General features: G+C 67.3%; 47 protein-coding genes and 3 tRNA genes (1 of these 50 running past the window's edge). 10 read left to right on the forward strand and 40 right to left on the reverse strand.

Annotation, left to right across the window (positions count from 1 at the left end; all coding sequences use genetic code 11):
* The 4 genes from EII34_RS11870 to EII34_RS11885 form a co-directional block, all read right to left on the reverse strand.
* On the reverse strand, positions 1–5865 hold a 5865-nt coding region (locus tag EII34_RS11870), incomplete at its 3' end, for an SdrD B-like domain-containing protein (protein ID WP_221620289.1).
* A 286-nt stretch (positions 5866–6151) separates the two neighbouring features.
* Positions 6152–6227: transfer RNA gene (locus EII34_RS11875), tRNA-Asn, on the reverse strand.
* 60 nt (positions 6228–6287) lie between these two features.
* The gene (locus tag EII34_RS11880; RefSeq protein ID WP_124845385.1) at positions 6288–7013 is read right to left on the reverse strand and encodes a histidine phosphatase family protein; all 726 of its coding nucleotides are present in this window, start codon (positions 7011–7013) and stop codon (positions 6288–6290) included.
* A 23-nt stretch (positions 7014–7036) separates the two neighbouring features.
* Complete coding sequence (locus tag EII34_RS11885; protein WP_124845386.1) at positions 7037–7528, reverse strand: hypothetical protein; 492 nt, start codon at positions 7526–7528, stop codon at positions 7037–7039.
* Positions 7529–7652: 124 nt separating this feature from the next.
* On the opposite strand from EII34_RS11885, the gene EII34_RS11890 reads away from it, so the two are divergent.
* The gene (locus tag EII34_RS11890; protein ID WP_185711321.1) at positions 7653–8381 is read left to right on the forward strand and encodes a sigma factor; all 729 of its coding nucleotides are present in this window, start codon (positions 7653–7655) and stop codon (positions 8379–8381) included.
* Here EII34_RS11890 and dnaG read toward each other — a convergent pair whose 3' ends face one another.
* The 7 genes from dnaG to EII34_RS11925 form a co-directional block, all read right to left on the reverse strand.
* Complete coding sequence (dnaG, locus tag EII34_RS11895; RefSeq protein WP_124845388.1) at positions 8382–10214, reverse strand: DNA primase; 1833 nt, start codon at positions 10212–10214, stop codon at positions 8382–8384.
* 45 nt (positions 10215–10259) lie between these two features.
* Complete coding sequence (locus tag EII34_RS11900; RefSeq protein ID WP_185711322.1) at positions 10260–10883, reverse strand: Imm5 family immunity protein; 624 nt, start codon at positions 10881–10883, stop codon at positions 10260–10262.
* Positions 10884–10899: 16 nt separating this feature from the next.
* Positions 10900–11505, reverse strand: coding sequence for a response regulator transcription factor (locus EII34_RS11905; RefSeq protein WP_124845390.1), 606 nt, complete (start codon positions 11503–11505; stop codon positions 10900–10902).
* Positions 11499–12569, reverse strand: a complete 1071-nt coding sequence (locus EII34_RS11910) for a sensor histidine kinase (protein WP_124845391.1) — start codon at positions 12567–12569, stop codon at positions 11499–11501. Before EII34_RS11910 ends, EII34_RS11905 begins: the two co-directional genes overlap by 7 nt.
* A 7-nt stretch (positions 12570–12576) precedes the next feature.
* Positions 12577–13338 (reverse strand): ABC transporter permease, encoded by a 762-nt coding sequence (locus EII34_RS11915; protein WP_124845392.1) that lies wholly within the window; start codon positions 13336–13338, stop codon positions 12577–12579.
* Entirely contained in the window at positions 13335–14240 is a 906-nt protein-coding gene (locus EII34_RS11920) for an ABC transporter ATP-binding protein (protein WP_260425142.1), read from the reverse strand. Before EII34_RS11920 ends, EII34_RS11915 begins: the two co-directional genes overlap by 4 nt.
* A gap of 68 nt (positions 14241–14308) precedes the next feature.
* Positions 14309–15415, reverse strand: coding sequence for an HD domain-containing protein (locus EII34_RS11925; protein WP_124845393.1), 1107 nt, complete (start codon positions 15413–15415; stop codon positions 14309–14311).
* A gap of 126 nt (positions 15416–15541) precedes the next feature.
* Between EII34_RS11925 and EII34_RS11930 the strand changes: the two genes are divergently transcribed.
* Positions 15542–16864 carry an MFS transporter gene (locus EII34_RS11930; RefSeq protein ID WP_124845394.1) on the forward strand — a complete coding sequence of 441 codons (1323 nt, stop codon included), beginning with the start codon at positions 15542–15544 and terminating at the stop codon, positions 16862–16864.
* On the opposite strand, the gene EII34_RS11935 is transcribed toward EII34_RS11930, so the two are convergent.
* Together EII34_RS11935 and dusB are read right to left on the reverse strand one after the other, a co-directional pair.
* A complete protein-coding gene (locus EII34_RS11935) occupies positions 16849–18135 on the reverse strand; it encodes a citrate synthase (protein WP_124845395.1) in 1287 nt (428 codons plus the stop codon). The two genes, EII34_RS11930 and EII34_RS11935, sit on opposite strands and share 16 nt — an antisense overlap.
* Before the next feature lie 93 nt (positions 18136–18228).
* On the reverse strand, positions 18229–19371 hold the full coding sequence (dusB, locus tag EII34_RS11940; protein ID WP_124845396.1) for a tRNA dihydrouridine synthase DusB: 1143 nt from the start codon (positions 19369–19371) through the stop codon (positions 18229–18231).
* A 52-nt stretch (positions 19372–19423) separates the two neighbouring features.
* Between dusB and EII34_RS11945 the strand changes: the two genes are divergently transcribed.
* Positions 19424–21466: a M3 family metallopeptidase gene (locus EII34_RS11945; RefSeq protein ID WP_221620290.1), complete on the forward strand. Its 2043-nt coding sequence runs from the start codon at positions 19424–19426 to the stop codon at positions 21464–21466.
* On the opposite strand, the gene EII34_RS11950 is transcribed toward EII34_RS11945, so the two are convergent.
* The 4 genes from EII34_RS11950 to EII34_RS11965 form a co-directional block, all read right to left on the reverse strand.
* Entirely contained in the window at positions 21461–22804 is a 1344-nt protein-coding gene (locus tag EII34_RS11950; protein ID WP_124845398.1) for an ABC transporter substrate-binding protein, read from the reverse strand. The genes EII34_RS11945 and EII34_RS11950 overlap by 6 nt on opposite strands.
* Positions 22805–22812: 8 nt before the next feature.
* A complete protein-coding gene (locus EII34_RS11955; RefSeq protein WP_260425143.1) occupies positions 22813–23754 on the reverse strand; it encodes a carbohydrate ABC transporter permease in 942 nt (313 codons plus the stop codon).
* A 10-nt stretch (positions 23755–23764) separates the two neighbouring features.
* Positions 23765–24601: a carbohydrate ABC transporter permease gene (locus EII34_RS11960; RefSeq protein ID WP_260425144.1), complete on the reverse strand. Its 837-nt coding sequence runs from the start codon at positions 24599–24601 to the stop codon at positions 23765–23767.
* A 178-nt stretch (positions 24602–24779) separates the two neighbouring features.
* A complete protein-coding gene (locus tag EII34_RS11965) occupies positions 24780–26924 on the reverse strand; it encodes an alpha-galactosidase (protein ID WP_124845400.1) in 2145 nt (714 codons plus the stop codon).
* A 214-nt stretch (positions 26925–27138) separates the two neighbouring features.
* Between EII34_RS11965 and EII34_RS11970 the strand changes: the two genes are divergently transcribed.
* On the forward strand, positions 27139–27978 hold the full coding sequence (locus EII34_RS11970; protein WP_124845401.1) for a M23 family metallopeptidase: 840 nt from the start codon (positions 27139–27141) through the stop codon (positions 27976–27978).
* A 355-nt stretch (positions 27979–28333) separates the two neighbouring features.
* On the forward strand, positions 28334–28768 hold the full coding sequence (locus tag EII34_RS11975; RefSeq protein WP_124845402.1) for a bleomycin resistance protein: 435 nt from the start codon (positions 28334–28336) through the stop codon (positions 28766–28768).
* An 18-nt stretch (positions 28769–28786) separates the two neighbouring features.
* Here EII34_RS11975 and EII34_RS11980 read toward each other — a convergent pair whose 3' ends face one another.
* Genes EII34_RS11980 through miaA form a run of 4 tightly spaced genes read right to left on the reverse strand, consistent with a single transcriptional unit; the run spans position 28787 to position 33997 of the window.
* A complete protein-coding gene (locus EII34_RS11980) occupies positions 28787–30787 on the reverse strand; it encodes an ATP-dependent DNA helicase (protein ID WP_395858091.1) in 2001 nt (666 codons plus the stop codon).
* Positions 30780–32198, reverse strand: a complete 1419-nt coding sequence (gene hflX, locus EII34_RS11985) for a GTPase HflX (RefSeq protein ID WP_124845403.1) — start codon at positions 32196–32198, stop codon at positions 30780–30782. Before hflX ends, EII34_RS11980 begins: the two co-directional genes overlap by 8 nt.
* Before the next feature lie 49 nt (positions 32199–32247).
* Complete coding sequence (gene dapF, locus EII34_RS11990; protein WP_185711327.1) at positions 32248–33057, reverse strand: diaminopimelate epimerase; 810 nt, start codon at positions 33055–33057, stop codon at positions 32248–32250.
* A gap of 22 nt (positions 33058–33079) precedes the next feature.
* Positions 33080–33997, reverse strand: a complete 918-nt coding sequence (miaA, locus tag EII34_RS11995) for a tRNA (adenosine(37)-N6)-dimethylallyltransferase MiaA (protein ID WP_124845405.1) — start codon at positions 33995–33997, stop codon at positions 33080–33082.
* 102 nt (positions 33998–34099) lie between these two features.
* Between miaA and EII34_RS12000 the strand changes: the two genes are divergently transcribed.
* Positions 34100–34294 carry an antitoxin gene (locus EII34_RS12000; protein ID WP_124845406.1) on the forward strand — a complete coding sequence of 65 codons (195 nt, stop codon included), beginning with the start codon at positions 34100–34102 and terminating at the stop codon, positions 34292–34294.
* A 52-nt stretch (positions 34295–34346) separates the two neighbouring features.
* Here EII34_RS12000 and miaB read toward each other — a convergent pair whose 3' ends face one another.
* Positions 34347–35813 (reverse strand): tRNA (N6-isopentenyl adenosine(37)-C2)-methylthiotransferase MiaB, encoded by a 1467-nt coding sequence (gene miaB / locus EII34_RS12005; protein WP_124845407.1) that lies wholly within the window; start codon positions 35811–35813, stop codon positions 34347–34349.
* A gap of 63 nt (positions 35814–35876) precedes the next feature.
* On the opposite strand from miaB, the gene EII34_RS12010 reads away from it, so the two are divergent.
* Positions 35877–36788: an aldose epimerase family protein gene (locus EII34_RS12010; RefSeq protein WP_185711323.1), complete on the forward strand. Its 912-nt coding sequence runs from the start codon at positions 35877–35879 to the stop codon at positions 36786–36788.
* Here EII34_RS12010 and rny read toward each other — a convergent pair.
* The 4 genes from rny to EII34_RS12030 all read right to left on the reverse strand — a co-directional run bounded on the left by rny (position 36745) and on the right by EII34_RS12030 (position 40425).
* Positions 36745–38352 carry a ribonuclease Y gene (gene rny, locus EII34_RS12015; RefSeq protein WP_221620291.1) on the reverse strand — a complete coding sequence of 536 codons (1608 nt, stop codon included), beginning with the start codon at positions 38350–38352 and terminating at the stop codon, positions 36745–36747. The two genes, EII34_RS12010 and rny, sit on opposite strands and share 44 nt — an antisense overlap.
* Before the next feature lie 164 nt (positions 38353–38516).
* On the reverse strand, positions 38517–39008 hold the full coding sequence (locus tag EII34_RS12020) for a regulatory protein RecX (protein ID WP_124845410.1): 492 nt from the start codon (positions 39006–39008) through the stop codon (positions 38517–38519).
* Positions 38998–40050 (reverse strand): recombinase RecA, encoded by a 1053-nt coding sequence (gene recA, locus EII34_RS12025; protein WP_124845411.1) that lies wholly within the window; start codon positions 40048–40050, stop codon positions 38998–39000. The genes EII34_RS12020 and recA overlap by 11 nt, the downstream gene beginning before the upstream one ends.
* 180 nt (positions 40051–40230) lie before the next feature.
* Complete coding sequence (locus tag EII34_RS12030) at positions 40231–40425, reverse strand: DUF3046 domain-containing protein (protein ID WP_124845412.1); 195 nt, start codon at positions 40423–40425, stop codon at positions 40231–40233.
* A gap of 186 nt (positions 40426–40611) precedes the next feature.
* Between EII34_RS12030 and EII34_RS12035 the strand changes: the two genes are divergently transcribed.
* Entirely contained in the window at positions 40612–41388 is a 777-nt protein-coding gene (locus EII34_RS12035) for a DeoR/GlpR family DNA-binding transcription regulator (protein ID WP_124845462.1), read from the forward strand.
* 14 nt (positions 41389–41402) lie between these two features.
* Here EII34_RS12035 and pgsA read toward each other — a convergent pair whose 3' ends face one another.
* The 8 genes from pgsA to leuC are packed head-to-tail and all read right to left on the reverse strand — an operon-like array spanning position 41403 to position 50825.
* Positions 41403–41999, reverse strand: coding sequence for a CDP-diacylglycerol--glycerol-3-phosphate 3-phosphatidyltransferase (gene pgsA, locus EII34_RS12040; RefSeq protein ID WP_124845413.1), 597 nt, complete (start codon positions 41997–41999; stop codon positions 41403–41405).
* Complete coding sequence (gene rimO / locus EII34_RS12045; protein ID WP_185711328.1) at positions 41996–43405, reverse strand: 30S ribosomal protein S12 methylthiotransferase RimO; 1410 nt, start codon at positions 43403–43405, stop codon at positions 41996–41998. The genes pgsA and rimO overlap by 4 nt, the downstream gene beginning before the upstream one ends.
* Positions 43406–43424: 19 nt before the next feature.
* Positions 43425–45857 (reverse strand): FtsK/SpoIIIE family DNA translocase, encoded by a 2433-nt coding sequence (locus EII34_RS12050; protein ID WP_185711324.1) that lies wholly within the window; start codon positions 45855–45857, stop codon positions 43425–43427.
* 59 nt (positions 45858–45916) lie between these two features.
* Positions 45917–46840, reverse strand: coding sequence for a thiamine-phosphate kinase (locus tag EII34_RS12055; RefSeq protein WP_124845415.1), 924 nt, complete (start codon positions 46838–46840; stop codon positions 45917–45919).
* Positions 46840–47952 (reverse strand): D-alanine--D-alanine ligase family protein, encoded by a 1113-nt coding sequence (locus EII34_RS12060; protein ID WP_124845416.1) that lies wholly within the window; start codon positions 47950–47952, stop codon positions 46840–46842. Before EII34_RS12060 ends, EII34_RS12055 begins: the two co-directional genes overlap by 1 nt.
* Before the next feature lie 28 nt (positions 47953–47980).
* On the reverse strand, positions 47981–48760 hold the full coding sequence (locus EII34_RS12065; protein WP_260425145.1) for a lysophospholipid acyltransferase family protein: 780 nt from the start codon (positions 48758–48760) through the stop codon (positions 47981–47983).
* Between the two features lie 49 nt (positions 48761–48809).
* The gene (leuD, locus tag EII34_RS12070) at positions 48810–49415 is read right to left on the reverse strand and encodes a 3-isopropylmalate dehydratase small subunit (protein ID WP_124845417.1); all 606 of its coding nucleotides are present in this window, start codon (positions 49413–49415) and stop codon (positions 48810–48812) included.
* Between the two features lie 3 nt (positions 49416–49418).
* Positions 49419–50825: a 3-isopropylmalate dehydratase large subunit gene (gene leuC, locus EII34_RS12075; RefSeq protein WP_124845418.1), complete on the reverse strand. Its 1407-nt coding sequence runs from the start codon at positions 50823–50825 to the stop codon at positions 49419–49421.
* Positions 50826–50921: 96 nt separating this feature from the next.
* Here leuC and EII34_RS12080 point away from each other — a divergent pair, with 96 nt between their 5' ends.
* Positions 50922–51644, forward strand: a complete 723-nt coding sequence (locus EII34_RS12080; RefSeq protein WP_124845419.1) for an IclR family transcriptional regulator — start codon at positions 50922–50924, stop codon at positions 51642–51644.
* A 50-nt stretch (positions 51645–51694) separates the two neighbouring features.
* Here the strand turns inward: EII34_RS12080 and EII34_RS12085 are convergent.
* The 5 genes from EII34_RS12085 to EII34_RS12105 form a co-directional block, all read right to left on the reverse strand.
* A tRNA-Glu gene (locus EII34_RS12085) sits at positions 51695–51770 on the reverse strand.
* A gap of 36 nt (positions 51771–51806) precedes the next feature.
* Positions 51807–51878: transfer RNA gene (locus EII34_RS12090), tRNA-Gln, on the reverse strand.
* 107 nt (positions 51879–51985) lie between these two features.
* Positions 51986–52930 carry an asparaginase gene (locus EII34_RS12095; RefSeq protein WP_124845420.1) on the reverse strand — a complete coding sequence of 315 codons (945 nt, stop codon included), beginning with the start codon at positions 52928–52930 and terminating at the stop codon, positions 51986–51988.
* Between the two features lie 386 nt (positions 52931–53316).
* Entirely contained in the window at positions 53317–54207 is an 891-nt protein-coding gene (locus EII34_RS12100) for a CPBP family intramembrane glutamic endopeptidase (protein ID WP_124845421.1), read from the reverse strand.
* Positions 54204–55001, reverse strand: coding sequence for a fumarylacetoacetate hydrolase family protein (locus tag EII34_RS12105; protein ID WP_124845422.1), 798 nt, complete (start codon positions 54999–55001; stop codon positions 54204–54206). The genes EII34_RS12100 and EII34_RS12105 overlap by 4 nt, the downstream gene beginning before the upstream one ends.
* An 82-nt stretch (positions 55002–55083) precedes the next feature.
* On the opposite strand from EII34_RS12105, the gene EII34_RS12110 reads away from it, so the two are divergent.
* The gene (locus tag EII34_RS12110) at positions 55084–56136 is read left to right on the forward strand and encodes a 3-isopropylmalate dehydrogenase (RefSeq protein WP_124845423.1); all 1053 of its coding nucleotides are present in this window, start codon (positions 55084–55086) and stop codon (positions 56134–56136) included.
* 65 nt (positions 56137–56201) lie between these two features.
* On the opposite strand, the gene EII34_RS12115 is transcribed toward EII34_RS12110, so the two are convergent.
* A protein-coding gene (locus EII34_RS12115; protein WP_124845424.1) for a flotillin family protein crosses the window boundary here: on the reverse strand, positions 56202–57671 show its 3' portion. Its footprint extends 57 nt past the window's final position; the window shows 1470 of its 1527 coding nt (coding positions 58–1527); its start codon lies off the right edge, out of view; it ends in the stop codon at positions 56202–56204.

The raw sequence follows: 57671 nt of genomic DNA on the forward strand, positions 1-57671 counted from the left end.
ATCGGCCTTCGGGGTGACCGCCGCCGGATCAACCGACACCGCCACCGAACCCGGCACCACGCTCACGCCCTCACCGAACCTCAGCTCGTCGGCCAAGGTGTAGGTCGCATCGAACTCGCTCGGGTTGGTCACCGTCACCTCATAGGCGATCGAGGCGTCCTGCCCCTGCTGCTCGAACTCCTTGACGACCTTGGCCACCTGTGGTTCACCCGGCACCTTGACCGGTTCACAGGCCGTGACCCGGGTGGCCTCACCACCAGTGGTCATGATCGCCTGGTTGAGCAGACCCGTCCCGGTCTCGGCATCCTGCAGCTCACAGTTCTTCGCCTCGGCCGTGACGGTCGTGGCCACACTCGCCCGAGCCCTCACCGTGAACACGTGACGGGCACCGGCCGGGATCACCTGGTCGGTCACCAGGTTCGTCCTGTCCTGACCGTTGAAGTCGGCCGCCGGCACGATCGAATCGGGTGTGGCGGTCACCGCTTCGACCTCGGTGATGGTCACTCCCTCGCCGAACCTCAGCTCGTCGGCCAAGGTGTAGGTCGCATCGATCTCGCTCGGGTTGGTCACCGTCACCTCATAGGCGATGGTGGCCTCAGCCCCTTGCTGGTCGAACTCCTTGACCTCCTTCGCGACCTTCGGCCTGCCGGGTACCTTGACCTGCTCACAGGCGTTGTCGCTGAGTTCCCCACCGGGCCAGGTGACATCGGCCACGTTCAGCAGTCCGGTGCCGTTCTCGGCACCCTGGACCTCGCAGTCCTTCGCCTCGGCCGAGATGGTCTCGGCGACGGTGCCCGTCACCTTGACGGTGAAGGTGTGGCTGGTCCCCGCGGCGATCCCCTGGTTCTCGGTGATCCTGAGCGAGGCGTTGCCTGCGAAGTCCGTGGCCAGCGGCACGACCTGGACCGGCTTGACGGCCTCGACCCGGGCGGTGTCCACCGTGACGCCCTCACCGAACTTCAGGGTGTCGGTCAGGGAGTAGGTGGTGTCCACCGCGCTCGGGTTGGTCACGACCACGTCATAGGTGATCTCCACCTTGTCGCCGTCCTGCACGAAGTCCCGATGCTCCTTGGTCATCTCCACCCTCGGCAGGGCAACCTCCTTGCACGCCGTCGCGGTCTGTCCCTGCCCCGTCTGGGCCGGGGTCACGGCGTCCAGCGCGACTGGCATGGGTCGTTGGGGATACGGGCCCACGTAGGCGAGCGTTGCGGCGTTCCGGAGACCGGTGCCCTGTTCCCCCTCATCCAGGGTGCAGTCGGCCGCGTTCGTGGTCATCGTGACGGGCACGGTGGTCTCGACGGTGACGGAGAAGGTGTGCCGCTCGCCCGCCTCGATCGGCTCGTCGAAGGCCAGGAACGTATTGTTCACACCGTCGAAGTTGGGGTTGACCACGACCGTGTCCGGGACCGCGGTGACGGGCTCCACCCGATCGATGGTGATGCCCTCACCGAAGGCGAAGGTATCCTCCAGGGCGTAGTAGGCAGGTACCTCACCGTCGTTGGTCACGACCACGTCGTAGGTGATCACGGCCTTGTCCGGGGTCCGCTGCACCTGGCCCCTGACGTTCTTGGTGATCGACAACCGCGGGTCCTTGAAGGTGTTGGTGACCGTGATCCCGATCTCCACGAGGGCATCCGGCCCCCCACCTTCGACCTTGACCGCCGAGTCGAAGTCCTTGTGGTCGATCACGGTTGACACGGCACCACCGTCGGCGGTCTCGGTGGCGTAGCAACGAGCCCCGAGCGGCAGCTTCACCGGCTGCCCCTGCTCGTCCTTCAACACCTCCGTGGCGGCACCGACCACGACGACGTCGCCCTCTGCCACGACGGCAGCGCTGGCCGCGTCATCACCCTTGACACAGGTGACGTGCATCCTGAAGTACTTGTGCTCGGCATCAGCCCTCGCGGCGTCATCACCTTCCAGCACCTTCGTGACGCTCACCTGGCCAGCCGAGTAGTAGTTGGTCAGATCCGCGATGGCCGATGCCTTCCTGGTGTCCTTGTTCCACGCGATGGTGACGGTCTTCGTCGGCGCGGCCTGGGTCGGATCGGCGTCGCCGGTCGCGGTCTCGGTGACCACGCACTCGGCACCGACCGGGATGCCGGTGAGTTCCTCGCTGGTGAACTCGGTCCGCCCCGCCTCGTAGGCCAGGGTGACCTCCTGGTTGAGGACCTGGGCACCGTTCAGCGTGCAGACCGCGGTGAAGCGGTACTCGTCCTGCGGAGCGAAGGTCTCGACCCCGACACCGGAGACGATCTTCCTCACCTGCAGGGCACCGGTGAGGACGTACCCGGCGTCCACGGTCGGATCGTCACTGTCGTGACCGAGCTGGACCGCTTCCGCGACCCCCTCGGCGTCGACGTTCGAGTCGGTCGCCCGGTCATCACCCTGACCCTTCGTGGTGAAGGTGGCACCGGGGATCTTCTCGAAGGTCACCACGTAGCCGCCTGCCCCTGCGGCACGCAGGTTGGCGAACTGGTAGTGGCCCTCGTCATCGGTGGTGGTGGTCAGTGACACGGCGTTGCCGAGGTCATCGGTTCCCGTGAGCTTCACCGTGATGCCGCTGGCCGGGGGCTCTCCCTGGTCCTGGATGCCGTCGTTGTCGAGATCGAACCAGGCATGGTCACCGATGGTCCCTGCGACGACGCGTTCATTGCGCTTGATGGGGCCGACCGGCAGTGCCAATCCGGTGGCACGTCCGAAGGTGACGTTGGAGTACACGTCGCCCTCGGCGTTGTCGACGCCCTTCATGGTCAGTTCCACCTCGATGACATGACCGGAGGTGAAGGCACCGGGCTTGGTGATGCGCAGGCCGGTCACCTCGGAGGCGTCGGCCGGGCAGGCCCCCGTCCCACTGACGACCTGCCCACCGGCAGGGGCGTCACACCAGGTGGTGCTCCCCGCCGCGCCGTTGGAAGGATCGTTCGGGTCCATGGCGACATCCGCGGCGGAGGTGTACTGGATCTTCACCTGGGCCGGGTCGCCGTTGCCCTGTGCACCCATCGTGTACTTCGTGACCTCGGCCTCGACGAAGGAGAAGGTACCGTTGAAGTTGCTCTCCCCGAGCCCTTGCCTGGGCAGCACGTCGATGAAGACCGGATCGGAGATGGCCTGGTCATCCGGGTTGGGCAGCGTGTTGGTCATGCGCATCCGCCACCGGTTGACCTCATCGGTGGCCTGACCACCACGATTGGCCTGCACCACAGGAGTCAGCGCCAGCTTCTCCAACTTGACACCGGCGATGTTGGTGACCTTCGCCTCAGCGGCGTCCTGTCGCAGTGCGACCAAGGAGTGATCGCCGTCGGCCCACACCTGGACGGTGTTCTGGTAGACACCATCGCTGGCCGTGGGGGAAACCTCCGAGGTCACGATGATCTCGGGGATGTCGGCGTTGACCACCTGGTCGGGCAGCACCCACCGCAGGTAGGTGGAACCCGGACCGCACTGCTTGCCACCGGAGAGCTTGGAGTCGCCAGGGGTCGAACCTTCCACCACCAGCGTCGGAGGACGGGTCGCCTCAACGAAGTGGAATCCGGCGGGCAGGCAGTCCTCCACCCAGACCTCCTGGGTGAGGCCGGGGGCAGCCGCGGGTGAGGTGAGCGACGGCTTCAGGCGCCACTGCACGATGTTGGCCTCGTTCTCGGTGCTGCTGCCGGTCACCTGGGGCGGGGTCTTGCCGAAGTCACCGGAGGTGCCACGACGGACCTGCTTGTTGATGCGCACCTGGGACAACGCCTTGATGACGCGGTCACCGTACTGTCCTCGGTGGGTGTTCTTGTCGTAGTAGCTGCGTCCCCACGGGGTGGCGTGGTTCAGCACCTGCTCCATGGTCAGTTCCTCCAGGTTGACGCGTTTGACCGAGGCGTAGTTCGGCAGGATGTCACCGTCTGGAAGATCGTTGACGGCCACACGAAGGCTTGTGGCGACCACCATCCGGATCCCCGACCCGAGAAGCGCGTCGTTGTTCACCGGTTCGGGGATGACCACGTGGACACGGACCCGGCCGACACCGGTGTAGATGCCCTGGGCCAGCTTCTCCTGGTCGTTGCCGGGCACTTCCTCCGGGGTGTCGTACCACGGCCCAGCTGCATCACCGCACTCGGAGGCCCCACTCGGACCTCCCGGGGTGGCGGAGTACTGCACCTTGTGGGTCGGCACCTCGGAGATGTTCTGGGCATAGGACGCGGCAGTGCCGCGGAGCACGTTGTTGTATCCACTGATCCACACGGGAGCACCGTTGGAGGGCACCTGCTGCAGACCCGCACCCGGATCAGTCGACCTCGGCACGTCCCGGGCCTCCAGGTGGAGCCTGGTGTTGTCCCAGGAGTCACAGACCACGGCACTCACCTTGCCGGGAAGCCCCGGATTGGTGCCGACGATGAGCATCTGGGACTGGACCTTCTGATCCGGTGCCACCGTCGTGCCACCTGAGACATAGGTGCTGTTGCCGGGCAGACCGGAGCCAAGGGCGGAATCACCTCGCGAGAACTCACTGGCCGGGGTGTTCATCGGCTCACCCGGAACACCCGCGAAGTACTTCGAGAAGCCGTTTCCGATGGAGATGTTCGGCGTGGTGGAGCGGTAGTCGTTGAAGGTGGGCTGGTCCGCCAGGGTCTCGACATCGGACCCCGGGTCAAAACCCTTGATGTCCAGCTCGGTGTAGGCATTCTTCGTGGCCAGCGTCCAGGTGTTGCCAGTGTTGGCACCGAACTCCCTGATGGTCTCGATCGGTGTGTAGACCTGGAACGACGCAGCCACGGCATAGGCGCTGTTGCCCGGGATGGCCTGCTTGGCCGGGATCAGCACCTCGGAGGGGTAGGTGATGAGCGAGGTGTCGGCGTTCTTCACAACGAACTTCGCGGGTTTGCCCGGCCCCTCCTGGGTGATCTGCACCTGGCCGGAGTCACGCACGGCATTGGCCGCCGTGGAACCACGGAAACCGATCCTCGGGGCCGGTGCGGAGTAGAAGTAGTCGTAGGGGTAGATCCGGGAGCCGTACTTCTCCAGATCCGCCTCCATCCGCTGGTACTGGTCCTCCTCCAGTCCCGGGTACATTGCACGAGGTGAGAGGTCATCGGTGAAGGCGATGTCCCCGATGGCGGGCATGGCGCCCTTTCCTCCGGCCGGGGCTGACAACAGCGCGGTGTAGGCCGTCAATTTGCAGACCTTCGCCGGGTTCCACGGACAGCCGGCGTTGGTGGGACCGTAGATGTAACCCAGGTTCTCCTTCAACGCGACGCTGTTCTTGGAGATGTCCCACTTCAGCCGGGAGGAGGTCGTCACCCTCGGCAGGTTGGGGGCCGGGGCCGGGGTGGCGCCATCCGCGGTGATCTCAGCGGAGATCGGTGTGAGCTGCTGGCCATTGCCGACCAGGTTGCTCACCTTGGCACTGATTGCGAAGAAGTCCGAGGCATTCGTCTTGGTCCCGAGGTTGCAGATGAGTTCCTGCTCCGGAAGTTCATTGATGGAGTTGGCGGTCAACGGCACCGTCGGGTTCGGCAGGGTGGACGGGTTCAACGCAGAGCCCGGTCCCGAACAGACGGCGGGCAGCGCATCGATGTGGAGACCACGCGGCAGCTTCAGCTTCACCGTGACGTTGTCAACAGGCACCCCACCCCCTGCCGAGTCATTGGCGTTGTACTGAGCCCGATAGGTGATCGTGTCGTTGACCCGGACGATCCCGTTGGTCGGCCCGGAGTCGTTGCCGGCGTTGTCATCGGCGTCCCAGTCCGGGGTGCCGTCCTGGGAGACCGTCAGTGTCAGCCCCACCTGTGGCACGGCATGTGCCGTGACCGGGAACAGCGTCCCCAGCAAGGCCACGGCGGCACACACCGCCAACGCCTTGTGGCGCCCCCTCTTCTTCAACAAAGCCACAGTCCTTCTTCCCCTTTCACCCGTCAGCGTCACCACGACGCAGAAGGGCAGCTGTGGCAGGGCTGGGGCACCCGCTGGATCCCCCCGTCCCAGCCTGTCATCCAAAAATACAATTGACGAAAGTTAGATGACCTGTTCTTCCTAGTGAACCGCATGTTAGACATCAGGGTTTTCAAGGGCAAGTCATGGCTCACTGACAGTGACGAAGGTCCAGCTGAACTTGAAGGTGGCCCGGGCATGACAAGAGGCCGTCCTGCTGAGCAGGACGGCCTCCGTGTGGCTCCCCGGACTGGACTCGAACCAGTAACCCTTCGATTAACAGTCGAATGCTCTGCCAATTGAGCTACCAGGGATCGGTGACCTCATGGCCACGCGGAGACGAACTCTAGCAGTGCACCGAGACTCAGGGCAAATCAACTCGGCTGGGCCATGGTGGCGCTGGTGAGTCCCTTCTGGACGAGGTGGTCGACACGGTTGAAGGCACGCATCTCGGTGTCCCCGCCGAGGTGGGTGCGCAGCCAGGAGACCGATGTGTTGTCGAGGGCGAACCAGCTGGTGGTCTCGCCCTGGATCTGGGAGGAGTCCCGTCGCAGTTCTCCGGGACAGAACATCGCGGTGGCGAGCAGTGACCCGATGGCACCGTGGCTGACGAGCACCACGCAGTCATCAGGTCCGAAATCCGAACGGAGCCAGGCAGCCAGTCGACGGGCCCGCTCGATGGCGGCCTCCCTCATCTCGAAGGGACCGGGCCACCATCCCTCCTCGGTGACGGAGTCAGGGAAGTGCAGCCGGGACGAGACCGCCGCCAACACCGAACGTGGGGACCCCGGATGGGCGACATGGTCCATGATCGGCCCGACGAAGGGGCCACTGCGCTCCATGAGTTCGGGCATCACGACGGCATCCTGCCCCAGGGCGTCCAGCAACGGCACCGCCGTCAGCAGCGTGCGCATGAAAGGCGAGACGAAGATGTGCGTCGGATCGGGTGCGAAACCGGGGAACCAGTCGGCCAGCGCCTGCGCCTGCGCCTCACCCAGCTCGGTCAGACCGGGGTCAGGGACCCGATCATCCTCGTTGTGCGAGATGGCCCAGGAGCGATTGTTCGTCGATTCGGCATGACGGATGAAGATGAGGTCCACACCCTGACGCTACCCCAGATGTGTCACAGCCCGTATTCCGTCCTCAGGCGATCGGTCTCCGTGACGACGAGAGCGGCGATGGAGGGATCCGTCAACTCGACCTCCCCTGAAGCGCTGGCCAGCCACTCCACCGGATCATCGGTTCCCGGGGCACGACGGGCGGTGAGCGTGACACTTCCCCCGGGCACGTCATGGCTGGCGCTCATCACCGTCGAGGCCTGGACCCGTTCACGGAAGACAGCAGGCAGTTCGCCCGGCCTCGTGATGGGGCACTCCCACTGCCCTTCCGCGGTGTACCAGTGCAGGACGCCCGGGTCCTTGCGCCACCCTCCACCGAGGATCTTCTCCCAGGGCCACACCTGCCACGCACCGTCCCTGAGATGGGCGAACTCCCGACGGCTCGCCGCCACCCATTGATCATGTTCTCCCCGGGCCCAGGCCAGCAGCCGTGGCTCCTCACCCAGCCGCGCGGCGAGGTCGTTCCGGAGATCCTGAGGCAGTGAGTGTTTCACCATGGGGACCATTGTGCCCCCCGAGTGTCTCCCGAAGCGGGGCAGGTGTTGTCAATGTCTCGGCAGGTGTTGTCGATGTGGCTGCGGGGTCTCCTCAGCAGTCGTTCCAACTGCGAATCTGGAGGACATGACCATCACGCACAGCCATTTCACAGCCCCGCTCATCACTCTCGAGGAAGAGGTCGATCTCTTCCGCTGCATCGAGGCGTCCACCTATGCGGCCCATCTGCTGGAGACCGGATGTGGCTCGTGGGACCCGGCCGATCTCAGGGCCATGGTCGAGGCCGGCTCCCGGGCCCGTCAACGGCTGTTCTCCGCCAACCTCCGGCTGGTGATGAAACTGGCCTCGGCCGCGGCCCGGCAGACCGGTGCGGAGCTCGACGAATTGTTCCAGGAGGGCTGTCTGGCGCTGGGGGAGGCGATCCCGCGGTTCGACCAACGTCGCGGCACCAGGTTCAGCACCCTGATCCACCGGTACGTCTCCCGCGCCGTACGGCATCGCGCCCTGCATGGATGCATCGCCATGGAATCGGTGCGCCACCACAGTGGTGCACGGGTGCAGATCCGCTGGACCTCGCTGGATCGGCTCCCGGAGGCGTACACCGCCGTCGATGGTGGGATGGAGCAGGTGGAGCAGCCCTCCTGGGACCTGTTGGACCTGTTGGGTCGGGCCGGGTGGGTGATCCGGAAACGCTACGGCATCGGCACCAGCCGCACGACACGTTCTGATCTGTCACGTGCGCTCGGTGTGTCCCCCTCGACCATCCGACGTCTCGAGGAGACCGGCCTCAAGGCCGCCCGGGACCTGCTCGAGGGTGAGCACTGCCGAATCCCGACACTGCCCCGCGTGGCCTGATCAGTCACGGCGGATGCGCTCCAACAGCTGTCTGCGTTGCATCTCCATGGCGGTCAGCTCTGCGAACATCGCCTTGTGGTCATCGCTGTCCTTGAAGGCATCGGTGCGCTGCAACCGTGACTTGAGGTCGTCGATCCGTCTCGCCAGGGCCACGATGTGGAGTCGGTCGGTGTGCTCCAGCACGTACTGCTCGTCTGGATCGTCACGCAGCAGGGGCTCGACGACGAGCATCCTCAGCAATCCCGCCATCTCCTGGTTGGGTGCGGAATCCACCAGGTCGGTGGTCCAGGTCTCAGTCGGCTCGACCGGCGCCAGGAGACGGAACAACGCCGCATAGGCAGGATGGGTGAACTCACCCTCGGTGAGGGAGTTCCAGGAGGTGTCGAACAGAAAGGGCCGTTGCAGGAGCAGCTTCATGGTGTCGCGTTCCAGTCTGAGCGCGGGGTCCCTCGGGTCCGGCCATCCAGCCGGTTGCCCTCCCGGGCGAACCCGCCCCCTGGTCTGCTCCGAGGCGCGACTGCGCGAACGGTTGACCTCGCGGCGCACCTGTTCCAGATCCATGCCGAGCATCGAGGCGAGTTCCCTCAGGTACTCCCCCACCATCGACTTGTCACGGATGGAGCCCAGAAGTTTCGCCGAGTCACGCAGCGCACCGACTCGCCCCTCCGCACGATCCAGGTCGTACCCCTTGAGGACGTTCGCCATCACGAACCGGTACAGCGGGACGCGACGGCTCACCAGTTCCCTGACCGCGGCCTCGCCGTCACGCAGCCACAGGTCGCAGGGATCGAGCCCTGAGGGCTCGACCGCCACATAGGTCTGGGAGATGAAGTTGTGATCCCCCTGGAACACCTTGAGGGCCGCCTTCTGTCCGGCTGCGTCACCGTCGAAGGTGAACACCACCTCACCGTGCAACCCGTCATGGGTGCCGAGCAGGCGTTGCAGACGACGGGCGTGGTCGTCACCGAAGGCGGTTCCACAGGAGGCCACGGCCGTGTCGACCCCGGAGATGTGGGCCGCCATGACATCGGTGTAGCCCTCGACGACCACGGCCTGGGCACGCTTGCCGATGGCCTGCCTCGCGAGGTCGAGCCCGTAGAGGACCTGGGACTTCTTGTAGACGGGGGACTCCGGGGTGTTGATGTACTTGGCAGGCAACCGGTCATCGTCGTGGATGCGTCTGGCACCGAACCCCAGCACCGCGCTGGCGGAGTCCCGGATGGGCCACAACAGGCGTCCGACGAAGAAGTCACGGCCACCGTCGCGGATCAGCCCGGCCGCTTTCAGCACCTCGTCGTCGAAACCTTCACGTCGAAGGTGCTGCCTCAGTGTGGCCCCGCCCCGGGGTGCGTAGCCGAGGGAGAAGTGCAGTGCATGGTCGCGGTTGAAACCCCGTTGGTCCAAGAACTGGCGGGCAGTGATGGCCTCAGGGGACCCGAGCTGGGAGACGAAGAAGGCGTTGGCCGCCTCGTTGGCCTCGAGCACCCGTTTGCGCAACCCCGCCGGTTGTCCCGGCCCCTGGCCGTCGTCGACGGTGCGCAGGGTCACCCCGAACCGGTCCGCGAGCACCTGCACGGCCTCCACGAAACCGAGGTTCTGCTGTCGCTGCAGGAAGGTGATGACATCCCCGCCCTCCCCGCAGCCGAAGCAGTGGAAGAAACCACGTGCGGGAGAGACGGTGAAGCTCGGGGTCTTCTCGTCGTGGAAGGGGCACAGTCCCTTGTACGAGCCACCCCCGGCAGGCCGCAGGGCGACGTGGTCACGCACCACGTCGTCGATCCTGGCCCGTTCCCGCACCAGGGCGATGTCCTCCTCATGGATCCTGCCCGCCATGCTGCGAAGTGTAGAGGGTCCGGCAACACCTCCGGTCTTCAGGACTCAGGGGTGGGCTGCTCGTGGAACCGCCACGTCCAACCACCAGGTCCAGAACCTGCGCCGGGCAGCCAGGTCGACGCGTGCAGGCTCCTCCCAGGGGGCACCCCCGACAGCACAGGCACAGGCATGATCGGCGGCGGTGCTCCAGGGATCGTCGTCGGCATCCAGGTACCCCTCAGGGCAGTCCAGGAAGCTTCTCGCACCGTGCCCACGGGCCGCCCAGCCGGCCGTGATCAGGGCACGTTGCGCGGCATCGAGCACGAACAGCGCAGGTGCCGTGGCGGAGTCGTACTCACCTCCGTGGTGGCTCGTGACCCACTCGATGAAGGCCTCGAGGTCGAGTCGTGGATCCTCCGCAGGGAGCACGACTCGACCCTCGAGCAGGTCCTCGGCCAGTTGGAGACGCTGCTCCACCGCGGGATCACCGGGATGCGCGGCATCCCAGATGGGTTGGACGTGACGCACGCATGCCCCCTCGAGCCGCGCGATACGACTGCGCGATGCAGGTGTCCCCGGGTCCTGGAGCAATGCCTGCCACACGAGACAGCGGATGTATCGGGGAATCGTGGCATCGGTGGCCTTCACCAGCTCGGATCGGGCAACGGCGATCGCCTCGGACAGGAGCATGACACCTCGCATGATCTCAGAGCCAACCACGTTCAGCGGCCAGACGTTCCGCCTCGACACGATTCGCAGCCCCTGTCTTCCCGATCGCACTGGAGAGATGGTTGCGCACGGTTCCCTGTGACAGGTGCAGGCGTGCTGCGAGCCTGGCGATGGGTTCTCCGGAACCGGCCAGCCGCAGCACCTCCTGCTCCCGCGGGGTCAGGGGGTTCCGACCGGAGAACAGCAGGTCACTGGCCAGGTTCGGGTCCACGGTGCGCAGTCCCTGGTGGGCACGGCGCACCGCCTCGGCCAGGGCACGTGCCGGGGTGGTCTTCACCACGAATCCGACGACCCCGGCATCGAGGGCCCGGCGGAGATAGCCGGGCCGGTCGAAGGTGGTGACGATGACCGTGCGGACCCCCGGTAGTTCGTCGTGCACCCGGGCTGCCACCTCGATCCCGTCCAGCCCCGGCATCTGGATGTCCAGCAGGCACACCTGCGCCCCCGAGGCACGTGCGGCAGGGACCACCTCGTCACCTCGGGTCACCTTCGCCACCACCTCGATGTCACGTTCCAGGCCGAGCAATGCGGCCAGCCCCTCCAGGACCAGCTCCTGGTCGTCGGCCAGCAGGACCCTCACCACGTCACCAGCACCTCACATCCACCATCCGGTGTGGAGTTCATCTGGAAGGACGCCCCCGCCGAGGCCGTGCGTTCCCTCATCCCGGTGATGCCACGACCCTCAGGAGCCCGGACCCCCTGCCCGTCGTCGACCACCCGGAATCGTGTCGGGTCGAACTCCACGACGACGCGTCGAGCCACTGCGTGACGCAACACATTGGTGCTGGCCTCCCGCAGCACCCATCCCAGCACCGGGGCGAGTGTGGCCGGGACCACTGCGGGATCGCCGATCACCGTCACCTCCAGCCCGGCCTCGGCCAGGCTCTGTCGCGCTGCTGCCACCTCGGCGGCGACGGGACGTTGCAGCACACCGTTGACGCTGGCCCGGAGTTCCTCCTGGGCCCGGCTGATGAACTGCTGTGTGGTGGCCAGCTCGGCCCTGGCCCGGTCCGGGTCGACCTCCAGCAGCCGCTCCGCCAGCTGTACCTTGAGACTGGCCACGGTCAGGGTGTGCCCCACCAGGTCGTGGACGTCACGGGCGAGGCGTTCCCGGTTCTCGGTCAGGGCCTGCTCCTCACGCCGTTGGGCATCCTCGATCTCCAACTCCGTGCCACCGACCCCGACTGCGCCGCTGATCCCGACGAGCAACGTCACCCCGAGCAGGATCAACAGGTTCAGCTTCCAGCCGTAGACCCCCCACACCACGACCCCTGCGGTGAGGACCCCCACCGAGGTCACCAACCGTAGCGGCGGCCAGAGACCCCACACGGTGTAGGCCATGACGAAGGGAAGCATGCCCAACGCCAGTCCGAGTCCACCACCCGCCCACTCGATCACTGCTGTCAACAGCAGCAACAACGCGCCACGCAGCAGCTGCATCACACGTGCCCGCCCCTCCAGCAGGATGCCGAGGGTGACGAAGGAGAGGACGTAGACCGGGACGAACAGGACGATGGTGGTGAAACCGACCCAGCGTCGCACCGGATCGGGCTGCATGCTCAAGGTGTGGATGGGAAAGACCAGGAAGACCAGCCAGACGGATGCCATGAGCATCCCCATCCAGCGCCCGAACAGCAACCTCTTCATCCCAGGGTCACAGCCTCGTGCGGGAACGTCGCTGACCGAGCAGGGCCAGGGAGGTGAAGACCACGCTCCAGGCCACCACGTTGGCGATCAGCACCCACACGGAATCAGTGATCGTCTCCCCCGTGGGTTGCAGCACCTTGCCCTCCAGCTGTGGCCATCTCATCAGCCCAACATAGCCGTACATCGGGGTGAAGCGGGCGATCTGGAGCATGATCCCTTCCAGGGGGATGAAGACATTGCCGAAGAAGGCCAGGAAGACGATCGCGCCCGATGCGATGCCGACGGCGTTCTCGGAGCGCATCAGCAGGGCGGTCCCCATGCCGTAGAGGGCGAACAGCACCGAACCGACCAGGCCGATCAGCCACGTCGAGACCCAGACCCACCAGGAGTCCGCCCTGGCGCTGGTGACGGCCCCGATGACGAACACCAGTCCGGAGGCGATTCCTCCCATCGTGACCCCGAGCATCACCTTCGTGGTGATGAAACCCGCGGGTCCGAGCCGGGTCAGTCCGAGTTGCCGCCCCCAACCGAGCGTCGCCTCGGTGGCGGCCAGCGCCGCGATGGCGGTGGCGGAGATCACGGCGGCATACCCTGCCATGGAGGCCATCACCTGGAAGGCGACATTGCCGTTGCCGAAGGGACGCGTCGCGTGCTCGGACGTCGCGCCGAACAACAGGTACATCAGCACCGGGAGGCAGAAGGTGAACAGGATGTTGCTCACATCCCGGAAGTTCCGGAGCAACTCGATGCGGAACCAGGTGGGATTCATCGGGTCTCTCCTTCGGCGGTCAGGGCCACGAAGGCCTCCTCCAGGCTCGGTGCGGTGACCTCCAGGTCACTGCACCCACGACGCAGCAGTTCCAGGGCGAGGGCATCGGACTCGGCGACGGTGGCGCTCAGTCGTCGTCCCTCCACGACATGGTTGCCCCCGAGCAGTTCGGCGAGTTCGACCACCAGGCAGCCCTCGTCCTCCTCGGGCAGCAGTGCGCTGACCCGACGACGATTCGTCATCGCCCGGATCTCGGCGACCCCACCGTCCGCGATCATCCTGCCCCGGTCGATCACCACGATCCGGTGGGCGAAGTTCTCCGCCTCTTCCATGAGATGGGTGGCGAACAGGATCGTTCGCCCTTCCCTGGCGTGGGAGTGCATCACCTCCCAGAAGTCGCGACGGGCGTTGACGTCGAGCCCCGCAGTCGGCTCGTCCAGGATCAGCAGTTCCGGGTCGGTGAGCAGTGCCAGGGCGAACTTGATCCGCTGTTGCTCCCCGCCGGAGCAGCGGGAGACACGTCGCCTCCGCAGCTCCACGAGCCCCGCCTCCTGCAGGACTGCGGGGACCCGTTCCAGGCTGCCCTGGATGGAGGCGATGATGCTGATGGTCTCCCCCACCGTGATGTCGCTGAGCAGGCCACCGGTCTGCAGCAGTGCCCCGACGGCTCCCCTCAGGATCGCTTGGCGTGGTGACGACTCGAACACCCTCACCTGGCCGGATGTCGGGTGGGTGAGCCCCAGGATCATGTCGATGGTGGTGGTCTTTCCCGCCCCGTTGCGGCCGAGGAAGGCCACCACCTCGCCCCGGTCCACCTCGAGGTCGATCCCGGCGACGGCCATCACCTCCCCACTCCGGGAGCGGAAGTGCTTGTGCACTCCTGTCAGTTCAATGGCTTTCACGACTCCATCGTGGAGCCGGAGGGCCGCCTGCACACAGGGGTTCAGTCACCACTTGGCCATGACATCCGTCACGCACCGCGTCCGATGCCGCGAGGCAGCAGTGCCGGGTCCCAGCCGAGCAGCCGCTCGGCGTGCTCGAAGGCGAAACGATCCGTCATGCCCCCGACGTAGGTGACCGCCCCCCTCGCCAGATCCTCCTGCCGGAACTCTGTGGGCAACGCATCGGGGTGCTCCAGGAACCAGTCCACCAGCCCCTGGAGGATCTTCACCACGGTCAGGGACTGGGCCACCGACTCGGGGCGGGTGTAGATCCGCTCGTAGTTGAACTTCCTGAGAGCCGCCAGCGCCGCCGCCGTCTCGGCGTCCATCCCGACCCGCCCCGTGGTCATCGTCGTGGTGATGACCGCCCTGAGGAAATGGGCCAGTTGTTCCCGACGCTGGATGCCGACGCGGTCCCGGACGATCTCCGGCAGGTCACCAGGGGTCACGATTCCCGCATCGATGGCGTCCTCCAGGTCGTGGGCGCAGTAGGCGATGCGATCCGCCCAGCTCACGAGTTCGCCCTCCAGGGTGGCGGGGGCCGGGCGCGACCAGGAGTGGTTGCGGATCCCGTCCAGGGTCTGGGACGTGAGGTTCAACCCCACGAGGGTCACGTCCGCGCCCCACGGGCCGTGGTCGTAGCCCTCCGGGATGTAGGCGTCGAAGGCGTCCTCGGAGGCGTGACCACCGGGTCCGTGCCCACAGTCATGTCCCAGGGCCATGGCATCGGTGAGCGCGACGTTGGCACCGATGCCCCGGGCCATCGCCACGGCGCACTGCGCGACCTCGATGGCGTGGGTGAGTCGGGTCCGTTGGTGATCCTTGGGGTAGACCACCACCTGGGTCTTGCCCGCCAGCCTGCGGAAGGATGCGGAGTGGACGATGCGGTCCCGGTCCCGCTCGAAGCAGGTGCGGAACTCGCACGGCTCCTCCGGTCTCGCCCGGTCCCCGGCACCGTCGGAGAAGGTCGCTGCCGGGTTGAGGGTGAGGCGTTCCAGCTCCTCGCGTTCCTGACGTCGTCTCGTCGCTGCGGGATCGACCCGTTGCCGGGAGTCCCGGTGAGCGGTCACGACGTCATCACCGTGACCGTGCATGGTCTTGGCCCATTCGCGGGCTCGGGGCAGTGGCTCATTCATGGCAGATCAAGAGTATGCTCATCCAGCGTCGACTACGGGACCCCGAGCACGGGTTGAGAACAGGCTGCGGCTGCCTGAAACCGTTCGAACCTGATCTGTGTGCAGCAGCGTAGGAAAGGAGACGGCATGGCTGTCACCACCGCCCCCACACGACTCCCCGCCGCCGGGCGAGCCGCCCTGAAGGGCGGGGTGTGGGGCAACTACGTGGATCAGCTCCACATCTTCCTGCCCGTCACGGCCCTGGCACCGGCCCTACCGATGCTGGCCGGTGAACAGGCCATCACCGCCACCGTCTCCTTCGTGGTGATGGCCACGTTGCTCGGGCGCCCGATCGGTGCCATGGTGTTCGGGCGGGTCTCGGACCGGCTGGGACGCACCGTCACCACGAAGATCGCCATCGCGGGAACCGCCGTCTGCACCCTGCTCATCGCAGCCGTGCCCACCCACCACCTGCTCGGGGCCTGGACCATGTGGCTGATCATCGTGCTGCGCTTCCTCGGCGGGGCCTTCCTCGCCGGGGAGTACACCTCCGCCATCCCGCTGGCGATGGAATGGTCGAGACCCCGCGGCCGCGGCCTGGTCTCGGGGCTCATCATGTCGATGTCACCGTGGGCGCAGGCCACGATCGCCTTCGTCACCCTGACCCAGCTGACCCTGTTCGGCCTCGCCCACTACGGCACGTGGGGTTGGCGGGTGTCCTTCGCGGCCGGGGGGATCGCCTCCCTGGTGATGCTGGGCTACTACTCGGCCCACGTCGCCGATGCCCCGGTGTACCGCAGACACGCCAGGAGCCCGGATGCCCCGGCAGGACTGGCCGAGATCCTCGTCGGCAGCTGGCGGCGGGCGTTCTGGCAGATGTTCGGTCTGATGACCGGCCTGTGGTTCATGACCAACGTGGTGGTCCTCCTCCTCGCCCGACGTCTCGTCAGCTCCCTCGCACTGACCTCCGACGCCGTCGCCATGGTGATGGGGTGGGCCGCCGTCGCCCAGGCGATCTTCATGGCGGTTGCCGGTCACCTGTCCTCCAGGACCGGACGACGGCGTTTCCTCGTGGCCTGGGGGCTCACCGCCGCCGTCATCGCACCGATGCTGTGGTGGGCGACGATGCACGTCCGGGAGCTGGTTTGGGTCGCGGTGTCGGCCGCCCTGCTGCAGGTGTTCACGGTCTGCGGTTATGGTCCGATCGGCGCATACCTCTGCGAACGGTTCCCGACGAGAGTGCGTGCCACCGGGTACGGCACGGCCTACTCCCTGTCCATCATCGTCCCGGCGCTGCACCCCTACTACCTCCCGGGACTGGAGAACCGACTCGGGCACGATGGGGCTCCCATGGCCCTGCTGGTGCTCGGCGGGGCGCTCGTGGCCCTGTGCGGCGCACTCGGACCACGTCTGTCCCCCGCCGAGCTGGATGCGGATGTGGAGACCGTCGCGGATCAGCGCTCCTCGTAGGGCAGCCACTGGGTGTGGTGGTTGCCGATGTAGAGCTGCCGCGGCCGATGGATCCGCCCGGTCGGATCATCGACGATCTCCTTCCAGTGCGCGATCCAGCCAGCCGTACGGCCGATCGCGAACAGCACGGTGAACATGTCCAGCGGGATCCCGATGGCTCGCAGGATGATGCCGGAGTAGAAGTCGACGTTGGGGTAGAGCCTGCGCTCGGTGAAGTAGGGGTCGGCCAGGGCCGCCTCCTCCAGCTCCCTGGCGATGTCCAGCAGCGGATCGTCGATGTGCATCGACTCCAGCAGCTCGTGGGCGGCCCTCTTCAGGATGCGCGCCCGGGGGTCGAAGTTGCGGTAGACCCGGTGCCCGAAGCCCATGAGTCGCTGACCGGTGCGTCGGTCCTTGATCTGGTCGAGGAATCGGACCACCGAGAGGTTCTCGTCACGGATGGTCTCCAGCATCTCGATCACGGCCATGTTCGCCCCACCGTGGGAGGGACCCCACAGGGCCGCCACTCCTGCCGAGACCGAGGTGAACAGGTTCGCCCCCGACGAGGCGACCATCCGGACGGTGGAGGTGGAGCAGTTCTGCTCATGGTCGGCGTGGAGGACGAAGAAGAGGTTGAGGGCGTTGGCCACCTCCGGGGTGGCCTCGTAGTCGCGGTAGGGCACGGAGAACATCATGTGGAGGAAGTTCTCCGCATACGGCAGGTCGTAGCGCGGGTAGGCCAGCGGCTGCCCGATGTGGCTCTTGTAGGAGGCCGCGGCGATGGTGCGGGTCTTCGCCAGCAGGAGGGCCGCGGCCCGACGGAAGTCGGACTCCTCGGTGATGTGGATACCGGGCAGGTCATAGGCCTGGATCGCGTTGATCATCGCCGAGAGGATCGCCATCGGGTGCGCATTGACGGGGAACCCGTCGAAGTGCTTGCGCATGTCGCGGTGCAGGGTCGAGTTCTCGATGAGCAGCTGCCGGAACTCCTCCCGTTCGTGCACATCCGGCAGCTCTCCGAAGATCAGCAGCTCAGCCGCCTCGATGAAGGAGGAACGACGTGCCAGGTCCTCGATGGGAACCCCACGGTAGCGAAGTATGCCCTTCTCGCCGTCGATGAAGGTGATGGCGGAGCGGCACGAGCCGGTGTTGCCGAAGCCACTGTCCAAGGTGATGAGTCCCGTCGTGGCGCGCAGGCTCGAGATGTCCACGGCCAGTTCCCCCTCGGTCCCCCGGACCAGGGGCAGGGCGTACTGGGTGCCGTCGAGGGTCAGGGTCACGGTCTCGGTCATGGGTCTCCTGTTCGTTGTCCCCCACGGTAACCACAGATACTACATTTCGTAGTGGCAGCCCGAGTGCTGGACCACGATCACACCAGGCCCAGGTCACCCCCCGCTGACGTCGTCCTCGGCCGCGCTGAGGTCCAACCCACAGCCACTGGTGTCGTCGTACCAGCCGTACGGCAGGATCACCCTGCCCCGAGGGCTGCCCTGCCTGCCACGGGGCGTGCCGAGTTCGGATGTGGGGAACGGCTGATCGGCATCCAGCTGCCCGACGAGTTCCCGAAGCTCCTCCAGTGAGGAGACCATCGCGAAACGACGACGCAGCTCGCCCACCGGATACCCCTTGAAGTACCAGGCCATGTGCTTGCGCAGATCGACGACCCCGCGCTCCCCCATCAGGTCGACCAGCAGCTCGGCGTGACGGATGAGCATCGCGCCCACCTCTCCGAGCGTGGGTCGGGCGCGATGTGGCTCACCGGCGAAGGCCGCGGCGAGATCCCCGAACAGCCATGGCCTCCCCAGACAACCCCGACCGATGACCACCCCGTCACATCCGGTCCGAGCCATCATGGCCAAGGCGTCCTCGGCCTCCCACAGGTCACCGTTGCCCAGCACCGGGATGGAGACCGTCTCCTTCAGCTCCGCGATGCGGGACCAGTCCGCCTGCCCGCCGTAGGCCTGCTGCACGGTACGGGCGTGGAGCGCGATGGCGGCCGCTCCCTCCTGCTCAGCGATGCGTCCGGCGTCGAGGAAGGTCTCGTGCTCGTCATCGATGCCGATCCTGGTCTTGACCGTCACCGGGACCCCGAACTCATCGGCCGCCTGGACCGCTGCCCGGACGATGGCCCGCAGCCGGTCACGCTTGTACGGCAACACCCCGCCGCCCCCCTTCCGGGTCACCTTCGGGACCGGGCACCCGAAGTTGAGGTCCACGTGGTGGACGCCGTGCTCGGTGACGAGTACCCGGGTGGCCTCGGCGACCACGTCCGGATCCACCCCGTAGAGCTGGACCGAGCGGATCGTCTCCGATGGATCGAAGGTGAGCATCGAGCGGGTCTTGTGATCACCCACGATGATGCCCCGGGAGGTCATCATCTCGCAGACGTAGAGTCCGGCCCCCTGCTCCAGGCACAGGGCCCGATATGCGGCATTGGTGATCCCTGCCATGGGTGCCAGCACCACGGGCAGTTCCACCACGACGGCATCCCTGCGGCTCGGTGCGTGCAGACGCAGTGGTGTGACCATCTTCCCTCCTCGATTCGGACCGGGAGATTCTACGCGTGGTTGGATGGGGGTCATGAATCCTCTTCTCTCCCCTTCCCCGCTGCCGTTCCAGCTTCCCGACTACGCCCGTCTCACCACCGATCACGTGCGCGAGGCGGCACTGGCAGCCATGGCGGAACAGCGTGAGGCGGTCGAGGCGCTGGTCACCGACCCGAGCCCCGCCACCGTGGAGAACGTGCTGGTCGCGCTGGAGCTGAGCGGCCGACCCCTCGCACGGGTGATCAACACCTACTGGGTGGTCGTGGCTGCCGATGGCACCGATGAGCGTCGCGCGGTGGAGGCGGAACTCGCCCCGCTGCTGGCCACCCACTCGGATGCCGTTCGCCTGGACCCCCGGCTCCACCGACGCCTGGTCGCGCTGCGGGATCGCGCCACTGCGGGTGAGGTCACCCTGGATGCCGAGGACGAGTTCCACCTCGGCGACCTCATCGACACCCTGGAGCGTTCCGGGGTCAACCTCGCCCCCAAGGCCCTGGCCCGCCTCAAGGAACTGAACACGGAGCTGGCCTCCCTGTCGGTGGAATTCGAGCGCAGGCTCCTCGATGAACGGGGCGCCAAGGCCGTGCTGGTCACCGAACGTGAGGAGCTCGACGGGCTCGACGAGGCGCAGCTCGAGACCGCGCACCGGGCCGCGCTCGACCGGGGACTGGAGGGTTGGCTCATCGAGTTGACCAACACCACGAGGCAGCCGATCCTGGCGGATCTCCGCAACCGTGACCTGAGGCGGCGGATCCTGCAGGCCTCCATGTCCCGGGGGTTGGAGGGCGACCACGACGTCCGTCGCATCGTCCTCGACATCGCACACCGCAGGGCCGAGCGGGCCCAGTTGCTGGGACATCCCCACCACGCCTCCTGGGTGGCTGCCGAGGGATGCGCCCGCACCACCCCAGCGGTGCTCGACCTGTTGCAGAAGGTGGCCCCCGGCGCGATGGCCCTGGCCCAGCAGGAGGCCTCAGAACTGCAGGACCTGCTGCAGCGGGATGTCCCCGGTGCCACCCTCGAGCCCTGGGACTGGGAGTTCTACGCCGCCGAGCAGGCTGCCGCGGGGGCCGTCGACCCGGCCCAGCTGAAGCCCTACCTGGAATTCGAGCGGGTCCTGCACCACGGGGTGTTCGCAGCGGCCACCGGACTGTACGGGATCACCTTCCACGAGCGCCCCGATCTGGTGGGTTTCACTCCCGAGGCCCGCGTCCACGAGGTGCGGGAGGCCGACGGCAGTCCGCTGGGCGCCTTCGTGATCGACCCGTTCACCCGCCCGACGAAACGGGGCGGGGCCTGGATGACCAGCATCGTCGATCAGGCAGGGCTGACCTCGGACCTGCCGGTGGTGACCAACACGTGCAACTACACGCCCCCGGCCGAGGGCGCTCCGGCCCTGTTGTCCTGGGACAACGTCATCACCTTGTTCCACGAGTTCGGCCATGCGCTGCACGGTCTGCTCTCCGACGTGAAGTACCCGTCACGGTCGGGGACCTCGGTGCCCCGGGACTTCGTCGAGTTCCCCTCCCAGGTCAACGAGATGTGGGCCTGGGACGAGAACCTGATCCGTTCCTTCGCCCGCCATCACGTCACCGATGAGCCCCTGCCGGAGGAACTCGTGGCGAGGCTGCGTGCCTCTCGCGCGCAGGGGGAGGGGTTCCAGACCTTGGAGACGGTGGCTGCGATGCTGCTGGACCAGGCATGGCACACCGCGACCCCTGAGGAGCTGCCACGGGACGTCTCCGAGGTCGAGGCCTTCGAGCAGGCTGCGCTGGAGCGTGCCGGGGTCGCCCATCCCCTGGTGCCACCGCGGTACCGGACCTGTTACTTCAGCCACGTCTTCGGCAGCGCCTACGCAGCCGCGTACTACGGCTACCTGTGGGCCGAGGTGATGGATGCCGACACCGTCGCGTGGTTCGAGGAACAGGGTGGACTGAGGCGTGAGGCCGGGGAGTGGTTCCGCCGCGAACTGCTGGGGCGTGGTGGCAGCATCGAGCCGATGCGTTCCTGGCACGGTTTCCGAGGCGGCGACCCGGATGTCAGCCACCTGCTCGCCCGCAAGGGGCTGCGTTCATGAGGTCAGCTCCAACAACCGGTTGACCTGATCGTTGATCCTGGTGAAGTACGACACGTCCTGCTGCCCGACGTAGACCGCCTCGAAACCGGGAACGGTCAGGGCCGCCACGTCAGCGGCATTCGTCGTGACGGCGAGGGTGCGGGTGGTGCCCTCGTCGAGATGGACGGTGAAGGCGCTGACGTCCAGCCCCTGTTGTGCCCGAACCTGGAGCGAGCGCTCCGTCGCCTCCGACCTGGCCGGGAACACCACTCCGGCATCGGCGATCATCATCTGGCACCTCGAGGAACCGAGGAAGGCCACCCACTTCGCTGCGGCCTCCTTGTCGTCGGCGAACCGGGTGATGGAGTCCGCGAGCCCGTTGAAGGGGCTCGCCCGGTGCCCGAGCGGCCCGACCGGGGTCGGTGCGATCTGTAGCTGGATCCCGGGGATGGAGACGAAGGACGAGATCATCCAGGAACCGTTCATGCCGAGCACCGCCTTGCCCTGCGCCACCTGCTGATAGGAGCCGACCTTGGACCCGAAGGTCTCGTAGGCGGGCATGTATCCCTTCTCGACGAGTCCGTAGTACCAGCGCATCACCTTCTGGAACTCGGGATCGTCCAGGTTGTAGCGACGCCCCCAGGGGTTCTTGTCGAGTGGTTCCCAACCCATGGCACCCGCGTAGGCGCCCCAGGTGGTCTGCCCCAGGGCATCCCCGCCGGCCCCGTCGGATCCGAGCCCGTAGACGGCGACGTTGTTCCTGTCGAACCCCGGCTCATCTCCTCTGACGCCGTTGGCGTCCACGCTCAGGTGTGCGATGATCCGTTCGAAGGAGCCGCCGTCGTCCGGGTTCCAGTCCATGGTCATCAGCTGCTCCCGGGTGATCCCGGCCGCATCCGTGACCCGTTCGTCGTAGAAGTAGGCGATGGTGTCCCAGTCCTTGGGGATGCCGTAGCGTCTGCCGTCCTGTCCCTTCCAGAGGTCGGCCAGCCCTGTGGCGTAGTCGGTGTCGTCGACCTCCCGGGTGGGGGCCAGGTCGTCGAGCGGCACCAGCACCTCCAGGTCGATGAACTGCGCGTACCTGCTGAGGTGGTTGGTGAACACGTCCGGGGCCTGGTCGGCGATGAAACCTGCGGTGAGCTTGCTCCAGTAGTCGTCCCACCCGTACTGGGTGATGTTGACCCGTAAGCCGGTCTCGGCCTCGAAGGCATCGGCACAGGCCTGGTAACCGGGTTGCTGGACCGAGTCCCACAGCCAGTAGTCGATGACGCCGTCGCTCTTCGGGCCCGCGGCGCAGCCGGTGGCGAGGAGGGCACCGACCGTGGCGGTGGCGATGAGCCGGTGGATGTTGCGGTTCATGATGGACCTCACTTGATTCCGCTGAAGCCGATGGAGTTGACGATGCGCCTCGCGCTGAGGGCGAACAGCACGAGCATGGGGATGGCGGCGACGAGGGTGGCGGCCATCAACCCGGACCAGTCCGGCCCGGTGTTCGGGTTCTGCGCCCGGAAGACACCGAGGCCGACGGTGAGCACCCGCGAGTTGTCGGTGTAGGAGACCATCAGCGGCCAGAAGTAGTCGTTCCAGGCGGTGATGAAGGTCAGGATCGACAAGGTGGCGATGGGTGCCGCGGACATCGGCAGGATCAGCCGGAAGAAGATCCCGATCTTGCTGGACCCGTCCAGCAGTGCCGCCTCCTCCAGTTCGACGGGGACGTTCATGAAGAACTGTCGCAGGAAGAACACCGCGAACGGCGACATCAGCATCGTCGGCAGGGAGATCCCGAGCAGGGTGTCGATGAGTCCGAGTTGCTTGATGAGGACGAAGTTGGGCAGGAACGTGAAGATGGCGGGCACCATCAGCCCTCCCAGGACCAGCGTGTAGACCAGGTTCCGGCCCGGCCACCTCAGCCGGGAGAAGGCGTAGGCCGCGCAGGCGGAGAAGAAGACCTGCCCGGCGGTGACCAGGCAGGCCACGACGACACTGTTGGCGAGGTAGCGCCAGAAGTCGATGGCCTGACCGGAACCGCCCTGGGCGATGGCCTCCTCCCCCGTCTGCAGGCCGAAGACCCGGGCGAAACTGCCGGTGTTGAAGTCGACGGGCAGCCAGCTCGTGGCCCCTGAGTACAGCGCGGCGTTGGAGGACAGTGCGGTGCGGATCATCCAGTAGAACGGGATGAGGGTGATGAGCAGGATCACCCCCATGAAGACCCAGGCCAGGATGCGGCCGATGGACAGGGATTTCCTGGTCCGGGTGGCGGTAGACTCCGCGGTGTTGTCCGTGGTGGGGACTGTCGCAGTGGTGGACACGGCTGGCTCCTCAGTTCAGGTCGGTCTCACCGGCGCGGGTCAGCCGGTACTGGAGGACGGTGATAATGACGAGGATCACGAGAAGACCCACGGACAGGGCCGAGGCGTACCCGAACTGGAACTGCCCGAAGGCCATGTTGTAGATGTAGAACTGGAGCACCCGGGACGAGTTGACCGGCCCACCCGCCGTGGTGACAGCGACGGTGTCGAACACCTGGAACGACCCGATGATGGTCATGATGAGCACCAGGGCGAGGATGGGACGCAGCAACGGGATCGTGATCCGCCAGAAGGTCTGCCACTCGGACGCCCCGTCGACACGTGCCGCCTCGTAGGCGGACTCCGGGATGGTCTGCAGTCCGGCGAAGATCAGCAGCGCCGTGTAACCGACGTGTCGCCAGACGTTGATGAGCGCGATGGTGGGGATCACCGTCGCGTCATCGGCCAGGAACGGGATCCTCTCCAGCCCCATGCCGGCCAGTATCTGGTTGCCCAGTCCCAGCTGGGTGTCGAGGATCCAGAAGAACACCAGTGCCGCCACCACGTTGGAGACCAGGTACGGGGTGAGAACCAGTGAGCGGACGATGGTCGACCGGGTGAGTCGATGCATCAGCACGGCGATGACGAGGGCCAGCACGGTCTGGACGCCGATGTTGACCACCACGTAGTAGAGCGTCACCCAGGCCGCGTTCCAGAACACCGGGTCCTCCAGCATCCGCAGGTAGTTGTTGAGGCCGTGCCACGTCGGAGGGGTGAGCAGGTTGAAGTCGGTGAAGCTGAGCGCGATGCCGTGGAGGGTGGGCCAGATCAGGAAGATCCCGAGGCCGAGTACGGCTGGCGCAATCATGACGAGTGCGAGTCGGAGATCGCTTCGGGGTCGGCGCCTGGGTTGACCTTCCGTGGCCACCTCGGTGCTGGCAGGGGACATCTCTCACCTCCGTTGGCAGAACTGCCCAACATTGTGCCCACTTCCTCACCGGATGACCTCGGGACGCGCCGGGCAGGTCACGTCCCGAGGTGACGCCTCAATCCACGGGACGGATGTCGAAGACGACGGCCGTGGAGGGCTGCAGGATCGGGGCCTGCAACCCCACGCTCGCCAGCTGGGCTCCCGTCAGACGAAGCGGTGACCCCGCCAGCCATGGCGCCTGCACCCGCTCCAGGACGGGCTGCCGATTGATGACCCGGACCTCGTGGAGCCGATCAGCGGCCAGGCCGGGGAAAAGGATCGGTCCCAGTGCCGCGGTCGGGGTGTTCTCGACAAGGGCAAGGCTGAAGATGCCTCCCTCGTCCCCCACGACACCCTTGAACCAGACCCCCTTCTCCGGGAGACCCTGTCGGACCAGTCGGCCAGTGAGCAACCGGTGGCGGTTCTCCTTGTACCAGGCGATCCACCACCGCAACGACTCGAGCTCCTCGTCACTGGCCCGGGCCAGGTCCCACTCGACACCGAGATGCCCGAAGATCGCCGTCGCCGCCCGGTACTCCAGGTCGTGCCACCGACCGGTGACATGGGAGCGTCCGGAGGCGATGTGTGATCCCATCACCTCGGTCGGCAGCAGTTGTCCGGTCCACCACAGCATCCGTTGCCGGTCATCCGGGTCGATGTTGTCCGAGACCCACACCCGCTGGACGCGTTCCATCACCTCGAGATCGATGCGGGCCCCTCCCGAGGAACAGGACTCGAACTCGACGTGGGGGAACCGACGGCGCAGCTCGTCCAACAACCGGTAGTAGGCACGGGTCTGGGCGGCGACGGCGGCGCGACCGTGCGGGGCGGTGCCCGCATCGACCAGGTCGCGGTTGTGATCCCACTTGACGTAGTCGATGGCGTACTCCTCGAACAGTGCACTCATCTGCCCGAGCACGTGCTCGAAGGCTCCCGGGATCGCGAGATTGAGCACCTGTTGGAAGCGGCTGCGGATCGGCAGCCGATCCTCCACCTGCATGATCCACTCGGGATGGGCCCTGGCCACGTCGGAGTCCTCATTGACCATCTCCGGTTCGAACCACAGCCCGAACTGCATCCCCAACGCCTTGACCCGGTCCACCAGCGGGTGCAGCCCCTGCGGCCACACCACAGGGCTGACCACCCAGTCCCCCAGACCGGCCGTGTCGTCACGCCTGGCCCCGAACCAGCCGTCGTCGAGAACGTATCGCTCCACTCCCAACGCGGCGGCCCGCTCGGCGAGATCGAGCAGGCGATCGGCGTCGTGGTCGAAGTAGACGGCCTCCCAGACGTTGAGGGTGACGGGCCGCTCCACGTCAGGGGCAGCGGGGAGTGCGCGCAGATGCTCGTGGAAGCGGGCGGCCTGGGCGTCGAGGCCCGAGGCATGGTTGAAGTAGACACGTGGTGTTCGGTGGACCTCGCCCCGGCCCAGCCTGCCCTCCCCCGGCAGCAGGAGCTCCCCTCCACCGATCACCTGCGCACCGTGGAGTTCGCGCTCGGCCAGGTGGATGTGATTGCCACTCCAGGCGACATGACAGCCCCACACCTCACCTGTCCGGTACCCGAACCCCTCCTCACCGACGGTGAGCACGAAGGAGGCATCGGCACCGGTGCGGCCGTGGCGCCCCTCACGACGGTACGAGCCGACCTGCAGGGGATGGCGTTGCGGCATGCGCTCTGCCGCCCACCGCCCGGCGAAGTCCAACACCTCACGGGCCCGCCCCGGGACCGGCAGCCGCAGCGTGAGCTCGGTGACGTCGAAGTCGGTGTCACCGAGATTGGTCAGTTCGGCACTGGCCCGCACCAGCCCGGTGGGCAGCAGTTCCAGCCACAGCCACAGGTCGAGTTCCGCGGCCTCGGCGCCGAGGTGGAACCCGATCTTGGCCGGGCCGGTGCTGACGAAGCCGGTCACGGGGGTGTCATCGACCAGCACCTCGAGGGTGCGCCAGGCCGGGCTCCAGCCGCGGCCGTCACGCGAGCCGATGAGTCCGGGGGTCCCGGTCCAGCCGAACCTGGCCTCGGGCACCACCCCCACCCGCAGTGCCTCATCCATCCCGTTGCCGGTCCTCATCCAGGCGGCCCCGGCCGCCAAGGCGTCGAACCGGTCCTCGTCGAGCTCGCCGGGGTCGCTCCCCCAGTGGACCACCTGGGGCATCCCGTCCTCATGGGATGCGATCAGAAGAGCAACTCCAGCGGCACGCGCTGCGATCCGTGGGGGCATCTCGAACTCCTTCGGTTTGTCGACACCAGAACTCTAGAGGTGATCGACCCATGGTGTGGTTGCTGTGCGCCAGCTGTGAAAACCGTCAACATCACACCTTGTCAGCGCGATTTACCCGACGTCCTTCCTGTGAACGGCTGTGAATTCCTGAGAAGCGATTGAAAATTTCCTTAGAGATCCTCAGGATTGTGGTGTTCCCGACGAAAGGAAAACCATGGGACTCCGCAGATCAGTCCAGCCCCGGCGTGGCACCGACACCTTCGGGCCCGGTTGTCTCCCACGGCGTGCTGTCGCCGCGACCCCTGCTCCATGGCGTCGCCCCTTGGCGGCCCTCGTGCTGGCGGGCGGCATCGGAGCGCTCGGTCTGAACACCGTCCCCGCATCAGCGGCGGAACCAGCGGCCTCGAACACGCGGACCGCCGACAAGCACTGTGCCCAGCCCGGTCCCCGTCGTGCCGCACCCCAGCACTCGGAGGCCTCGTCCTCCTCGAGGACGACGAAGAAGACCACGAAGAAGTCCGGACAACAGACTCGCTCCACGTCACCCCGGCGTGCCGCAGAGGGCTCGGGGAACACAACGGCGACGGCCGCCCTCGCCACGACGGCCACCCGAGCCTCCGGTGAGGCCAGTTCCGACGGGGCTTCGGCTCCCCTGGCCAAGGGAAGCTACCGGATCAGTGCCCGTTTCGGGGCCACCGGGAACTGGTCGCGTTACCACACCGGGCAGGACTTCTCGGCCGCCAGCGGCACCCCGGTGCGTGCCGTGGTCTCCGGCACGGTGGTCAAGGGCAACGTCGGCTCATGGGCCGGGAACCATGTGGCGATCCGCGCCGCTGACGGTTCCTCCACCCTGTACGCCCACCTGAGCAGCACGGACGTGAAGGTGGGCCAGCAGGTCACGGCGGGGCAGAAGATCGGCGAGGTCGGCAGCACGGGACGCAGCTTCGGCTCCCACCTCCATCTCGAGTACTACCCCGCTGGCAGGACCCCGGGCGACGTGTACCGCGCCACCGACCCGATGGCCTACCTCACCTCGCTCGGCATCACCATGTGAGGCACCCCGGGAACCACCGCGCGGCACCGATTTCTCCCACCCCCTCTGGATCGGTGCCGCGCGGCTCTCGCTCCGTTGTCCGCCCCATGTCACGACCACGGGATCCCGGGTCCTGAACGAGCTCGGACACCAGGGGGAGCATCCGAGTCATGACAGAACGGTCGACCGAGGAAGGAGGCATCACTGGATTCCCGACCCGATGATCCTCACTCGAAGCAGCCCCAGAAGAAGTTGACAGCCCGGTATGATGCGAACCGCCAGTTGCCCGGGCCATGGGGCACCCCGGCTCCGGTAGGCCCTGCTGACACAGCTTCACCGGCTGATGGGGTTGTACGGAAGAAGGATCACCGAAGACATGGCCGAGGAACAGGGACTCATTCCTGAGTTGACTGTCACCGACTGCAGCACCTCCGTGTGGTTCTGGTGCGAGTTGCTGGGTTTCGAGGTGTTCCACGACAGACCTGAGGACGGTTTCGCCCACCTCGTCCTGGGAACCGCGCACATCATGCTCGACCAGGCCGACCTCGGACGGACATGGCGAACCGGTTCCTTCGACCCACCCTTGGGCCGCGGGATCAACCTCCAGATCGTGGTGCCTGACATCGCCGTGCAGCTGGGGACGCTTCATGAGGCAGGCTGGCCCTTGTTCATGGACCCGGAGGAGAAGTGGTACCGGATCAGCTCGACCGAGGAGGTCGGGGTCCGGCAGTTCCTGGTGCAGGATCCTGACGGATACCTCGTGAGGATGCAGATGTCCTTGGGGCACCGCCCCGGACCGTCACATCACTGAGGTCCGATCGGATCCGGGTCACTCCGCCCCACGCAACCTGAGCAGTGCGCGCCCGGCGATGTCCTGGTCCGTGGTGCGCCAGAAACCGGGCAGGGAACTCGCGAGGAAGCTGCCGTAGCGGGCCGTGACCAGACGTGGATCGAGGATCGCCACCACGCCGCGGTCACTCTCCCGCCGGATGAGTCGCCCGGCCCCTTGGGCCAGCAGCAGCGCCGCATGAGTGGCGGCCACCGCCATGAAACCGTTGCCGCCCGCATCGTCGACGGCCTTCTTGCGCGCCTGCATCAGCGGATCGTCGGGGCGTGGGAAGGGGATCTTGTCGATGATGACCAGCTGGCACGTCTCCCCCGGCACATCCACCCCCTGCCACAGCGACATCGTGCCGAACAGGCTGGTCTCCGGCTCGTCGGTGAAGATGCGTTGCAGCTCGGAGAGCTGGGCGTCGCCCTGGCACAGGATCCGCAGCTCAGGCAGTGCCTCCCGGCAGTGGGCCGCCGCCTGCTCCGCATTGCGTCTCGAGGCGAACAGGCCCAGTGTGCGCCCACCGGCTGCCCAGACGAGCTGGGCGATCTCCGCCAACACCTGCTCCCCCAGCCCGTCGCGCCCCGGGCTGGGCAGCGACGAGGCCGCGTACAGGATGCCCTGGCGTCGGTAGTCGAAGGGGGAGCCGACGTCGAGACCTCGCCACCCACCTTCCTCACCCGCCTCCTGTTGCGCGGTGAGTTCCTCGGCCGCCCGCAGTCCGATGCTCCCGGCGAAGGCCCTGAAGTCACCGCCGAGGGTGAGGGTCGCGGAGGTGAGGATCGTCGTGGCCTCGGCGAAGATCTCCTCGCGCAGCAGACCTGCCACCGACAGCGGGGCCACGTGTGCGGTGGCCGCCGGGTCCGCACCCCCGCGTCCCTCCGCGCGCGAGACCCACACCACGTCGTGCTCGGAGAGCCTGGCCATGCGTTCCGCGACGTCGAGGACCTCGCCCAGTGCCCCCGACGCCTGGGAACACTCCGGGTCGTCCTTGGTCCGCCCCAGCTCGGAGACCGCCTTGCGTGCAGCATCACGCAGTCCGGCACAGGCCAGGACCACGGGTCCCTCCCCCATGATCCGCTCCGCGGGGGAGTCCATCAGTGCATCCCCCAGCCGCTCCACGGCCTCCAGCAGATCCGTCCCCGTGTCGTCGTCCAACCAGGGTAGACAGCGTCTCGCCACCCGCTCCGCCAGGGCCTCACCGAGTTCCCCCGTGGCCGCGGTGGTGAGCCTGCTGGTGAGCTCGTGGGCCTCGTCGATGATGAGCACCCCGTGCTCCGGCAGCACCGACTGGCCGTGCATCGCGTTGATCGCCACCAGTGCGTGGTTCGTGACCACGAGATCCGCATCGTGGGCCTCCGCACGGGAACGCTCCACGAAGCACTCCGCCCCGAAGGGGCACCTGCCGACTCCCAGGCACTCCCGGGTGGGGATGGAGACCTGCTGCCACGCCTGGGCGGTGTGGCCGGGTGCGTCGTCGCGATCCCCTCTGCCGCCGTTCAGCGCCTGCTCCTCAGCCCATTCCCGAAGCGCCAGCACCTCGATGCCGAGCCTCGACGGGGACTCGGTGCTGCGGGACTCCCCCAGGTCCGCAGCTCCGATGAGAGCGCCCTGTCCGGCCTCACTCGCCTCGTCACGCACCTTGTACAGGCAGGCATAGTTGGTCCGGCCCTTCAGCACCGAGGCACGGGGACGTCGACCCGTGACCGTCTCCACCGCATCAAGTGCGGCAGGGATGTCAGTGCTGGCCAGCTGCGCCTGGAGCGCCAGTGTCGCCGTCGCGACGATGACGGTCTCGTCCCGCTCGACGATCCGGGCGAGCGCCGGTGCGAGATAGCCCAAGGACTTTCCCGTCCCCGTCCCCGCCTGGACCAACAGGTGGGTCCCTTCTGTCATCGCGTTCGAGATGGCGGCGACCATGGCCACCTGCCCCGGACGCTCACCACCCCCGAGCCCGGAGACCGCCTGGTGGAGGAGGCGTCCGGCGAGATCAGACACCGAACTCCTCGAGGTCGGCGGCCAGGCCGGGGCGCACGCGTGCCCTGACCCGGGTGCCCTCCGCGGTGTGTTCCAGTTCCTCGATGGTTCCCGTTCTGTGGACGCGGTCCATCAGGTCCCCACGCGCGTAGGGCACCAGTACGTCCACCGGCACCTCCGGATTCGGCAGCCGGGCCTCGATCGCCTCCGCCAGTTCAGCCAGCCCCAGCCCGGTGCGGGCCGAGACCACCACGCAGTCGGGGTGGTTGCCACGCAGTGTCAACAGCGTCGCCTCATCCGCCCGGTCCGCCTTGTTGCACACCAGCAGCTCCGGGATGTCGATGGCGCCGATCTCCGCCAGGACCTCACGAACCGCTGCGATCTGGCCTTCGGGATCCGGGTCGGAGGCATCGACGACGTGGAGCAGCAGATCGGCGGAGGCCGACTCCTCCAGGGTGGAGCGGAAGGCCTCCACCAGGTCATGGGGCAGATGCCGGACGAAACCGACCGTGTCGGTGAGTGTGAAGACACGGCCGTCCCGGGTCTCGGTCCGCCGTGTGGTGGGATCGAGCGTGGCGAAGAGGGCGTCCTCCACCAGCACCCCCGCTCCGGTGAGGCGGTTGAGCAGTGACGACTTGCCGGCGTTGGTGTAGCCGACGATCGCCACACTGGGCACCTGGTGTCTGCGACGTTCGGCCCGTTTGCCCTGCCGGGTGGCGTCCATCTCCCGGAGCCTGCGGCGCAGTTGGGCGATCCGGTGGTGGATGCGACGACGGTCCGTCTCCAGTTTGGTCTCACCCGGCCCACGGCCACCGATCCCGGCCCCGGCCGCCGCCCGGCCGCCGGCCTGGCGGGACAGGTTGCCGCCCCAGCCACGCAACCGCTGCTTGAGGTACTGCAGCTGGGCCAGCTCCACCTGGGCCTTGCCCTCGGCGGACTTCGCGTGGGAGGCGAAGATGTCGAGGATCAAGGCGGTGCGGTCCACCACCTTGACCTTGACCCGGTCCTCCAGGTTGCGCAGCTGGGCCGGTTGCAGCTCGCCGTCGCAGATCACGGTGTCCGCCCCGGTGGCCCGTACCACCTCGGCGACCTCCTCGACCTTGCCGCGGCCGATGTAGGTGGCCGGGTCCGGCTGGGAACGGCGCTGCACCAATGCCTCCAGCACCTGTGACCCCGCGGTCTCGGCGAGCAGTTTCAACTCGGCCATCGCGTTGTCCGCATCCTGCTGGCTGCCCGAGGTCCACACCGAGACCAGCACCACCTTCTCCAGGCGGAGCTGGCGGTACTCGACCTCGGAGATGTCCTGCAGCTCGGTGCGCATGCCGTCCACCCGCCGCAACGAGTGGCGTTCGGCGAGGTCCTGCTGGTCACCGTCGTGGTTGATCTCGGGATCGAGGAGGACGTGCTGGTCGTGATCTTCGGGGATGTTCATCGTTGGTCCATTCTGGCAGGCCCCACCGACAAAGTCCCGGGGCACCGCCTCAGAACCGGAACTCACCCTCGGCGACGATCTGCGCGGGACCACTCAACCAGGCGTGCCCGTCCTCGAAGGTGACCACGAGATCACCACCCGGCACACTCACGTGGACGGGACCGTCATGCCCATCGAGGTGCCGGTGCACGGCAGCCGCAGCCACCACCCCCGTACCGCAGCTCAGGGTCTCCCCACACCCTCGCTCGAAGACCCGCATCCGGAGCTGTCCGGGCTGCACCACATGGATGAACTCGACATTGACCCCGTCCGGGAAGACCTCGCCCGGCTCCCACGCAGGACCTTCGGTCAGGTCCAGGGCCGCCAGTTCCTCGGCGGTGACGAAACACACGGCATGGGGATTGCCGACATCGACGGGGTGGCCTTCGAGCTCTCGTCCCCGATGCGTGATGGTGACGACGTCCTCGGTCACCTGCGCCTCACCGAGGTCGGTGACCAGGCGTCCGTCCTGGAGTTCCCTGACCCGCTTGATCCCGGCCCTGGTGGCGACCTCGAACTCCTCCTCGCCGACCAACCCCTGTTCCATCAGGTGACGGGCGAACAACCGCAGGCCGTTGCCGCACATCTCCGCGACGGAACCATCCGCGTTCCGGTAGTCCATGAACCACAGCGTCGGATCGACCTCGGCGTCGGGAACGCTGCCGGCCCGCACCACGCGCAGCACCCCGTCACCCCCGATGCCGCGGTGCCGGTCACACAGCCATGACACCCGCTCCGGGGTCAGGTCCATCGCGCCGTGGTGATCATCGACGATGACGAAGTCATTGCCCGTGGCATGTCCTTTCCTGAACAGCATCAGGTGGTCCTCTCCATCCGTGGCCTCACAGTCCGGCCCCCTCAAGTATGCGCTCCGCGTTGTCCGGCGCGTCGGCGGGGAGCCATGTGATCCGTGGATCCCTGCGGTACCAGCCCAGTTGCTTGCGGAAGAAACGCCTCGTGGCACGCTTGATCTCGGCCTTCGCCTCCTCGAGGGTGCAGAGCCCGTCCAGGTGCTGCAGCACCTGTCGATACCCGATCGCCATGGCGGCGGTTCGGCCCTCCCGCAACCCCCTGGGGATCAGTGAGCACACCTCCTCGACCAGTCCGGCCTCGACCATGGCCTCGACCCTGGCGTCGATCCTGGCGTCCAGTTCCGTGCGTTCCAGGGTGAGGCCGAACTGGTGCACCCCGGTCAGCTCATAGCTCCATTCCGGCAGCACCGCCTGGTGCCCACCGGTCAGCTCATGGATCTCCAGGGCCCGTACCACGCGACGACCGTTGCCGGGTTCGATCCACGCAGCCGATTCCGGGGCCACCTCACTCAGCCGACGGTGCATCTCGTGCGCCCCCAGCGCCGCCAGCTCCCTCTCCAACCTGGCCCGGACGGCGGGATCGGATCCCGGGAAGGTGAACGGATCCGTGATGGCTCGGGTGTACAGCGCCGACCCGCCGACCAGCACCGGCACCACCCGGGCGGCTCGCAACTCGGCGATCACGGCCCTGGCCCGTTGCTGGAAATCGGCGACGCTCGCGGTCTCGGTCACCTCCATGACATCGATCAGATGGTGCTCGACACCCCCACGTTCCTGTTCCGTCGGTTTCGCGGTCCCGATGTCCATGCCCCGGTAGACCAGCATGGAATCGGCATTGACCACCTCGCCGACCAGTCCACGCCGGGCGAGCCGTCGGCAGCACTCGACGGCCAGCGCGGACTTCCCCGTCGCGGTGGGGCCGACGAGGACGATCAGGGGTGGCTCCATGTGCCCATCCTGCCAGTGCCGGTCGGCAGGTGCAGAACTCCCGGCGAGCGGGCATGATGGTGCAGGCGGTGCATCGGGCTCGCCCTGGACAGAAGGATCAACATGGGTATCTTCGACGGCATCGGCGATCAGGTCGCCGCGCACGAGGACAAGATCGACGGCGCCATCGACAAGGGTGCCGAGATGCTCGACAAGGCCACCGGCAACAAGTTCGGCGACAAGATCGACGCCGGCGCCGAGTTCATCAAGAACAAGGTCGAGGACATGGCCGGCAAGGACAAGCCCACCGCGGAGTGATCCCGGCCTCCGGATGCGGGGTCCCGTCATGAGGTGACGGGACCCCGCATCCTCATTCAGGTCGTTTGAAGCCCGGCATCCCCAGCAGGACCCCGGAGGTCCCGGCGGGTTCTCTCGTGGCGGCATCCCAGGCGTCACCGCCCCGGGTGCGCCTCAGCCCGCGGATCGGGACATCCGAGTTGAGGTGGTGCGGGGCCGCATGCGTGATGGTCGCCAGGGCGATGTCGCCCGGCCGGGGCCGCTCAGCCGGGTCGTCGCTGACGGTCACGTGGACCAGGCGGTTGTCCCGGGCGCGACCGCTCATGCGGTTGGTGGCAGCGTCCTTTCGTCCCTCACCGAGGGCGAACATCACCTCGACCTCCTGGCCCTCGAACCGACGGTTCTCCTCCCAGGCGATCTCTCCCACCAGGTCGACGAGACGCTCGTAGCGGGCCTGGACCACCTGCTTGGGGATCTGGTCGGTCATCTCGGCGGCCGGGGTACCGGGACGTCTCGAGTACTGGAAGGTGAAGGCCGCCGAGAACCTGGCCTGCCGCACCACCTCCATCGTCGCCTCGAAGTCCTCCTCGCTCTCCCCGGGGAACCCGACGATGATGTCGGTGGTGATCGCGGCGTGTGGCATCGCCTTCCTGACCCGCTCCAGGATCCCCAGGAAACGTTCGCTCCGGTACGAGCGACGCATCGCCTTGAGCACGGCGTCAGAACCTGACTGGAGGGGCATGTGGAGCTGTGGCATCACGTTGTGGGTCTCCGCCATCGCCGCGATGACGTCGTCGGTGAAGTCCTTGGGGTGGGGTGAGGTGAAACGGACCCGCTCGAGACCCTGGATCTCACCGCAGGCCCGCAGCAGTTTCGCGAAGGCCTGACGGTCCCCGAACTCCACACCGTAGGCGTTGACGTTCTGACCGAGCAGGGTGATCTCCTGGACCCCCTGATCGACCAGCATCTGGATCTCGGCCAGGATGTCCCCGGGACGTCGGTCGGTCTCCTTGCCCCGCAGCTGCGGCACGATGCAGAAGGTGCAGGTGTTGTTGCACCCCACGCTCACCGACACCCAGGCGGAGTAGGGTGACTCCCGTCTGCTCGGAAGATTGCTGGGGAAGGTCTGCAGCGCCTCGACGATCTCGATCTGGGCGGCATCCTCGATGCGGGCCCGCTCCAGCAGCCGCGGGAGGCTGCCCACGTTGTGGGTACCGAACACCACGTCCACCCAGGGGGCCTTGCTCTGGATGAGGTCCTTGTCCTTCTGCGCCATGCAACCACCCACCGCGATCTGCATGCCGGGATGTTTGGCCTTGATCGAGGCCATGTGCCCAAGATTGCCGTACAGCCGGTTGTCGGCGTTCTCCCGGACCGCGCACGTGTTGAACACCACCACGTCGGCCCCGGCACCGAGCACCTGCTCATCCCCCTCGGCGCGTCGCAACCCCGCCTCCTCCAACAGACCGGAGATCCGCTCGGAGTCGTGGACGTTCATCTGACAGCCGTAGGTGATGACATGGTAGGTGCGCGCGCTCATGGTGGCCCAACTCTAGACATCCAAACGCCAGCGCACGAATCACGACGCGGTTACTGTGATCCCATGATCCACCCCACTGGCGAACAGTACGAGATCCGAAGTCACCGTTGGAGCGCCGTCACGACTCAGGTCGGGGCGGGGCTGCGCAGCCTGAGGTACGACGGTGTCGAACTCCTCGACACCTACCGGGCGGACGAGGAGCCACGTCGCTGGCAGGGCGCCCACCTGATGCCCTGGCCCAACCGGTTGCGCGATGGGCGGTACCTGATCGGTGAGACCGAGTACCAGCTCCCGGTCAACGAGGTGGCGCGCGGCAACGCCAATCACGGCCTCAACGTCGGGCAGCAGTGGGAGATGCTGTCCCACATGTCCTCGGCCGTCCGGCAGCGCACCGTGTTCTGGCCTCGTCGCGGCTGGCCGGGCATCCTGGCCGTCGAGATCGTTCACGAGCTGGGTGAGAACGGGCTCACCGTCGACGTGCTCGCCACGAACATCGGCACCACCACCTTCCCATGGGGGTACGGGACCCACCCGTACTTCCGGTTCGACGACCTCTCCCAGGTGGAGTTGAGCATCCCGTTCGACGCGGAGCTCATGGTTGACCCCGAACGACTGCTGCCGGTCAGGCTCGGCCCGATCAGTTCGGACCATGACTTCACTGCGTCACGGCGGATCGGTGACACCGTACTGGACACGGCATTCACGGATCCGCTGCAACGGGACTGGGCGGTGACCCTGAGGGGCGACGGCAGGGCCATCAAGATCTGGGGGGATGCCACCACGCAGTGGGTCCAGGTGTTCACCCCACCCACCCGGGCCAGCATCGCCGTCGAGCCGATGACGTGTGGCCCGGACGCCTTCAACGAGGGACCGACCCACCGGGACCGCATCCTGCTGCGCTCCGGTGAGTCCGCGCGGGCCCGTTGGGGTGTCAGTGTGCCAGTTCCGTGGCCCGGGACTCCCGAACCACGGTGATGCGGATCTGTCCGGGGTAGGTGAGGTTCTTCTGGACCTCACCGGCGATCTCCTTGGCCAGCACATGGCTGGCCTGGTCGTCGACCACCTCGGGGGCCACCATGATCCGGACCTCTCGACCGGCCTGCATCGCGTAGGCGCGGGTGACCCCCTCATGGGCCATCGCGATGGACTCCAGGTTCTGCATGCGCTCGACGTAGGCCTCCAGGGACTCCCGACGCGCCCCGGGCCTGGCCCCGGAGATCGCGTCGGCGGCCTGCGTCAGGATCGCCTCGACGGTGCGCGGTGGCACCTCGTTGTGGTGCGCCTCCACGGCATGGACGATGTCCTCGTGCTCGCCATGTCGTCGCAGCAGATCCGCACCGATCAGTGCGTGCGGCCCCTCGGTCTCATGGGTGAGCGCCTTGCCGATGTCGTGCAGGAAGGCAGCTCGTTTGCACTGGGCGACGTCGAGTCCCAGTTCCGCCGCCATGACACCGGCCAGGTGGGCGCACTCGCTCAGATGGGCCAGGACGTTCTGCCCGAAACTGGTGCGGTAGGCCAGCGAACCGACAACGGGGACCAGGTCCTCGTGGAGGTCCGTGATCCCCACGTCCACCAGTGCCTGCTCACCGGTACGGCGGATCCGCTCCTCGAGCAGCCGCATGTTGCGTTCGTGAACCTCCTCGATGCGGGCCGGGTGGATGCGTCCGTCGGCCACCAGATCGGTCAGGGTCATCCGGGCCGCTTCGCGGCGTACCGGGTCGAAACAGCTGAGCAGCACCATCTCCGGGGTGTCGTCGATCAGGACGTTCACCCCGGTGATCTGTTCGAAGGAACGGATGTTGCGCCCCTCACGCCCGATGATGCGGCCCTTCATCTCATCACCCGGCAGATCCACGCTGGTAACGACGGACTCCGAGGTCTGCTCGGCCGCGCAACGCTGGATCGCCGTGACGATGATCTCCCTGGCTCTCACCTCCGCCTGATGTCGCGCCGTCTCCTCGATGTCACGGGCCAGTGTGGCCGCCTCCAACCGGGCCTGCCGTTCTGCCCGCGCGAGCACCTCCTCGTGGGCCTGGTCGATGCCGAGGCCGGCGATGCGTTCCAGCTCCGTCGCGATCCGCTCCTCCTGCTGCCCCAGGGCGTCACGACGTTGCCGAAGCTCGCGCCGTTGTTGCTCCAGCAGCTCCGCTCGGGTGGCGAGCCCTTCGGCCTCCGCCGACAGTCGGTCCTCCTTCTCGTGGAGACGTTCCTCCTGCCGCTCCTGCGCGGCGCGTTGCTCACGCAGTTCGGCACGTCGCGCCGCCATCGAGACCTCCAGCTCCTCACGGCGCCGATCCAGTTCCGCCGTCGCCTGGGCCGCATGTTCCTTCGCCTGGTCCAGGATCCGCTGTGCATCGACCCGGACCCGTTCGGCCGCCTCGCTGGCCTGACGGTGCAGCTCATCGGCATGGTTGCGTGAACGCCGTTCGTCCAGGACACGTTCCTCGATGAAACGACGGGTGGAGCGGCTCTGCCAGAAGATCACGCACACCAGCGCCACCGTGAGCACTCCGACCAGTATCCACGCAAGCCAAGCCACGGTTGTCCCTTCACGCTGAAGATCTCTCTGGGTGCACCGCATCCCCTCCGGGCGAGATCACGCGGCGCATCACGGCTGAACCGTCAGTCGTGATCTCAGGCGCTGGCCCCGGGGTGAGGAAGTCGAGACCCCTGGATGTGGAAGCCTATACCCGAACCGGGAACTCACAAGAGGTCGGGTTGGTCTTCCCCGGCATCCTCGAGCAGCTGCGAGACCACCTCCATGCACACCCCCACGCTGAAACCTCGTCGGGCCAGGGCGCCGTGGAGGCGGCGCCGGACCACATGGGGCTCGAGGCCACGCAATGTTCGCAGTCGACGGGTGGCGAACGCCAGGGCATGCGCCGCCTCCTCCTCCGTCTCCAGCTCGTCCAGCGCGGACTCGGCCTCGACCGGGTCGATGCCGCGCCGCTGCAGCTCGCGTCTGATCCGAGAACGACCGTGCCGATTGATCTCACCACGAGTCCGCACCAGGGAACGGGCGAATGCCGCGTCGTCGACGAGCCCGACCTCCTTGAACCGGGTCATCAGCTCGTCGACCAGCTCAGGGGGAACCTTCCTGGCCGCGAGTTTGTCGCGCAGCTCGGCCTCGGATCGGCTGCGCGTCTCGAGCAGGCGCAGCGCGATCCGTCGGGCGAACTCCAGGTCAGAAGTCAACCTCGACCTCTCCTGTCTCCGGGTTGATCCGTTCCTTCTCCGCTGGCTGCTCACCCAACCCCAGGGCCTTCAGGATCTTCTGCTCGATCTCCTTGGCCACCTCAGGATTGTTCTTGAGGAAGTTCCGGGCGTTCTCCTTGCCCTGACCGAGCTGGTCCTTCTCATAGGTGAACCAGGCACCGGCCTTGCGGATCACGCCATTCGCCACCCCCATGTCGATGAGGCTTCCCTCCCGGGAGATGCCCTCACCGTAGATGATGTCGAACTCCGCCTGCTTGAACGGCGGGGCGACCTTGTTCTTGACCACCTTGACCCGGGTCCGGTTGCCCACCATCTCGGAACCGTCCTTGAGGGTCTCGATGCGTCGCACGTCGAGGCGGACCGAGGAGTAGAACTTCAGCGCCCGGCCACCCGTGGTGGTCTCGGGGGAACCGAACATCACGCCGATCTTCTCCCGGAGCTGGTTGATGAAGATGGCCGTGGTGTTGGCGGATTTGAGTGCCCCTGTCATCTTGCGCAGTGCCTGACTCATCAGCCGTGCCTGCAGGCCGACGTGTGAGTCCCCCATCTCGCCCTCGATCTCGGCGCGAGGGGTCAATGCGGCCACCGAGTCCACCACGATCAGGGCCAGGGCTCCTGAACGCACGAGGGTGTCCGCGATCTCCAGCGCCTGCTCCCCGTTGTCAGGCTGGGAGACCAGCAGCTCATCGGTCTTCACCCCGAGCCTCGCCGCGTAGTCCGGGTCGAGTGCGTGCTCGGCATCGATGAAGGCACAGATCCCACCCTCGGCCTGGGCATTGGCGATGGCGTGGAGGGCGACGGTGGTCTTGCCGGAGGACTCCGGTCCGTAGATCTCGATGATGCGGCCCCGTGGCAGCCCTCCGATGCCGAGTGCGACATCCAGCGCCACGCTGCCCGTCGGGATGACGTCGACGGGCAGCCGACTCCCCTCCCCCAGACGCATGACCGAACCCTTTCCGTGGGCCTTCTCGATCTGGGCGAGTGCTGCCTCCAGCGCCTTGGCGCGATCAGCGACCGACATGCTGTTTCCTTTCCCTGTGCCTGGGCGAACCCACCGTGCGGGTCCAGGTCCTTACATCTTCACTCTAGGAAGCCCGACCGACATTTTTCTCGCTCGAGCATCTCGGGTGTGGACAACCCGTCGACGCGGCAAGCATAGCCGAACGCGTGTTCGAATGTCGTGCCGTCGGCGTGTCGCGCCTCAACGCATCCTGTCCGGGAGCTCGAGCTCCACCCACACCGCACGCCAGATCTCCTTGCAGGGCACCCCGGCCCGCAGTGCCTCCTCGACACTGCGGCTGTCGAGCCCCTGCAGAGCGACGGTTGCCGCCCAACTGGGGGCGTAGTCAGGTCCCAGTACCGCATCCAGTCTCGACCTCAACTCCGCCTCTCGCACGACTCAAGTATTCCCCAGTGAGGCGCCATCTCGCACACCAAGTGCGCAATCATTTAGAATGTCGCCCAATACCGCGCAACAACTGCACAACAACTGCACAACGTGGACTTTTCCACCCCGGAAACATCTGCACCAGGAGGCGAGATGAACTCCACGGGAACACATTCCCACAAGCGTTCCGACCGGATGCTGGCCATGCTGGCCCTGCTCCAGGAGAACGGACAGATGGCCCTGTCCCAGCTGGCCACGGAGCTCGGCACCTCAGAGGCCACCATCCGGCGTGATGTCGCGGTCCTCGCCGCCCAGGGGTTGCTCGACCGCACCCACGGTGGGGCCCGTCCGGTCCAGGGAAGCAAGGAGCTGCCCGTTCGGCTGCGTGATGGCCGCAACCAGGCGGCCAAGTCACGGATCGCCTCCGCCGCGGCCCAACTGGTCCCCGAGGGCAAGCACGCCATCGGACTCAGCGGTGGCACCACGGCAGCGGAGGTGCTGCGTGCACTGCAGCACCGCACGGACCTCACCATCATCACCAATTCGCTCAGCATCGGCCTGGAGGCGGCCGAGCAGGGACAGAGTCGCGTCCTCATCGCCGGCGGGGTGCTGCGTTCGAACTCCTTGGAGCTGGTCGGTTCCCTGGCCGAGGCCACACTCCGCCTCGTCAACGTCGGAACCGCACTGGTCGGGGCCGACGGGGTGAGTTCCACCGGGGGGCTGACCACCCATGACGACATCGAGGCCCGCACGAACCACACGATGATCGAACGCGCCCAACGGGTGATCGCCGTCGCGGACGCCACCAAGATCGGTCATGTCACCCTGGCCAAGATGGCGGATCTGACGGAGATCGACGTGCTGGTGACGGATTCCAATGCCCCGGCCGATGAGTTGGCGCGAATCCGCGACGCAGGCATCGAGGTGGTCATCGTCCCGGCCCCCTCCGAGTCCAAAAACCGGAGCAGCTGAGGCAGGGCAGGACTTCACTCGACCGGAGCTGTCTCACCCTTCCCGCGGGCCTGTCGACGCAGCCTGAGGGCCTCCCGGACATAGTCGAGGCCGGTCATGAGCGTCAGTGCCAGCGCTGCCCACATCAGCACCCAGGCCAGCACCTGGAACCACCCGGGCAGCACCTCGAGCCAGCGCAGGAACAGGATCAGGGCCAAGGACTGGACCACCGTCTTGAGCTTGCCTCCCCCCTTGGCCGCCATGATCCCGTACTTCGCGACCGCCGCTCTCAACCACGTGATGCTCCACTCCCGCAGCAGGATCAGCACCGTGAAGAACCACGGCAGTTCCCCCAGGACACTGAGGGAGATGAAGGCCGCCCCCGTCAACGCCTTGTCCGCGAACGGGTCCCAGAGCTTCCCGAAATCAGTGACGAGATTCCAGCGACGGGCGATGGCCCCGTCCGCCAGATCCGTCAGGATGGCCAGCGTGAACACCCCGGTCGCGGCCAGCCGCCACGAGGGATCGTGAGGATGGAGGAAGAGCACGACCAGGAAGATCGGCACCATGACGATGCGCAACACCGTGAGCGCATTCGGGACATTCCAGTTGCTGGGTGGTGACTCAGTCATTCCCTCTCTCCTCTGAGGTCGATCCCCTCGGCCGCCACGAAGGTGACCGCCACGAAATCCCCCACGTCGCAGCCTCCCGCATCGACGAGTTCCACGACGCCATCGGTCTCCGGCCCCTGGTGCGGCGCCCGGCCGATCGGTGTCGCACCATTCTCCTCGACCAGCACCATGGCGTGCTCCCCCACCCGCTCGGCGGCCCGGGACTCACACACCGCCGTGGCGACATCGGTGAGCATCTCACGTCGTGCCTCGATCTCCTCCTGGTCGAGGTGCCCATCCAGTCGCACTCCCTCCGTGCCCTCCTCGTCGGAGTACCCGAACACCCCGAGCACATCCAGGTTCGCATCGATGATGAACTGTCTCAGCACCTCGACATCATGTTCCGTCTCCCCCGGGAACCCGGCGATGACATTGCTGCGGATCCCCGCCTCGGGAGCTGCTGACCTGATGCGGGAGATGATCTCCAGGAAGCTCTCCGGATCTCCGAAACGTCGCATCCTCCTCAGCACCGACGGGGAGGCGTGCTGGAAGGACAGATCGAAGTAGGGAACCACCTTGCGCGTGGTGAGCATGGCCTCCAGCATCCCGGGACGCAGCTCGGCCGGCTGGAGGTAGGACACCCGGATCCACTCCAGTCCGTCGACTGCTGCCAGCTCCGGGAGCAGCCGTTCCAGGCTGGCGTCGGTGAGATCCTTGCCGTAGCTGGAGGTGTTCTCGGAGACCAGCAGGATCTCCTTGACCCCTTCCGAGACCAGCCAGCGGGCCTCCGCGACCAACTCGTCGACAGGACGCGAGAGATAGGACCCCCGGAAGGCCGGGATGGCACAGAAGGAGCAGCGCCGGTCGCACCCTGAGGCGATCTTGAGCGATGCCGCCGGCCCGGAGGAGATGCGGCGACGATGCCCCCTCGGGCCGCTCGCCGGCGCGAGTCCTTCCGGCAACGGGGTGTGCCCGGGAGTCGCGACGGTGGCAGCTGCGGCCGGGCGTTCCACCGGGGCCAGGGGCAGCAGGGTGCGTCGGTCCCTGGGGATGTGGGACTCGTGGCTGCCACCGGCCAGGATGTGACGCAGCCGGTCCGCGATGTCGCCGTAGTCGTCGAACCCGAGCACGGCATCGGCCTCGGGGAGTTCCTGCGCCAGCTGCACACCGTACCGTTCCGCCATGCAGCCGACCGCAACCACGGCCCGGGCACGACCGGTGTCCTTGAGGTCGGCTGCCGCCAGGAGGGTGTCGATGGAGTCCTTCTTGGCCTGTTCCACGAAACCGCAGGTGTTGACCACCACCGTCTCGGCCTCGGTGGGGTCCTCGACGAGCTGGAAACCTCCCGCCTCGAGACGTCCGGCGAGTTCCTCGGAGTCGACGTCGTTGCGGGCACAGCCGAGGGTGTGGATGTGGACCTTGTTCATCATCGTCCCCAAGTATCGCTCACCCGGCCGACAAGGACACCAGGAGCTCGTCCAGGTCCTCCGGCTTCACCAGCACCTCACGCGCCTTGGAGCCCTCCGAGGGGCCGACGACGCCACGGGACTCGAGGATGTCCATGAGCCGTCCCGCCTTGGCGAACCCCACCCTCAGCTTGCGCTGCAGCATCGAGGTGGAACCGAGCTGCAGCTCCACGACCAGCCGGGCCGCGTCGATGACGAGCTCGAGGTCGTCACCGATGTCGTCGACCACCTTCTTCTCCGCGGCAGCCGTGGTCACGTCCTCCCGGTAGGTCGGTTGCAGCTGTCCGGAGATGTGGGCCACGACCTCGCGGATCTCGGACTCGTTGACCCACGCCCCCTGCACCCGGATGGGTTTGCCCGCCCCCATCGGCAGGAACAGCCCGTCCCCCTTGCCGACCAGCTTCTCGGCCCCCGGCTGGTCGAGGATCACCCGGGAGTCGGTCATCGACGAGGTCGCGAAGGCAAGTCGTGAGGGCACGTTGGCCTTGATGAGACCGGTGACGACATCCGTCGAGGGACGCTGGGTGGCGAGCACGAGGTGGATGCCGGCGGCCCGGGCGAGCTGGGTGATCCTGACCACCGACTCCTCGACGTCGCGGGGAGCCACCATCATCAGGTCGGCCAGCTCGTCGACGACCACCAGCAGGTAGGGGTACGGGGCCAGCACGCGTTCGGAACCCTCCGGAACCTTCACCTGGCCGGCGCGCACCGCCTTGTTGAAGTCGTCGACGTGGCGGAAGCCGAAGTTCGCCAGGTCGTCGTAGCGCATGTCCATCTCACGCACCACCCAGGCGAGCGCCTCGGCCGCCTTCTTGGGATTCGTGATGATCGGGGTCACCAGGTGAGGGATGCCCTCGTACTGGTTGAGCTCCACCCGTTTCGGATCCACCAGCAGCAGACGCACCTCGTCGGGTGTGGCCCGCATCATGATGGAGGTGATGAGTGAGTTGATGAAGCTCGACTTGCCGGACCCGGTGGCCCCGGCCACCAGCAGGTGCGGCATCTTCGCCATGTTGGCCAGCACGAAACCGCCCTCGACGTCCTTGCCGAGCCCGACGGTGAGCGGGTGGTGATCGCCCAGCGCCTTGGGGGAACGGAGCACGTCGCCGAGGCTGACCACCTCCTTGTCGAGGTTCGGGATCTCGATGCCGATGGCCGATCTGCCCGGGATGGGGGTGAGGATTCGGATCTCGTTGCTGCCGACGGCGTAGGCGATGTTGTCCGCCAGCCCGGTCACCTTGGAGACCTTGATGGCGTTGCCGAGCTCGACCTCGTATCGGGTCACCGTCGGGCCACGGGTGTAGCCGGTGACCCGGGCGTCGATCTCGAACTCCTCCAGGGTGGCGGCGAGCTGCCGGACCACGCGGTCGGACGACTCGGTGCGGGCCTTCGGCTTGGTGCCGGGGATGAGCAGGCTCTCGTCCGGCAGCTGGTACATGATCTCGCCGCTGAGCTGGAGCTGCTCGGCCCGACCGATCATGGGGGTGTGCTCCGGCGGGGGGAGGTCCTCCTTCGGGGCCGCCGGAGCCGGTTTGCGCACCGGTGGCAGCGAGGGTTCGTGCTCCTCCACCTGCCAGTCAGGGACCGGCTCCCCCTCGGGGTCGGGGTCGTCCTCGACGATGAGGGGGGTGTCGTAGGGCTTGTCCACCCCGAGTTCCAGCTTCCTCGGGGGCTCCTCCGTGGTGTCCTCCACCAGCGCTGAGAGCCCACCGCGGATGCCTGCGATCACGTCGCGCAGGGGGCGGTTGATGACGAGGAGGACACCGATGAGGGTCACCACGACGAGGATGGGCACAGCGGCCCAGACGGTCAGCAGGTCGGTGAACAGGCTGCTGGAGAGGAATCCCAGGATCCCTCCGGCACGTCTGAGCTCCATCATCTGGTCCGGGCGGGGCAGTCCCCGGGCGATGTTGAGGATGCCGAGGGCACCCGTCGTGATGAGGAACCAGCCGAGTCCTGTCCGGGGTGCGGCATCCACTGCGCGAGGGTGCCTCAGGATCCGCCATGACGCGTAGAGGAGGATCGCCGGGAGGAAGGTCGAACTGAGTCCGACGATGGTGGTGGTGGCGACCTCGATGGCCCCGCCGACCGGCCCCGGGAGCATGAACCAGGCCCGGGAGGCCACCACGACGGCGAGCAGCAGCACGAACAGACCGACCCCGTCACGACGCAGTGCCGGATCGACATCGGTGTCCACACCGCCGAAGCTTCGCGCGATGGCGCCGACACCGTGTGCCAGCCCACGCCAGAACGCGACGATCCCCCGCAGCAGCGGATTCGGTTCCGGGGAGGCGGGGCGGCTGGTGGAACGGGTCCGTGAGGTCGACGTGGGGCCACCGGACTTCTTGCCGCCCTGCGACGAGGACGAGCGTCGGGTGGAGTTCCGCGAGGGGGAAGAGCCGCGTGTCGCCATGCTTCCAACCTAGCGGAGGAGCGGGCCCGGCCTCACCTCCCGCGCCGTCGTCATGGTGGTCAGGCGAAGTGGTCCCAGCCGGTCGGAGAGGTCCAGGGCTCGCCGTCGACGCTCACCTGCGCCCCGGGACCGACCAGTCCGATGGCCCGCCAGCCATCAGGCAGGTCCCGATCTGGGGGGAACGTGGCTGCCAGGGCGTGGTCCTCGCCACCGGCCAGGATGAATGCCATGGGGTTCTTCCCGGTCGCGGCGGCGACCCGTGCCAGTCCGTCGGGGACCGCGAAGGCCGAGGAGTCGATGTCGATGCCGACCCCGCTGCGTTCACAGATGTGGCCCAGGTCCTGCAGCAGGCCGTCGGAGACGTCGATCATGGCGGTGGCCCCGGCCTCGGCCGCCACCCGGCCCTGCCCGTAGGGGACGCTCGGGACCTGCTGCTCGGCCACCAGGTCCTTCGGGGAACCGAATCCCCGCTGCAGCACGAGCAGTCCACCGGCGGCCCAACCGAGCCTCCCGCACACCGCCACCCGATCACCCGGCCGGGCCCCGACCCGGGTGACGGGAGCCCGCCCATCGAGGTTGCCGAGCGCGGTGACGGAGATGGCGACGTGGGCCGAGGAGGACAGGTCCCCACCGACGAGACTCACCCGGGCCTGCTCACACTCGGCGGCCACGCCCTGCTGGAACTCCTTCACCCAGGCCTGGTCCAGGTCCTTCGGCAGTGCCAACCCGATGACCACTGCGCTCGGGATCGCCCCCATCGCCTCCACGTCTGAGACGTTGACGGCCACGGCCTTCCGACCGATCTGGTGGGCGCTCGACCAGGAGCGTTTGAAGTGGACGTTCTCGATGAGCACGTCCGTGGTGACCACCACGTCGCCGGCCGGGCGCAGCACCGCCGCGTCGTCGCCCGGACCGAGCCTCACGTCCGCTCCGAGCGCCAGGTCAGCGGTGATCTCGGAGATCAGTTCGAACTCACCTGCCATCAGCGCATCCCCGTAGGGCGCGCCAGGGCCAGCTCGACCAGGCGACCCACCAGCTGTTCATAGGTCAGACCGCTCTCCTGCCACAGGGTGGGATACATGGAGATCTTGGTGAACCCGGGCATGGTGTTGACCTCGTTGAGCCACACCCCGTCGTCGGTGAGGAAGAAGTCGGCGCGCACCAGCCCCTCGGCCTCGATGGCGTTGAAGGCGCGACGGGCCATGGCCTGCAGGACCGAGGCCTGCGCCTCGGGAAGTTCCGCGGGCGCGTCGAGCGCCGCCCCGTTCTCGTCGAAGTACTTGGCCTCGTAGTCGTAGAAACCGTCCTCGGCCTGCACCCGGATCTCCCCGACGACCGAGGCCCGGCAGCCCTGGGGCGCGTCCGGGTCCCCGAGCACGGCGACCTCCAGCTCCCTGGCCCCGGTGATCCCCTGTTCGAAGATCACCTTGGGATCGTACTCCTGGGCCAGGGTGATGGCTGCCTCGAGCTGCTGCGGCTCGGTGACCCGGGAGATCCCGATCGAGGATCCCCCGCGGGCCGGTTTGACGAAGATCGGGTACTGCAGCCGTGAGACCTCCTCCAACACCTGTTCCCTGTGGTGCCTCAACCTGCGGGCCGAGGCTGCGACGAACGGTCCCACGGGCAGTCCGGCGGCCTTGAAGGCCAGCTTCATGAACTCCTTGTCCATCCCGACGGCCGAGGCCATGACCCCGGAGCCGACGTAGCGGATACCCATCATCTCGAACATTCCCTGGATGGTGCCGTCCTCGCCGTAGGGACCGTGCAGCAGGGCGAAGGCGACATCGACCCCGTTCAGCTCCACCAGCTTCTCCCCCGTTCGGGTGGCCACCTCACACCCCTGCTCACCGACCAGCCACACGGCGTCGTGCTCCGGCTCGGCCACCTGCGGGGCGAGACCGTCCTCGATGGCGTAGGCGGCAATGGTGGCGGCCGGGACCTGGGTCCATCGACCACTCGGGGCGATCCCGATGCCGACCACGTCGAAACGGTCCTTGTCCAAGGCCTTGAACACGCTGGCCGCGGTGAGACAGGAGATGCCGTGTTCCGGGGACTGTCCCCCGAACACGAGGGCGATGCGGGTCTTGTCTGTCACTTGGGTCTCCTCGAAGTCGGCGGCGCGCTCATCGTACCCGGGGCACCCGGGCACCCACACGCAGGTCCCAGCGCTCCGCCGGTGCCTGCTCGCCGCGCAGTCCCGCGACGAGGCCGACGATCGCGTCCATGATCCGCGCCGTCGCCTCGGCCAGTTCCTCCTTGCCCGGGGTCGCGGTCACGGGCAGATCGCTCAGATCCACCGGCTGACCGGCCACGAGGCTGATCGGGCGACGGCGCAGGGAGAACAGCCTGAGCGGCTTCAGGTTCTTGCCCCCGAGCAGGGCGTCCGCGCCGATCTGCCCGACGGGAATGACGGGCACCCCGGTGGTCAGTGCGAGCCGGGCTGCCCCACTCCGACCGACCATGGGCCACCCGTCGGGGTCAGCCGTGATGGTTCCCTCCGGGTAGATCGCCACGCAGTCCCCTGCCTCCAGCGCAGCCCGGGCATGGATCAGGGAGTCCTTGGCCTGCTGCGTGTTGCGCAGCACCGGGATCTGGCGGCACTGGCGGGCGAACCACCCCACCAGGGGGACCTTCCAGATCTCCGCCTTTCCCAGGAAACGCGGCCAGCGGCCGTTCCAGATGAGGTACTCGCCGAGAGCCAGGACGTCGAAGTTGGAGATGTGGTTGGCCACGACGAGACATCCCCCCTCGGGCAGGTTCTCCTGACCTGACCAGGTGCGCTTGACCAGGCCTGACATGGCGAGGTGCACGAAACGGGCCAGGAGCCGGTAGGCCCAGGGCGCGGGTTCGGAGTTGGCCAGCGTGAGGGGGCGCTGCCAGGGCTGTTCGACGAGGTGGCTCACCCGGACATCCTCCCGCACACGGGGCCCATCGGCGAATCGGCGTGGGTGTTCAGTCAGCGGTTCGTGCCGGGAGGGTCTTCGGCTTGAACTGGGGTCGTGACGCCTCGAAGGCCTCGATGTCATCGGCGTGCTGCAGGGTCATCGAGATGTCGTCCAGGCCGTTCAGGAGCCGATGCCTGGTGTACTCGTCGATCTCGAAGTCGAGCCTGAGGTCACCCCGGGTGATGGTCTGCGACGGCAGGTCGACGGTTGTGACGAGATTCGGGTCCGCATCGATCCCGTCCCAGAGCCGGTCCCGATCCGCCTCGGGGATCAGCGCCACCAGCAGACCCGCCTTGCCGGAGTTGGAACGGAAGATGTCCCCGAACCGGGTGCCGATGATGACCTTGAAGCCGTAGTTCTGCAGCGCCCACACGGCGTGTTCCCGGGAGGAACCCGTACCGAAGTCCGGTCCCGGGACCAGGATGGTGCCCTGCCGGAACGGCTCCTGGTTGAGCACGAACCCGGGGTCACTGCGCCAGCCGGCGAACAGCCCGTCCTCGAAGCCGGTGCGGGTGATGCGTTTGAGGTAGACCGCCGGGATGATCTGGTCGGTGTCGACGTTGCTGCGCCGCAGCGGGACGGCGATTCCTGTGTGGGTGGTGAAGGCCTCCATGGCTCAGGCTCCGATCAGGTCGGCGGGGGCGGACAGGTGGCCGGTGACGGCCGTGGCGGCTGCGACGGCGGGGCTGACGAGGTGGGTTCGCCCGCCCTTTCCCTGACGGCCCTCGAAGTTGCGGTTCGAGGTCGACGCGGACCGTTCTCCCGGGGCGAGCTGGTCCGGGTTCATGCCCAGGCACATCGAGCACCCTGCGGCCCGCCACTCGGCCCCGAAGTCGAGGAAGACCTTGTCGAGCCCCTCCAGTTCCGCCTCGAGCCGGACCCTGGCTGAGCCGGGGACCACCAACATCCGTACCCCGTCGGCGATCCGACGTCCCCGCAGGACGTCAGCGGCCAGGCGCAGGTCCTCGATCCTGCCGTTGGTGCAGGACCCGAGGAAGACGGTGTCGACGGCGATGTCACGCATCGGGGTGCCGGGGACCAGGTCCATGTACTCCAGGGCGCGTCGTGCGGTGGCCTGTTCCACCTCGGAGTCGAAGTCCTCCGGAGCCGGGACCACGCCACCGAGTGGGACACCGTGTCCGGGGTTGGTGCCCCAGGTGACGAACGGGGTGAGCTGGGTGGCGTCGATGTCGACCTCGACGTCGAAGTGCGCGTCATCGTCGGAGTGCAGGGTACGCCAGTACTCGACGGCGGCGTCCCAGTCCTCCCCCTCGGGGGCATGGGGGCGGCCCTTGAGGTAGGCGAAGGTGGTCTCGTCGGGGGCCACCATGCCGGCCTTGGCGCCCCACTCGATGGACATGTTGCAGATGGTCATGCGGCCCTCCATCGAGAGCTGCTCGATGGTGGTTCCACGGTACTCCACGATGAAGCCCTGTCCCCCGCCTGTGCCCACCTTGGCGATCAGCGCCAGGACCACGTCCTTGGCGGTCACTCCCTCCGGCAGGTCACCGTTGATGTTGACCGCCATCATCCTCGGTTTCTTCTGGGGCAGGGTCTGGGTCGCCAACACGTGTTCCACCTCCGAGGTCCCGATCCCGAAGGCCAACGCCCCGAAGGCCCCGTGGGTGGAGGTGTGGGAGTCTCCACACACGATGGTCATGCCCGGCTGGGTCACCCCGAGCTGCGGGCCGATGATGTGGACCACCCCTTGGTCACGGTCCCCGAGGGAGTGGATGCGGATCCCGAATTCGGCGGCGTTGCGACGCAGCGTGTCGACCTGGGTGCGTGAGACCGGGTCGGCGATCGGGGCGAGGATGTTGAGGGTGGGCGTGTTGTGATCCTCGGTGGCCAGGGTGAGATCGGGCCGACGCACCTGCCTGCCGTTCATCCGCAGTCCCTCGAAGGCCTGTGGACTGGTGACCTCGTGCACCAGGTGGAGGTCGATGTAAAGAAGATCGGGTTCGCCTGCCGTCGCGCGCACCACGTGCGCATCCCACACCTTCTCTGCGAGGGTCCTGCCCATTCTTGGTCTTCCTTCTTCGTGATGGTTCGAACACGCTCTCACGGTTTGTGACACCCCACCTTGCTTGTCCAGCATGTGAAACGATAGTCTCGCGATATGGACGAAGGAAGTGGTGTTGGCGTTCTGGACAAGGCAGCCGCAGTGCTGTCCGCACTCGAGACGAGCCCATTGACCCTGGCCGGGTTGGTGACCGCGACGGGTCTGGCCCGCCCGACGGCGCACCGGTTGGCCGTGGCCCTGGAGCATCACCGACTGGTCGGTCGGGACCTTCAGGGGCGGTTCGTGCTCGGCACCCGGCTCGTGGAGCTGGCCGGCGCGGCGGCCGAGGATCCCCTGCTCACCACGGCAGGTCCCATTCTCACCCGGCTGCGCGACATCACCGGCGAATCCGCCCAGCTCTTCCGCAGGCAGGGCGACATCCGGATCTGCGCGGCGGCCGTGGAGCGCCCTTCGGGGTTGCGCGACACCGTCCCGCTGGGGGCGCAGCTGTCCATGACGGCGGGCTCGGCCGCCCAGGTCCTGCTGGCGTGGGAGGAACCGGAGCGACTCCCCCGCATGCTCGACGGCGCCGCCTTCACCGTCGCCGGGTTGCAGCAGGTCCGCCGACGGGGCTGGGCGCAGTCCGTGGCTGAACGTGAACCGGGGGTGGCCTCGGTCTCCGCTCCGGTGCTGTCCCCGAACGGTCGCATCATCGCCGCGGTGAGCGTCTCGGGTCCCATCGAGCGCCTCACCCGACAACCGGGACGGTTGCACGCCCCCGCCGTGATGGCCGCTGCTGAACGTCTCAGTGAGGTGCTGCGTCGTACCGGTGGTGAATGACGACACACAGCAGATCGCCCGGTCCACCTGAGTGGACCGGGCGATCTGCTTGGTAGCCCCGACGGGATTCGAACCCGCGCTACCGCCTTGAGAGGGCGGCGTGCTAGGCCGCTACACAACGGGGCCAAGCGTGGTGGATCGGCCTTTCACAAGGCCTTTCCGCAGGGGTACCTGGACTCGAACCAAGACTAACTGAACCAGAATCAGTCGGGCTGCCAATTACCCCATACCCCTGTGCGCTCTCTCGAGCACGAGTCGTAACTCTACATCCATGCCTGCCAGGAGCGCAAATCGACGTCGGGTCACCGTCCACCGTGCCAGGAGATCCGCCGGGATGACGATCACGGCTCGCGAGGTCCGTGTCTCGTCCCGAGCTCTTCCAGCATGGCCAGCACCTCGGGGCAGACCTCGCACTCGGGTTCGGCACTGTCCACCGGGTGTCCCAGCGACGCCAGGACGGCATCCACCACCTCGAACCGACCACGTCCCATGCCGTCGCTCATCTTCACCGCGACCCCGGTACCGTCCGGTAGACCCACCGCGAGCACCCCCTCGGCCCCGATCTTGGCGATGGCACCGGGGACCTGCGTGGTGAGCCGCACCACCGCGTGACCGATCCCGGAGGTGTACTCGGGATGCTGCCGGAAGGCGTCGGCGACGAGTCGCCCGGGACCGTCGCTCTCCGCGGCGATCCGACCGAATCCGGCCGCCAGTCCGGGCAGTGTGGTCGCGAAGGCCGGAGCGGTGCACCCGTCGACCACCGGCTCCCCCACCACGCCGCAGTACTCCTCGACGGTGGCACGGATCTGCTGCTGGAGTGGGTGTGCCGGGTCCAGACAGCCCTCCGATGGCCACCCGGCCAGCTGACAGGTGCGCAGCATCGCTGCGTGTTTGCCTGAGCAGTTGTGGGCCAACGGTTCCTTGCCCCGACCCGCGAGATGCCAGGCACGCAGTGCCTCCGGGTCCTGCGGCAGGTCCGGGGTGTGCCGGAAGTCGTCGACGGTCAGACCCGAGCGCGACAGGATCTCGAGAGCACCGGCGAGGTGGATGTCCTGTCCGGTGTGGGATGCCCCGGCCAATGCGAGCAGCTCCTCAGTGAGATCCAGGCCGTTGCGCAGCATCGCGACCACCTGGAACGGCTTCAGGGCGGATCTCGGCAGGACCGGCGCGGCCATGTCCCCCAGGGCCAGCAGCGTCCCTTCTGGCCCGACGACGCAGACCCTCCCCCGGTGGTGCGACTCCGCCACCCACCCACGATGCACGGTTCCCAGCAACAGATCGAACACGAGCGCAGTCTAGCCAGACGGTTGTGTGCTGGGGCTCGCCCGGGGTCCGGCCGCAGCCACCTCAGCCTTCTTCCACTTCTTCCCTCAGCCCCTTCCGCGGGCTCCACCCGACGCTTCACGGGAATCATCCAGGCCGGCTTCCGTGCGGTCATTCCAGCCGCTGGTCGAGCCGCGAAGCGAGCGCGCCGAGCCCTTGGGACCGCCTGCTGAGGCCGACCCCCTGGTCTCGACCAGGACTGCTGGCCAGCACTCGCGGCCCGGTGTGAGCAGCGAACGAGCAGACCACGGACGGCCCTCCCCGAGTCAGCGCCGCTCTGGCTGTTTCGTGGAATGCATCTCCTGACTCCCGTTCCGACAGTGTTCGGACGTGCCCCTTCCCACTGGGCTCAGGGGGTGAGGTCCGCCAGGTTCATACGGCGTCCGATCCACCACGCCAGGAGGGCACAGAGAGCGAAGCTGCCGAGTGCGAGTGCGCTGGCGCTCCAGCTGATCGCCGTGACCGCTGCCGCCGTCGCGACACCCCCACTGATCAAGGCATACCCGAAGGCCATGAGGTTGTTCACGACGTGAATCGCGATGGCGGCCTCCAGGCCGCCGGTGACGACCACGAGGGCACCGGCGATGAGCCCGAACCCGAGGCGGTGGAGGAACAGCGCCTGGTTCTGGGGACCGTGCATGAGTGCGAAGACCAGTGATGCGGCCAGCACTCCGATCCAGGCATGTCCCGTCGCCGAGCCGACGCTCTGCTGCAGGTAGCCGCGGAAGAAGACCTCCTCAGCAGCGGCCTGGAGCGGGGAGGTGACCAGGATGATGGCCAGGTAGACGTACCACTGGGGCTGGGCCTCCTGCCACGCCAGACTCCGGGCCTCGGGACCGACCCACAGGATGATGTTGAGCACCACCACTGCCATGAGGGAACAGATCACGAGGTAGCGCCAGCGCATCCCCGGCTGCACCGAGGCCGTCCACCGCCAGCTCGCGTGATGCAGGTACCGCATGAGGACCAGGGCGATCAGGATCATGGAGGCCAGCCCCAGATGTGTGGCCAGCACACCCTCGGGAAAGTGGTAGGCCAGGGCATCCCTCAAGTAGTCGGGGACGTCGTCCGGTTGCCGGAACGTCGTCGCAAGGCCCAGGACCAGCAGGCTGACGACGCCGGGAAGCAGCAGGGCCAGGAGCAGGGCGACGATCGTCCCGATCAGCAACCGCCACGGCACCTGGCCGTACAGGACCAGTGGATGCCTGACCCCCGTGCGTGGAACCCACTGCCCCCTCATGCCTTGACCACGGGATTGCTCAGGCTCCCCAGGCCGTCGATCTCGACGGTGACGACATCGCCGTCGGCCATCGGCCCCACCCCGGCCGGTGTGCCGGTGAGGATGACGTCACCCGGCAGCAGCGTCATGGTGGCGGAGATGTGGACCACCAGTTCGGCGATTCCCCGCACGAGCTGCGAGGTGTTGCCCTGCTGGCGCAGTTCGTCACCGACTCGGGTCTCGATCCCCAGGTGTCCTGCCTCCGCCAGCGTGAGATGGGTGTTGATCCAGGGCCCGAGCGGGCAGAAGGTGTCCGCCCCCTTGGCCCGGGTCCACTGCTCCACCTGCCAGTCACGGGCGGTGACGTCATTGGCGATGGTGTACCCGAAGATCACCTCGGGCACCCGCTCCAGGGGGACCTGCTTGCAGAAACGACCGATGACCACGGCCAGTTCGCCCTCGTGGTGCAGGTCCTCACAGCCCTCGGGTCGCACGATCGGTTCATTCGGCCCGATGACCGAGGTGTTCGGTTTCAGGAAGAGCAGCGGTGACTCGGGCACCTCGTTGCCCAGTTCCGCCGCGTGGTCGGCGTAGTTGCGTCCCACCCCGATGATCTTGCTGCGCGGGATGACCGGGGCCAGCAACCTGACCTCGGCCAGGTCGAACCTCGCTCCCGTGTAGTTGACCGGCACCCCTGCCAAGGGGTCACCGGTGATGGCGGCGATCGTGTCGGGATGTTCCCCACCGTCGACGGCCAGTTCGATGATGCCGTAGGCAGGGTCCTGACCTGCAGCGGCGAAACGGGCGATGCGCATGGAGGGCAGCCTACCGGAGGGCACATCTCGCGAGGTGGGCAACACATCCTCCCCGTCGGGGCCAACCTCTAGTCTTCGCGCCATGACGAAACAGCGCTTGGCAGTCATCGGAGGCGACGGCATCGGTCCGGAGGTGACTGCGGAGGCTCTCAAGGTGCTGCACGCGGTGGCTGGGCCCGACACCTTCGAGGAGATCCACTACGACCTCGGTGCCGAGAGGTGGCAACGCACCGGTGAGGTGCTGCCGGACACGGTCCTTGAGGAGCTCCGGACGGTGGATGCCATCGTGCTCGGTGCCGTCGGTGCCGCACCGGGGTCGAAGGCCATCCCTTCGGGTCTGCTGGAACGTGGTCTGCTGCTCAAACTCCGTTTCGCCCTCGACCACGGGGTGAACCTGCGCCCCTCACGCCTCCACGCCGGGGTCCCCACCCCCCTCTCCCCCGAGGTCGTGGCCAGGGGGGACATCGACTTCGTCGTGGTACGGGAGGGCACCGAGGGCCTGTACTGCGGCAACGGCGGCACCGTTCGTCCCGGAACCCCTCAGGAGATCGCCACGGAGGTCTCGGTCAACACCGCCTTCGCGGTGGAACGGGTGATCCGTGACGCCTTCCAGCGGGCCCGTGCCCGCCGAGGCAGGCTGACCCTGCTCCACAAGCACAATGTGCTGGTCCATGCCGGCGGGCTGTGGAACCGACTGTTCGCCGAGGTGGGTGAGGAATTCCCGGACGTGACGCGTTCCTACCTGCACATCGACGCCGCCATGATCGCGATGGTGGTCGAACCGTCACGGTTCGACGTGATCGTCACCGACAACCTGTTCGGTGACATCATCACCGATCTCGCTGCCGCGGTCACGGGCGGGATCGGGCTGGCGGCCTCGGCCAACATCAACACCTCCGGTGAGTACCCCTCGATGTTCGAGCCGGTGCACGGCTCCGCACCGGACATCGCCGGCCAGGGGATCGCGGACCCGACGGCGGCCATCAGCTCAGCCGCGCTGCTGCTGGCCCACCTCGGTCGGGAGGACCTGGCGGCCCGGATCGACGAGGCGGTGGCTCACGACATCGCCACCCGTCCCGTCGGTCCGGTGCTGACGGTTGAGGTCGGCGACCGGATCGCAGCCGCCGTCTCCTGAACCCTGGAGGGACTAGGCGACGGCCGGGGTGCTCCCGGCCGTCGCCTCGTGTTGCCTGACCTGGGTCAGGCCTCGCTGGTCTCCCCCTTCACGACGGTTCCCTGGGCCGGGGATCCCTTCGCGGAGGTGCGGGACTTCAGGATGTCCAACAGATCGATGCCGGTGGTGTTGCGGATCATCTCCACCGTCTGCAGGACGTTGTCGTTGATCTGCCGGGGCAGTGCGGCAGCCCCCTCGGTCGAGACGACGGTGAGCTTGTCGATGGCACCCATCGGGGCCGCGACCTTCTCGGCCACCTGGGGCAGGACCTCGACCAGCATCTGCAGGATCGCCGCCTCGTTGTAGTTGGCGAATGCCGCAGCGCGCTTGTCCATCGCCTCGGCCTCGGCGGTACCGATGGCGAGCACCGCGGCCGCCTTGGCATCGCCCTCGGCCCGGGTGGCCTCCGCCTCGGCGATACGACGGGCCTTCTCGGCCTCACCCCGACGAGCACCCTCGATGGCCTCGGCCTCGGCCAGCGCGGCACGACGCTGCTTCTCGCCCTCACCGGTCAGACGAGCGGTCTCGGCCGCCGCCTCGGCCTGCGCGATGGCTGCGGCCTTGCGGGCCTCGGCCTCGAAGATCTCCGAGTTGCGACGCGCCTGCGCCTGGGTCTCGGTCTCGTACCGCTTCGCGTCGGCGGGCTTGCGGACCTCGGTGTCGAGCTGGCGGTCCTTCAGCGCCGCCTGCCGGACGGCCACCTTCTCCTGCTCGGCGAGGATCGCCTGGTCACGGTCCGCCTGGGCGAGCGGACCGGAGGCCGCTGCCTGGGCGCGAGCCGCGTCGGTCTCGGCCTTGATCTCGGCCTCCTTGAGCACCAGGGCCCGCTCGGAGATGGCGATCTCCTGTTCGGCGGCGAGCCTTGCCTGCTCGGCCTCCCGACGCGCCTCGGCCTCCGCGATGGCTGCGATCTGTCCGACCTTCGCGGACTCGGGACGCCCAAGGTCCGACAGGTAGGTGCCGTCATCGGTGATGTCCTGGATCTGGAAGGTGTCGAGCACCAGTCCCTGACCGGTGAGCGAGGCCTCCGACTCGTCGGCGACCCGCTGCGCGAAGGCCGCCCGGTCACGAATGATCTGCTCCACGGAGAGGCCACCGACGATGGAGCGCAGCGCACCGGCGAGGGTCTCCTGCGTGAAGGTCTCGATCTCCTCCTGCTGCATCAGGAATCGCTGGGCCGCGGCACGGATCGAGTCCTCGTTGCCACCGACCTTGACGATGGCCACGCCGTCGAGGTTGAGCTTGATGCCCTGCCCGGAGACCGCGTTGCGGATCTGCACCATGATGCGACGGCTGGAGAGGTCCAGCACGTGGAGGCGCTGGATGAGTGGGATGACGAAGACGCCACCGCCCATGATGACCTTCTGACCGGACAGGTCGGTCGAGACCATGCCGGTCTCAGGATTGGTGACGGCCTTCCCCTTCTGGCCTGTGATGATGTACGCCTCGTTCGGGCGGGCCACCCGGTACCGGCTGGCGATCAACCAGATCACCAG

The sequence above is a fragment of the Arachnia propionica genome (genome assembly GCF_003859805.1).
Classification (GTDB): domain Bacteria; phylum Actinomycetota; class Actinomycetes; order Propionibacteriales; family Propionibacteriaceae; genus Arachnia; species Arachnia propionica_C.

Excerpts from the sequence above, each read along its gene's own strand:
- EII34_RS11885 (WP_124845386.1), bottom strand. The coding sequence starts at position 7,528 with ATGGTGAAACACTCACTGCCTCAGGATCTCCGGAACGACCTCGCCGCG.
- EII34_RS11890 (WP_185711321.1), top strand. The coding sequence starts at position 7,653 with ATGACCATCACGCACAGCCATTTCACAGCCCCGCTCATCACTCTCGAG.
- dnaG (WP_124845388.1), bottom strand. The coding sequence starts at position 10,214 with ATGGCGGGCAGGATCCATGAGGAGGACATCGCCCTGGTGCGGGAACGG.
- EII34_RS11900 (WP_185711322.1), bottom strand. The coding sequence starts at position 10,883 with ATGCTCCTGTCCGAGGCGATCGCCGTTGCCCGATCCGAGCTGGTGAAG.
- EII34_RS11910 (WP_124845391.1), bottom strand. The coding sequence starts at position 12,569 with ATGAAGAGGTTGCTGTTCGGGCGCTGGATGGGGATGCTCATGGCATCC.
- EII34_RS11915 (WP_124845392.1), bottom strand. The coding sequence starts at position 13,338 with ATGAATCCCACCTGGTTCCGCATCGAGTTGCTCCGGAACTTCCGGGAT.
- EII34_RS11925 (WP_124845393.1), bottom strand. The coding sequence starts at position 15,415 with ATGAATGAGCCACTGCCCCGAGCCCGCGAATGGGCCAAGACCATGCAC.
- EII34_RS11930 (WP_124845394.1), top strand. The coding sequence starts at position 15,542 with ATGGCTGTCACCACCGCCCCCACACGACTCCCCGCCGCCGGGCGAGCC.
- EII34_RS11935 (WP_124845395.1), bottom strand. The coding sequence starts at position 18,135 with ATGACCGAGACCGTGACCCTGACCCTCGACGGCACCCAGTACGCCCTG.
- dusB (WP_124845396.1), bottom strand. The coding sequence starts at position 19,371 with ATGGTCACACCACTGCGTCTGCACGCACCGAGCCGCAGGGATGCCGTC.
- EII34_RS11945 (WP_221620290.1), top strand. The coding sequence starts at position 19,424 with ATGAATCCTCTTCTCTCCCCTTCCCCGCTGCCGTTCCAGCTTCCCGAC.
- EII34_RS11950 (WP_124845398.1), bottom strand. The coding sequence starts at position 22,804 with ATGAACCGCAACATCCACCGGCTCATCGCCACCGCCACGGTCGGTGCC.
- EII34_RS11960 (WP_260425144.1), bottom strand. The coding sequence starts at position 24,601 with ATGATTGCGCCAGCCGTACTCGGCCTCGGGATCTTCCTGATCTGGCCC.
- EII34_RS11965 (WP_124845400.1), bottom strand. The coding sequence starts at position 26,924 with ATGCCCCCACGGATCGCAGCGCGTGCCGCTGGAGTTGCTCTTCTGATC.
- EII34_RS11970 (WP_124845401.1), top strand. The coding sequence starts at position 27,139 with ATGGGACTCCGCAGATCAGTCCAGCCCCGGCGTGGCACCGACACCTTC.
- EII34_RS11975 (WP_124845402.1), top strand. The coding sequence starts at position 28,334 with ATGGCCGAGGAACAGGGACTCATTCCTGAGTTGACTGTCACCGACTGC.
- hflX (WP_124845403.1), bottom strand. The coding sequence starts at position 32,198 with ATGAACATCCCCGAAGATCACGACCAGCACGTCCTCCTCGATCCCGAG.
- miaA (WP_124845405.1), bottom strand. The coding sequence starts at position 33,997 with ATGGAGCCACCCCTGATCGTCCTCGTCGGCCCCACCGCGACGGGGAAG.
- EII34_RS12000 (WP_124845406.1), top strand. The coding sequence starts at position 34,100 with ATGGGTATCTTCGACGGCATCGGCGATCAGGTCGCCGCGCACGAGGAC.
- miaB (WP_124845407.1), bottom strand. The coding sequence starts at position 35,813 with ATGAGCGCGCGCACCTACCATGTCATCACCTACGGCTGTCAGATGAAC.
- EII34_RS12010 (WP_185711323.1), top strand. The coding sequence starts at position 35,877 with ATGATCCACCCCACTGGCGAACAGTACGAGATCCGAAGTCACCGTTGG.
- recA (WP_124845411.1), bottom strand. The coding sequence starts at position 40,050 with ATGTCGGTCGCTGATCGCGCCAAGGCGCTGGAGGCAGCACTCGCCCAG.
- EII34_RS12035 (WP_124845462.1), top strand. The coding sequence starts at position 40,612 with ATGCTGGCCATGCTGGCCCTGCTCCAGGAGAACGGACAGATGGCCCTG.
- pgsA (WP_124845413.1), bottom strand. The coding sequence starts at position 41,999 with ATGACTGAGTCACCACCCAGCAACTGGAATGTCCCGAATGCGCTCACG.
- rimO (WP_185711328.1), bottom strand. The coding sequence starts at position 43,405 with ATGAACAAGGTCCACATCCACACCCTCGGCTGTGCCCGCAACGACGTC.
- EII34_RS12050 (WP_185711324.1), bottom strand. The coding sequence starts at position 45,857 with ATGGCGACACGCGGCTCTTCCCCCTCGCGGAACTCCACCCGACGCTCG.
- EII34_RS12055 (WP_124845415.1), bottom strand. The coding sequence starts at position 46,840 with ATGGCAGGTGAGTTCGAACTGATCTCCGAGATCACCGCTGACCTGGCG.
- leuD (WP_124845417.1), bottom strand. The coding sequence starts at position 49,415 with ATGGAGGCCTTCACCACCCACACAGGAATCGCCGTCCCGCTGCGGCGC.
- leuC (WP_124845418.1), bottom strand. The coding sequence starts at position 50,825 with ATGGGCAGGACCCTCGCAGAGAAGGTGTGGGATGCGCACGTGGTGCGC.
- EII34_RS12080 (WP_124845419.1), top strand. The coding sequence starts at position 50,922 with ATGGACGAAGGAAGTGGTGTTGGCGTTCTGGACAAGGCAGCCGCAGTG.
- EII34_RS12100 (WP_124845421.1), bottom strand. The coding sequence starts at position 54,207 with ATGAGGGGGCAGTGGGTTCCACGCACGGGGGTCAGGCATCCACTGGTC.
- EII34_RS12105 (WP_124845422.1), bottom strand. The coding sequence starts at position 55,001 with ATGCGCATCGCCCGTTTCGCCGCTGCAGGTCAGGACCCTGCCTACGGC.
- EII34_RS12110 (WP_124845423.1), top strand. The coding sequence starts at position 55,084 with ATGACGAAACAGCGCTTGGCAGTCATCGGAGGCGACGGCATCGGTCCG.